Origin of the sequence: Pseudomonas sp. MWU16-30316 (genome assembly GCF_020515645.1) — a bacterium.
Classification (GTDB): Bacteria; Pseudomonadota; Gammaproteobacteria; order Pseudomonadales; family Pseudomonadaceae; genus Aquipseudomonas; species Aquipseudomonas cerasi.
Map to the genome: position 1 here is coordinate 399,853 of NZ_JAIZAZ010000004.1, position 57,671 is coordinate 457,523.

General features: G+C 58.5%; 51 protein-coding genes (2 of these 51 only partly in view). 30 read left to right on the top strand and 21 right to left on the bottom strand.

Annotated features, from left to right (window positions below):
- Both dnaN and dnaA read right to left on the bottom strand, forming a co-directional pair.
- Positions 1–781: the 5' portion of a DNA polymerase III subunit beta gene (gene dnaN, locus LCH65_RS16530; protein WP_003367826.1), read on the bottom strand. The gene continues 323 nt to the left of window position 1, outside the view; only the first 781 of its 1,104 coding nucleotides appear in the window; its start codon is at positions 779–781; the stop codon falls past the left edge of the window.
- A gap of 38 nt (positions 782–819) precedes the next feature.
- A complete protein-coding gene (gene dnaA / locus LCH65_RS16535; protein ID WP_054082286.1) occupies positions 820–2,355 on the bottom strand; it encodes a chromosomal replication initiator protein DnaA in 1,536 nt (511 codons plus the stop codon).
- A 584-nt stretch (positions 2,356–2,939) separates the two neighbouring features.
- Between dnaA and rpmH the strand changes: the two genes are divergently transcribed.
- From rpmH to glmS, 21 genes are all read left to right on the top strand, one after another.
- Positions 2,940–3,074: a 50S ribosomal protein L34 gene (gene rpmH, locus LCH65_RS16540; protein WP_002551315.1), complete on the top strand. Its 135-nt coding sequence runs from the start codon at positions 2,940–2,942 to the stop codon at positions 3,072–3,074.
- A gap of 16 nt (positions 3,075–3,090) precedes the next feature.
- The gene (gene rnpA / locus LCH65_RS16545) at positions 3,091–3,492 is read left to right on the top strand and encodes a ribonuclease P protein component (protein ID WP_002551314.1); all 402 of its coding nucleotides are present in this window, start codon (positions 3,091–3,093) and stop codon (positions 3,490–3,492) included.
- Entirely contained in the window at positions 3,485–3,730 is a 246-nt protein-coding gene (yidD, locus tag LCH65_RS16550) for a membrane protein insertion efficiency factor YidD (RefSeq protein ID WP_003367836.1), read from the top strand. The genes rnpA and yidD overlap by 8 nt, the downstream gene beginning before the upstream one ends.
- A gap of 2 nt (positions 3,731–3,732) precedes the next feature.
- Entirely contained in the window at positions 3,733–5,424 is a 1,692-nt protein-coding gene (yidC, locus tag LCH65_RS16555) for a membrane protein insertase YidC (protein ID WP_003432739.1), read from the top strand.
- 78 nt (positions 5,425–5,502) lie between these two features.
- Complete coding sequence (mnmE, locus tag LCH65_RS16560) at positions 5,503–6,873, top strand: tRNA uridine-5-carboxymethylaminomethyl(34) synthesis GTPase MnmE (RefSeq protein ID WP_003367840.1); 1,371 nt, start codon at positions 5,503–5,505, stop codon at positions 6,871–6,873.
- A 581-nt stretch (positions 6,874–7,454) separates the two neighbouring features.
- Positions 7,455–9,347: a tRNA uridine-5-carboxymethylaminomethyl(34) synthesis enzyme MnmG gene (gene mnmG, locus LCH65_RS16565; protein WP_003367842.1), complete on the top strand. Its 1,893-nt coding sequence runs from the start codon at positions 7,455–7,457 to the stop codon at positions 9,345–9,347.
- Positions 9,344–9,988, top strand: coding sequence for a 16S rRNA (guanine(527)-N(7))-methyltransferase RsmG (gene rsmG / locus LCH65_RS16570; RefSeq protein WP_003367844.1), 645 nt, complete (start codon positions 9,344–9,346; stop codon positions 9,986–9,988). The genes mnmG and rsmG overlap by 4 nt, the downstream gene beginning before the upstream one ends.
- 18 nt (positions 9,989–10,006) lie before the next feature.
- Positions 10,007–10,798, top strand: coding sequence for a ParA family protein (locus LCH65_RS16575; protein ID WP_002555991.1), 792 nt, complete (start codon positions 10,007–10,009; stop codon positions 10,796–10,798).
- A 9-nt stretch (positions 10,799–10,807) separates the two neighbouring features.
- The gene (locus tag LCH65_RS16580) at positions 10,808–11,680 is read left to right on the top strand and encodes a ParB/RepB/Spo0J family partition protein (protein ID WP_003315951.1); all 873 of its coding nucleotides are present in this window, start codon (positions 10,808–10,810) and stop codon (positions 11,678–11,680) included.
- Positions 11,681–11,826: 146 nt separating this feature from the next.
- Positions 11,827–12,234, top strand: a complete 408-nt coding sequence (locus tag LCH65_RS16585) for a F0F1 ATP synthase subunit I (RefSeq protein ID WP_002555989.1) — start codon at positions 11,827–11,829, stop codon at positions 12,232–12,234.
- A 16-nt stretch (positions 12,235–12,250) separates the two neighbouring features.
- Positions 12,251–13,120 (top strand): F0F1 ATP synthase subunit A, encoded by an 870-nt coding sequence (gene atpB, locus LCH65_RS16590; protein ID WP_003315954.1) that lies wholly within the window; start codon positions 12,251–12,253, stop codon positions 13,118–13,120.
- A 138-nt stretch (positions 13,121–13,258) separates the two neighbouring features.
- A complete protein-coding gene (gene atpE, locus LCH65_RS16595; RefSeq protein ID WP_002555987.1) occupies positions 13,259–13,516 on the top strand; it encodes a F0F1 ATP synthase subunit C in 258 nt (85 codons plus the stop codon).
- Positions 13,517–13,573: 57 nt separating this feature from the next.
- A complete protein-coding gene (locus LCH65_RS16600) occupies positions 13,574–14,044 on the top strand; it encodes a F0F1 ATP synthase subunit B (protein ID WP_002555986.1) in 471 nt (156 codons plus the stop codon).
- 12 nt (positions 14,045–14,056) lie between these two features.
- Positions 14,057–14,593: a F0F1 ATP synthase subunit delta gene (locus tag LCH65_RS16605; protein WP_003315956.1), complete on the top strand. Its 537-nt coding sequence runs from the start codon at positions 14,057–14,059 to the stop codon at positions 14,591–14,593.
- Between the two features lie 21 nt (positions 14,594–14,614).
- The gene (atpA, locus tag LCH65_RS16610) at positions 14,615–16,159 is read left to right on the top strand and encodes a F0F1 ATP synthase subunit alpha (RefSeq protein ID WP_002555984.1); all 1,545 of its coding nucleotides are present in this window, start codon (positions 14,615–14,617) and stop codon (positions 16,157–16,159) included.
- Between the two features lie 50 nt (positions 16,160–16,209).
- Positions 16,210–17,070, top strand: coding sequence for a F0F1 ATP synthase subunit gamma (gene atpG, locus LCH65_RS16615; RefSeq protein WP_003367855.1), 861 nt, complete (start codon positions 16,210–16,212; stop codon positions 17,068–17,070).
- 27 nt (positions 17,071–17,097) lie between these two features.
- A complete protein-coding gene (atpD, locus tag LCH65_RS16620) occupies positions 17,098–18,477 on the top strand; it encodes a F0F1 ATP synthase subunit beta (RefSeq protein ID WP_002555982.1) in 1,380 nt (459 codons plus the stop codon).
- Positions 18,478–18,520: 43 nt separating this feature from the next.
- On the top strand, positions 18,521–18,946 hold the full coding sequence (locus tag LCH65_RS16625) for a F0F1 ATP synthase subunit epsilon (protein ID WP_003413751.1): 426 nt from the start codon (positions 18,521–18,523) through the stop codon (positions 18,944–18,946).
- A gap of 125 nt (positions 18,947–19,071) precedes the next feature.
- Positions 19,072–20,439 (top strand): bifunctional UDP-N-acetylglucosamine diphosphorylase/glucosamine-1-phosphate N-acetyltransferase GlmU, encoded by a 1,368-nt coding sequence (gene glmU, locus LCH65_RS16630; RefSeq protein ID WP_226439630.1) that lies wholly within the window; start codon positions 19,072–19,074, stop codon positions 20,437–20,439.
- Positions 20,440–20,771: 332 nt separating this feature from the next.
- Complete coding sequence (locus LCH65_RS16635) at positions 20,772–21,539, top strand: DeoR family transcriptional regulator (RefSeq protein ID WP_003432745.1); 768 nt, start codon at positions 20,772–20,774, stop codon at positions 21,537–21,539.
- Positions 21,540–21,548: 9 nt separating this feature from the next.
- The gene (gene glmS / locus LCH65_RS16640; RefSeq protein ID WP_003367862.1) at positions 21,549–23,384 is read left to right on the top strand and encodes a glutamine--fructose-6-phosphate transaminase (isomerizing); all 1,836 of its coding nucleotides are present in this window, start codon (positions 21,549–21,551) and stop codon (positions 23,382–23,384) included.
- A 105-nt stretch (positions 23,385–23,489) separates the two neighbouring features.
- Here glmS and LCH65_RS16645 read toward each other — a convergent pair whose 3' ends face one another.
- The 13 genes from LCH65_RS16645 to LCH65_RS16705 all read right to left on the bottom strand — a co-directional run bounded on the left by LCH65_RS16645 (position 23,490) and on the right by LCH65_RS16705 (position 36,671).
- Positions 23,490–24,215, bottom strand: coding sequence for an NAD(P)-dependent oxidoreductase (locus tag LCH65_RS16645; RefSeq protein WP_226439631.1), 726 nt, complete (start codon positions 24,213–24,215; stop codon positions 23,490–23,492).
- Positions 24,216–24,565: 350 nt separating this feature from the next.
- Positions 24,566–25,546, bottom strand: a complete 981-nt coding sequence (locus tag LCH65_RS16650; RefSeq protein WP_226439632.1) for an SdiA-regulated domain-containing protein — start codon at positions 25,544–25,546, stop codon at positions 24,566–24,568.
- A gap of 41 nt (positions 25,547–25,587) precedes the next feature.
- Positions 25,588–27,117: a glycosyltransferase family 39 protein gene (locus LCH65_RS16655; RefSeq protein ID WP_226439633.1), complete on the bottom strand. Its 1,530-nt coding sequence runs from the start codon at positions 27,115–27,117 to the stop codon at positions 25,588–25,590.
- Positions 27,114–27,398 (bottom strand): lipid-A-disaccharide synthase N-terminal domain-containing protein, encoded by a 285-nt coding sequence (locus LCH65_RS16660; protein ID WP_003316004.1) that lies wholly within the window; start codon positions 27,396–27,398, stop codon positions 27,114–27,116. The genes LCH65_RS16655 and LCH65_RS16660 overlap by 4 nt, the downstream gene beginning before the upstream one ends.
- On the bottom strand, positions 27,395–28,138 hold the full coding sequence (locus LCH65_RS16665) for a glycosyltransferase family 2 protein (RefSeq protein WP_226439634.1): 744 nt from the start codon (positions 28,136–28,138) through the stop codon (positions 27,395–27,397). Before LCH65_RS16665 ends, LCH65_RS16660 begins: the two co-directional genes overlap by 4 nt.
- Before the next feature lie 11 nt (positions 28,139–28,149).
- Complete coding sequence (locus tag LCH65_RS16670) at positions 28,150–29,145, bottom strand: NAD-dependent epimerase (protein ID WP_226439635.1); 996 nt, start codon at positions 29,143–29,145, stop codon at positions 28,150–28,152.
- Positions 29,142–30,470 carry a UDP-glucose/GDP-mannose dehydrogenase family protein gene (locus LCH65_RS16675; RefSeq protein ID WP_161437944.1) on the bottom strand — a complete coding sequence of 443 codons (1,329 nt, stop codon included), beginning with the start codon at positions 30,468–30,470 and terminating at the stop codon, positions 29,142–29,144. The genes LCH65_RS16670 and LCH65_RS16675 overlap by 4 nt, the downstream gene beginning before the upstream one ends.
- 185 nt (positions 30,471–30,655) lie before the next feature.
- Complete coding sequence (locus tag LCH65_RS16680; protein ID WP_226439636.1) at positions 30,656–31,699, bottom strand: iron ABC transporter permease; 1,044 nt, start codon at positions 31,697–31,699, stop codon at positions 30,656–30,658.
- The gene (locus LCH65_RS16685; RefSeq protein ID WP_226439637.1) at positions 31,696–32,646 is read right to left on the bottom strand and encodes an ABC transporter substrate-binding protein; all 951 of its coding nucleotides are present in this window, start codon (positions 32,644–32,646) and stop codon (positions 31,696–31,698) included. Before LCH65_RS16685 ends, LCH65_RS16680 begins: the two co-directional genes overlap by 4 nt.
- A 1-nt stretch (position 32,647) precedes the next feature.
- A complete protein-coding gene (locus LCH65_RS16690) occupies positions 32,648–33,427 on the bottom strand; it encodes an ABC transporter ATP-binding protein (protein WP_044310272.1) in 780 nt (259 codons plus the stop codon).
- 275 nt (positions 33,428–33,702) lie between these two features.
- Complete coding sequence (locus LCH65_RS16695) at positions 33,703–34,116, bottom strand: VOC family protein (protein ID WP_003367882.1); 414 nt, start codon at positions 34,114–34,116, stop codon at positions 33,703–33,705.
- Positions 34,117–34,275: 159 nt separating this feature from the next.
- Complete coding sequence (locus tag LCH65_RS16700) at positions 34,276–35,223, bottom strand: class I SAM-dependent methyltransferase (protein ID WP_226439638.1); 948 nt, start codon at positions 35,221–35,223, stop codon at positions 34,276–34,278.
- Positions 35,220–36,671, bottom strand: a complete 1,452-nt coding sequence (locus LCH65_RS16705) for an iron-containing redox enzyme family protein (RefSeq protein WP_122266203.1) — start codon at positions 36,669–36,671, stop codon at positions 35,220–35,222. Before LCH65_RS16705 ends, LCH65_RS16700 begins: the two co-directional genes overlap by 4 nt.
- A gap of 334 nt (positions 36,672–37,005) precedes the next feature.
- Between LCH65_RS16705 and LCH65_RS16710 the strand changes: the two genes are divergently transcribed.
- Complete coding sequence (locus LCH65_RS16710) at positions 37,006–37,524, top strand: DUF4142 domain-containing protein (protein WP_003367886.1); 519 nt, start codon at positions 37,006–37,008, stop codon at positions 37,522–37,524.
- A gap of 68 nt (positions 37,525–37,592) precedes the next feature.
- On the opposite strand, the gene LCH65_RS16715 is transcribed toward LCH65_RS16710, so the two are convergent.
- The 3 genes from LCH65_RS16715 to LCH65_RS16725 all read right to left on the bottom strand — a co-directional run bounded on the left by LCH65_RS16715 (position 37,593) and on the right by LCH65_RS16725 (position 39,310).
- Entirely contained in the window at positions 37,593–38,090 is a 498-nt protein-coding gene (locus LCH65_RS16715; RefSeq protein WP_003367887.1) for a ferritin-like domain-containing protein, read from the bottom strand.
- A 105-nt stretch (positions 38,091–38,195) separates the two neighbouring features.
- Positions 38,196–38,393 (bottom strand): hypothetical protein, encoded by a 198-nt coding sequence (locus tag LCH65_RS16720; RefSeq protein WP_226439639.1) that lies wholly within the window; start codon positions 38,391–38,393, stop codon positions 38,196–38,198.
- Between the two features lie 35 nt (positions 38,394–38,428).
- Complete coding sequence (locus LCH65_RS16725) at positions 38,429–39,310, bottom strand: manganese catalase family protein (protein ID WP_003367889.1); 882 nt, start codon at positions 39,308–39,310, stop codon at positions 38,429–38,431.
- Positions 39,311–39,739: 429 nt separating this feature from the next.
- On the opposite strand from LCH65_RS16725, the gene LCH65_RS16730 reads away from it, so the two are divergent.
- The 7 genes from LCH65_RS16730 to LCH65_RS16760 all read left to right on the top strand — a co-directional run bounded on the left by LCH65_RS16730 (position 39,740) and on the right by LCH65_RS16760 (position 49,926).
- Positions 39,740–39,964 carry a DUF6555 family protein gene (locus tag LCH65_RS16730; RefSeq protein ID WP_003316018.1) on the top strand — a complete coding sequence of 75 codons (225 nt, stop codon included), beginning with the start codon at positions 39,740–39,742 and terminating at the stop codon, positions 39,962–39,964.
- Positions 39,965–40,378: 414 nt separating this feature from the next.
- Complete coding sequence (locus tag LCH65_RS16735; RefSeq protein ID WP_058416435.1) at positions 40,379–42,409, top strand: methyl-accepting chemotaxis protein; 2,031 nt, start codon at positions 40,379–40,381, stop codon at positions 42,407–42,409.
- Positions 42,410–42,590: 181 nt separating this feature from the next.
- The gene (locus LCH65_RS16740) at positions 42,591–44,513 is read left to right on the top strand and encodes a methyl-accepting chemotaxis protein (protein ID WP_054082267.1); all 1,923 of its coding nucleotides are present in this window, start codon (positions 42,591–42,593) and stop codon (positions 44,511–44,513) included.
- A 574-nt stretch (positions 44,514–45,087) separates the two neighbouring features.
- On the top strand, positions 45,088–46,842 hold the full coding sequence (locus LCH65_RS16745) for an ABC transporter permease subunit (protein ID WP_003367892.1): 1,755 nt from the start codon (positions 45,088–45,090) through the stop codon (positions 46,840–46,842).
- 22 nt (positions 46,843–46,864) lie between these two features.
- Positions 46,865–48,169 (top strand): nitrate/sulfonate/bicarbonate ABC transporter ATP-binding protein, encoded by a 1,305-nt coding sequence (locus LCH65_RS16750; protein WP_170846049.1) that lies wholly within the window; start codon positions 46,865–46,867, stop codon positions 48,167–48,169.
- Between the two features lie 51 nt (positions 48,170–48,220).
- Entirely contained in the window at positions 48,221–49,288 is a 1,068-nt protein-coding gene (locus LCH65_RS16755) for a HAMP domain-containing sensor histidine kinase (RefSeq protein ID WP_226439640.1), read from the top strand.
- On the top strand, positions 49,288–49,926 hold the full coding sequence (locus tag LCH65_RS16760; protein ID WP_058398177.1) for a response regulator transcription factor: 639 nt from the start codon (positions 49,288–49,290) through the stop codon (positions 49,924–49,926). The genes LCH65_RS16755 and LCH65_RS16760 overlap by 1 nt, the downstream gene beginning before the upstream one ends.
- A gap of 129 nt (positions 49,927–50,055) precedes the next feature.
- Here the strand turns inward: LCH65_RS16760 and LCH65_RS16765 are convergent, their stop codons facing one another.
- The 3 genes from LCH65_RS16765 to LCH65_RS16775 form a co-directional block, all read right to left on the bottom strand.
- Positions 50,056–51,939, bottom strand: coding sequence for an acyltransferase family protein (locus LCH65_RS16765; protein WP_226439641.1), 1,884 nt, complete (start codon positions 51,937–51,939; stop codon positions 50,056–50,058).
- Between the two features lie 96 nt (positions 51,940–52,035).
- Positions 52,036–53,319 carry a hypothetical protein gene (locus tag LCH65_RS16770; protein ID WP_187810078.1) on the bottom strand — a complete coding sequence of 428 codons (1,284 nt, stop codon included), beginning with the start codon at positions 53,317–53,319 and terminating at the stop codon, positions 52,036–52,038.
- A gap of 392 nt (positions 53,320–53,711) precedes the next feature.
- Positions 53,712–55,331: a glucan biosynthesis protein D gene (locus LCH65_RS16775; RefSeq protein ID WP_003432784.1), complete on the bottom strand. Its 1,620-nt coding sequence runs from the start codon at positions 55,329–55,331 to the stop codon at positions 53,712–53,714.
- 528 nt (positions 55,332–55,859) lie between these two features.
- On the opposite strand from LCH65_RS16775, the gene LCH65_RS16780 reads away from it, so the two are divergent.
- On the top strand, positions 55,860–57,671 hold the 5' portion of the coding sequence (locus LCH65_RS16780; RefSeq protein WP_226439642.1) for a protease modulator HflK. It continues 135 nt past the right edge of the window; 1,812 of the gene's 1,947 nt are visible here — the first part of the coding sequence; the start codon lies at positions 55,860–55,862; its stop codon lies off the right edge, out of view.

The following is a 57,671-nucleotide window of genomic DNA, read 5'->3' on the forward strand; positions in this document are numbered from 1 at the left end:
GATCACCGAGCACCAGCTTGTCACCACCTTTAGGCAGCACTCGCTCGTAGTCAGGGAACTTGCCATCCACCAGTTTGGAAGTGAAGGTGAATTCGCCAGTGGTCGCACGGATGTGATGCTGACCCAGAACGATGCTGACCATACCGTCCTGCTCGGTCAGCAGGCGCGCCATTTCGAGAATACCTTTACGTGGAACGATGACCTGATGACGATCAGCATGTTCGATATCGGCAGACATAGAGCACATCGCCAGACGATGGCCATCGGTAGCCACGGCGCGCAAAATGCCCGCACTCACTTCCAGCAACATACCATTGAGGTAGTAACGAACGTCCTGCTGGGCCATTGCAAAGCTGGTGCGCTCGATCAAGCGGCGCAGTTTGCTCTGCACCAGGTTGAACGTCAGCGAACCCGGGCCTTCTTCGACGGTCGGGAAGTCATTGGCGGGCAAGGTAGAAAGGGTGAACCGGCTACGCCCCGCCTTGACGATCAGCTTCGAGTCGTCGAGCTTGATATCGATCAGCGCGTCGTTGGACAGGCTTTTGCAAATGTCCATGAGCTTGCGCGCAGGAACCGTGATCTCTCCAGGTTCGGCGGGCTCTTCCAGCTGGACGCGGCCAACCAGTTCGACTTCCAGATCCGTACCGGTCAGCGACAGTTGCTGACCTTCTACGACCAGGAGCACATTGGAAAGAACCGGCAAGGTCTGGCGGCGTTCGACGACGCCGGCGACCAATTGCAGGGGTTTCAACAGGGCTTCGCGTTGAATGGTGAAATGCATGGTCTAGTCCCTTGCCTTGATGAGCTGCACTGGCGTTATCACGTAGTCAGAGTGCGCAGCAGGTTCTTGTAGTCCTCGCGGATATCCGCATCGGATTCCTTGAGCTCGTTGATCTTTCGGCACGCGTGCAAGACGGTCGTGTGGTCACGGCCACCAAACACGTCACCGATTTCCGGAAGACTGTGGTTGGTGAGTTCCTTGGAGAGCGCCATCGCGACCTGGCGAGGCCGGGCGACGGAGCGGGAACGACGCTTGGACAGCAGATCGGAGATCTTGATCTTGTAGTACTCGGCGACGGTGCGCTGAATGTTATCCACACTGACCAGCTTGTCCTGTAACGCCAGCAAGTCCTTCAGCGACTCGCGAATCAGCTCGATGGTGATGTCGCGGCCCATGAAGTGCGAGTGAGCGATGACGCGCTTGAGCGCACCTTCCAGCTCTCTGACGTTGGAGCGAATGCGCTGGGCAATGAAGAACGCTGCGTCATGAGGCAGATCGACCTTGGCCTGATCTGCTTTTTTCATGAGGATCGCGACGCGGGTTTCCAGCTCCGGAGGCTCGACGGCAACCGTCAGGCCCCAGCCGAAACGCGACTTGAGTCGTTCTTCAAGGCCTTCGATTTCCTTGGGATAGCGGTCGCTGGTCAGAATGACCTGCTGTCCGCCTTCCAGCAGCGCGTTGAACGTGTGGAAAAACTCTTCCTGCGAGCGTTCCTTGCGGGCGAAAAACTGGATGTCATCGATCAGCAGTGCATCGACTGAACGGTAGAAACGCTTGAACTCGTTGATTGCATTGAGCTGCAAGGCCTTGACCATATCTGCGACGAAGCGCTCCGAATGCAGGTACACGACCTTGGCATTCGGATTCTTCTTCAGCAGGTGGTTACCTACTGCGTGCATCAAGTGAGTTTTACCGAGACCGACACCGCCATAAAGGAACAGCGGGTTGTAGCCATGCTTGGGGTTGTCGGCAACCTGCCAGGCCGCAGCGCGTGCCAGCTGGTTGGACTTACCCTCGACGAAATTCTCGAACGTGAACGTACGGTTCAGGTAACTGGTGTGCTTGAGCGCGCCTTCTACCTGAACGGTACGCTGTTCTGCGCGAGCGGGCGCCTGTTGCGAGCTGGCACCTGCCATCGGATCAAAGCTGTCACGCGACGGTTCGTCGTGTGCTGCAACGTTCTGAACAGGTGCCGGCGTCGCCACGGCAGCAACCGGAGCAGCCGTGGCAGGAGCCGGTGCCGAGACGCTGCTGACCGAATTGGCAGACAGTGCCTGGGACGCTGCGGCGGCCAATGGCGCATTCGGAGCGGCACGGGGTGCGGAGCTGCGCTTGCTTCCTATTAATAAGGAAAGAGCAGGGGCCATCCCTTGACCGTGTTCGCCGAGAAGCTCAAGCAAACGACCGAGGTATTTTTCGTTGACCCAATCGAGAACAAAACGATTTGGTGCGTACACACGCAACTCGTCGCCTTCGGCTTCGACCTGTAGCGGACGGATCCAAGTGTTGAATTGCTGGGCAGGCAGCTCATCGCGCAAAAGCTCCACGCACTGCTGCCAAAGTTCCACTGACACGGATATCCCCTGAGTTGAAAGCCGGTGAGGCAAAAACAGCCGCCATTGTAACGACCCAGAGGCGACTTATCCACATGTAGGTTGCTCACAGAGAGCTATAAATCAACGATTTATGCATGAAGCAGACGACAAACGGTCAACACATAAGCTCTGTGGATAACCCATCTTCAGCCCATTGCATAAGTCAGGCGTAAACTCTGTGCATAACTCGCCTGTGGATAAAAAGGCGTTCCATGCACAGCTTTTCCGAAGGTCCGGCACAGGCAGGGCACCGCTTCTCGACAACCTTTCTGACCTCTGTACACATTGAATAACAAGGGCTGTAAGATGTTATCCACAGAAAGGCGCTGCGTAAGAGTTATAAGCTTTATAAAGAAGCTTTAAATACTCTCTTCTTTTTATTTCTATAACCGGAGCGGGTTAGCGTAGCGGTGAACGAAAGGAAGAGGGCGCCCAGCTATAAAAAGATGCCTATGAAGAAAAGCTGGTTGGAAATTGACCTGCGAGCCTGCTTTCTCTAGAATCCCCGGTCTCTTAAAACGGGGGCCATTCCGGCCCGTAGTGGACGAACCAGGTAACACGCCATGAAACGTACTTTCCAACCCAGCACTATCAAGCGCGCCCGCACCCACGGTTTCCGTGCACGCATGGCCACCAAAAACGGCCGCGCAGTTCTTTCGCGTCGTCGTGCCAAAGGCCGTAAGCGTCTGGCAGTTTGATAAATCGGCACAGGAGGTGAGTCGAGACTTCAGTCGGGAAAAGCGTTTGCTCACTCCCCGGCATTTCAAGGCAGTCTTTGACTCCCCTACCGGCAAGGTTCCGGGGAAAAATCTCCTGCTCCTTGCGCGCAACAACGACCTCGATCATCCCCGCCTGGGGCTTGTGATAGGTAAAAAGAGCGTGAAGCTCTCCGTCGAGCGCAATCGTTTGAAACGCCTGATGCGCGAATCATTTCGCCAACACCAAGACAGTTTGGTCGGTTGGGATATCGTTATCGTCGCGCGCAAAGGCTTGGGTGACGTAGAAAACCCTGAACTGATTCAGCATTTCGGCAAGCTCTGGAAACGTCTGGCGCGTAGCCGACCCATTCCGGAAGAAAAATCCGAACCTGCAGGGGTAGACAGTCCAGATGCGTAAACTGGCACTCGTTCCGATCCAGTTCTATCGCTATGCCATTAGCCCGCTGATGGCCAGTCACTGTCGTTTCTACCCCAGTTGCTCCTGCTACGCGTATGAAGCCATCGAAAATCATGGCCTTTTGCGCGGTGGCTGGCTGTCAATTCGTCGTCTTGGTCGCTGTCACCCGTGGAATCCCGGTGGTTATGACCCGGTTCCAGCTATCCCCACCTCCCGTTCTTCTTCGATGGCCGAGTAATCATGGATATTAAACGCACGATCCTGATCGTCGCCCTGGCAATCGTGACCTACGTCGGGGTTCTGAAATGGAACCAAGACTATGGCCAGGCTGCCATGCCGACCCAGAATGTTGCAGCCAGCAGCACCGCACCGGGTATTCCGGACACGGCCGCTGGTACTAATGGTTCTGCAAGTGCCGATGTTCCAAGCGCAAGCGCTACTGCCAATACGGCTGCAGCACCTCTTGAAACTCCGGCCGTAGCCAGCAAAGACCTTATCCACGTCAAGACCGATGTGCTCGATCTGGCGATCGATCCGGTGGGTGGCGACGTCGTTCAGCTTCGTTTGCCTCTGTACCCGCGTCGTCAGGATCGTCCTGACGTTCCGTTCCAGTTGTTCGACAACGGCGGCGAGCGTACTTTTCTGGCACAAAGCGGCCTGACCGGGACCAATGGTCCGGATGCACGCGCTGCCGGTCGTCCGGTTTACACCTCCACACAAAAGACTTATCAACTGGCTGATGGCCAGGACGCGATGGTCGTGGATCTGAAATTCTCGGAAAACGGCGTCAATTACATCAAGCGCTTCACCTTCAAGCGCGGTCTGTACGATCTGGTCATGACTTACGTTGTGGATAACCAGAGCGCACAACCCTGGTCCGGTAATCTGTTCGCGCAATTGAAGCGCGATGCGAGCTCCGATCCTTCTTCGACGACTGCTACTGGCACCGCTACCTACCTGGGCGCTGCCCTGTGGACTGCGGCCGAGCCGTACAAGAAAGTGTCGATGAAAGATATCGACAAGGGCCAGGTCAAGGAAACTGTCCAGGGCGGTTGGGTTGCATGGCTGCAGCACTACTTCGTGACTGCGTGGATTCCCGATCACAATGCCACCAACGCTGTTCAGACCCGCAAAGATAGCCAGGGCAACTACATCATCGGCTTCACCAGCCCGACTCTCTCGGTTGCACCCGGTGCACAAGGTGAAACCAGCGCTACCCTGTATGCAGGTCCGAAAAGCCAGGCGGTACTCAAAGAGTTATCCCCAGGTCTGGAGCTGACCGTCGATTATGGTTTCCTGTGGTTCATTGCCCAGCCTATCTTTTGGCTGCTGCAACATATCCACGCCATCCTCGGCAACTGGGGCTGGTCGATCATTGTCCTGACCATGCTGATCAAAGGCCTTTTCTTCCCGCTTTCCGCAGCCAGCTACAAGTCGATGGCACGCATGCGCGCCGTGGCTCCGAAGCTTGCATTGCTGAAAGAGCAGCATGGCGATGATCGTCAGAAGATGTCCCAGGCAATGATGGAGCTGTACAAGAAAGAGAAGATCAACCCGCTGGGTGGATGCTTGCCGATTCTTGTACAAATGCCGGTTTTCCTTTCGCTGTACTGGGTACTCCTGGAAAGCGTGGAAATGCGTCAGGCACCGTGGATCCTGTGGATAACCGACCTGTCGATCAAGGACCCGTTCTTCATCCTGCCGATCATCATGGGCGCGACCATGTTCATCCAGCAGCGTTTGAACCCGACTCCACCGGACCCGATGCAGGCCAAGGTCATGAAAATGATGCCGATCATTTTCACGTTCTTCTTCCTGTGGTTCCCTGCCGGTCTGGTTCTGTACTGGGTTGTGAACAACACCCTGTCGATCGCTCAGCAGGCTTACATCACTCGCAAGATCGAAGCGGCTACCAAGAAAGCAGCTGTCTGATCTAACCTGTGAATAAGTTCTACAAGACGCCCCCTCGTGGGGCGTTTTGCTATCCGTCATTTGTCCGGGAGCCGGAGCATGAACGTTCCTCGTGAAACCATTGCCGCCATCGCCACAGCCCAGGGGCGGGGCGGTGTTGGTATTGTCAGGGTGTCAGGTCCTCTGGCGGGCAGGGCCGCCGAAGCCATTATCGGTCGGACCCTCAAGCCACGATTTGCCCATTACGGACCTTTTGTCGATGATGCCGGACAGGTACTCGATGAAGGGATCGCGCTGTATTTTCCGGGACCCAACTCGTTCACCGGCGAGGACGTGCTGGAACTTCAGGGCCACGGCGGTCCCATCGTTCTGGACATGCTGCTGCAGCGCTGCCTGCAACTGGGCAGCAGACTGGCTCGTCCGGGCGAGTTCAGTGAGCGCGCCTTTCTCAATGACAAGCTGGATCTTGCCCAGGCAGAAGCCATTGCCGACCTGATTGAGGCGAGTTCTGCACAGGCAGCGCGCAATGCACTGCGCTCTTTGCAGGGTGCTTTTTCGCGGCGTGTGGATAACTTGACCGAGAAATTGATCAGCCTGCGCATCTATGTGGAAGCTGCAATCGACTTCCCCGAAGAGGAAATCGACTTCCTTGCCGATGGCCACGTTCTGAACATGCTCGATGACGTACGTGCCGAGTTATCCACAGTGTTGCGTGAAGCCGGGCAGGGTGCCCTGTTACGCGACGGCATGACCGTAGTGATTGCCGGACGCCCCAATGCGGGCAAATCCAGTCTGCTGAATGCTTTGGCGGGCAGGGAGGCGGCAATTGTCACCGAGATCGCCGGCACAACCCGCGATGTACTGCGTGAACATATCCACATAGACGGAATGCCCTTGCACGTCGTCGACACTGCAGGGCTGCGGGATACTCAAGACCAGGTGGAAATGATCGGCGTGCAGCGCGCACTCAAGGCCATCGGCGAAGCTGACCGGATTCTGCTGGTGGTGGATGCGACCGCTCCGGAGGCAGCAGACCCGTTCGCACTGTGGCCGGAATTCCTCGAGCAGCGCCCGGACCCGTCGAAAGTCACGCTGATCCGCAACAAGGCAGATCTGAGTGGAGACCCCGTCGATCTGCAAACCAGCGTAGATGGCCACGTCACCATCAGCCTGAGCGCCAGGTCTGGTGGCGAAGGGCTTGAACTGCTGCGCGAGCATCTCAAGGCCTGCATGGGCTATGAACAAACCTCGGAAAGCAGCTTCAGCGCGCGTCGACGCCACCTTGAAGCGCTGCGCCATGCCAGTGACTCTCTGGAACACGGCAGAGCTCAACTCACCCTGGCGGGGGCCGGAGAGCTGCTGGCCGAAGACCTGCGTCAGGCACAGCAAGCGCTTGGCGAGATCACCGGCGCATTCAGTTCCGACGACCTGCTTGGCAGAATCTTCTCCAGCTTCTGCATAGGCAAGTAAACCTTCTGGCATGGCATGGCCCGGCCTGGGTCATGCCTTCAAGTACCACGAGACGCCTCTTTCAGCTGGAGTGTTATCCACATATTCGGCTTTTTCCTCCTTTAACTTTGCTTCGACACCTGAATCTGACCAACAGAAATGCCTGAGGGAAGGATTTTCTGTGCCTGATTTTTGATGAAGAGCCGGTTTTTTGTGGATTAAGCCCTGTGAATAACTGCCCTTTAGCTCGGTGGGTAAGCAGGGTGCAAACCTGAAGATAAATGCCCCTGTGGACAAGTGGCTATCTTATCAACAGGCTCAGGACGGTTATCCAAACCCCTCATCCCCACATGAACACAGACTTTTGAATCTCTGTACACATTGAAAATAAAGGCTCGTAGAGATCTATCCACAGAAAGGTAGCTCAGTAAGAATAAACATAAAAACAAGGCTTTATAAACTTTCTTTCCTTTTTATTTTCTTTATCCGCGACTTTTCCACAGCTGGTTAAATTTTGTCCAACGGGTTTCATTCATGTGGGGTAAGTCCCTATACTTGTCAGCTATCCCAATTTCTCATCGACAACAGGCACGAGGTGCGTGGTGGATTTCCCTTCCCGTTTTGAAGTGATCGTCATCGGTGGCGGTCATGCCGGTACCGAGGCCGCACTGGCGTCGGCACGCATGGGTGTCAAAACCCTGTTGCTGACCCACAACGTGGAAACACTCGGCCAGATGAGTTGCAACCCGGCCATCGGTGGTATTGGTAAAAGCCATCTGGTCAAGGAAATCGACGCCTTGGGCGGCGCCATGGCCATGGCTACTGACAAGGGCGGTATCCAGTTCCGCGTGCTGAACAGCCGCAAGGGGCCGGCCGTACGTGCCACCCGTGCGCAGGCAGATCGCGTGCTGTACAAGGCAGCCATTCGTGAAACTCTGGAAAATCAGCCGAATCTGTGGATATTTCAGCAAGCCTGCGATGACCTGATCGTTGAACAGGATCAAGTGCGCGGCGTCGTGACCCAGATGGGTATGCGCATATTTGCCGATTCAGTGGTGTTGACCACAGGTACGTTCCTTGGCGGACTTATCCACATCGGTATGCAAAATTATTCGGGCGGTCGGGCAGGTGATCCTCCTTCGATCGCATTGGCGCAAAGACTGCGTGAACTGCCGCTGCGCGTCGGCCGCCTGAAAACCGGGACCCCGCCACGGATTGACGGACGTTCTGTGGATTTTTCGGTGATGACCGAGCAACCAGGTGACACACCGATTCCGGTCATGTCGTTCCTGGGCAACAAGGAACAGCATCCGCCGCAGGTCAGTTGCTGGATTACGCACACCAACGCGCGGACTCACGAAATCATTGCGTCCAACCTCGATCGCTCGCCGATGTATTCGGGCGTGATCGAAGGTATTGGTCCGCGTTACTGCCCGTCGATCGAAGACAAGATCCACCGGTTTGCCGACAAGGAAAGCCATCAGGTCTTCATCGAGCCGGAAGGATTGACCACGCACGAGCTGTACCCGAACGGTATCTCCACGTCGTTGCCATTCGATGTGCAACTGCAGATCGTCCGGTCGATTCGCGGCATGGAGAATGCACACATCGTTCGTCCTGGTTACGCCATCGAATATGACTATTTCGACCCGCGTGATCTGAAATACAGCCTGGAAACCAAGGTCATCGGCGGTCTGTTCTTCGCAGGCCAGATCAACGGCACGACCGGTTATGAAGAGGCCGGTGCCCAGGGTTTGCTGGCCGGGACCAATGCCGCGCTGCGCGCACAGGGTCGAGACAGCTGGTGCCCGCGTCGCGATGAAGCGTACATCGGCGTTCTGGTCGACGACCTGATCACGCTCGGTACGCAAGAGCCTTACCGGATGTTCACCTCCAGGGCCGAATACCGTTTGATCCTGCGCGAAGACAACGCTGATTTGCGACTCACCGAAAAAGGCCGCGAACTGGGCCTGGTCGACGACGCCCGCTGGGCCGCGTTCTGCACCAAGCGTGAAAGCATCGAGCTGGAAGAGCAGCGTTTGAAAAGTACCTGGGTACGTCCCGGTACCGAGCAGGGCGATGCGATTGCTGCACACTTCGGCACGCCACTGACCCACGAATACAATTTGCTCAACCTGCTGACCCGTCCGGAAATCGATTACGCCAGCCTGATTTCAATCACTGGCCAGGGCTGCATCGATCCCCAGGTCGCCGAGCAGGTAGAGATCAAGACAAAATACGCCGGTTACATTGATCGCCAGCAGGACGAAATTGCCCGTCTGCGCGCCAGTGAAGACACCCGTCTGCCGGAAGACATCGATTACGCCGCGATCTCCGGCCTGTCGAAAGAAATCCAAAGCAAGCTGGGGATAACTCGTCCCGAAACACTTGGACAGGCATCGCGTATCCCCGGCGTCACGCCTGCAGCGATATCGCTGTTGATGATCCATTTGAAAAAACGCGGCGCGGGCCGTCAGTTGGAGCAAAGCGCTTGAGTTCTATGGTCACCCCGCAACACGCCCAAGAGTTATCCACCGGTGCCCGGGAATTGGGGATTGACCTCAGCCCGGCACAGCACGAGCAATTGCTGGCGTATCTGGCGTTGTTGATCAAGTGGAACAAGGCCTACAACCTGACTGCGGTACGCAACCCGGACGAAATGGTATCGAGGCATCTGCTCGACAGTCTCAGTGTGGTGCCCTTCATCGAAGGTACGCGCTGGATCGACGTTGGCAGCGGCGGTGGGATGCCCGGCATTCCCATGGCCATCCTGTTTCCGGAGCGCAAAGTGGCGCTGCTGGACAGCAATGGCAAGAAAACCCGGTTTCAGACCCAGGTCAAACTTGAGCTGAAACTGGATAATCTTGAAGTTATCCACAGCCGTGCAGAAAGTTATCAGCCCGAAGTGCCTTTCGACGGGATCATCTCCCGTGCATTCAGCAGCCTGGAAGACTTCACCGGCTGGACGCGTCACATGGGTGACGTCAATACACGCTGGCTGGCAATGAAAGGGCTGCATCCTGACGATGAGCTGGTAGCATTGCCCTCGGATTTTCACCTCGATAGCGCACACGCCTTGACCGTTCCGGGTTGCCAAGGCCAACGCCATCTGCTGATACTGCGCCGCACGGCATGACTGGGAACACAAGCAAGAATGGCTAAGGTATTCGCGATAGCGAACCAGAAAGGTGGGGTCGGCAAGACCACCACATGCATCAACCTCGCCGCATCGCTGGTCGCGACCAAGCGCCGTGTGCTGCTGATCGATCTCGATCCCCAGGGCAACGCGACCATGGGCAGCGGTGTGGATAAACACAACCTGGAAAACTCCGTCTACGACCTGTTGATCGGCGAATGCGATCTGGGCGAGGCCATGCAGTTTTCCGAGCACGGTGGTTATCAACTGCTTCCGGCCAACCGTGATCTGACGGCGGGCGAAGTGGTTCTGCTGGAAATGCAGATGAAAGAGAGTCGTCTGCGCAATGCGCTGGCGCCCATCCGCGAGAATTACGATTACATTCTCATCGACTGCCCACCTTCGCTGTCGATGCTGACCCTGAACGCGCTGGTTGCCGCAGACGGCGTAATTATCCCCATGCAGTGCGAGTACTTTGCACTCGAAGGTCTCAGCGACCTTGTGGATAACATCAAGCGTATTGCTGAACTGCTCAACCCGCAGCTGAAAATCGAAGGCCTGCTGCGCACCATGTATGATCCGCGGCTGAGCCTGATCAACGACGTTTCGGCGCAGCTCAAGGAACACTTCGGCGAGCAGCTGTACGACACCGTGATCCCGAGAAACATCCGTCTGGCCGAGGCACCGAGTTTCGGCATGCCCGTGCTGGCGTACGACAAGTCGTCTCGCGGTGCGCTGGCCTATCTGGCCCTGGCAAGTGAACTGGTTCGTCGTCAACGTCGCGGCGCAAAAACCGCTCAGCCAACCTAAGGAATTCCCATGGCCGTCAAGAAACGAGGTCTCGGACGTGGGTTGGACGCGCTTCTGAGCAGTCCAACCGTCAGTTCGCTGGAAGAACAGGCCGTCAAGGCCCCGCCAAGTGAGTTGCAGCATGTGCCGCTGGACCTGATCCAGCGCGGCAAGTACCAGCCGCGCCGTGACATGGACCCGCAGGCACTCGAAGAGCTCGCGCAGTCGATCAAGTCGCAGGGCGTGATGCAGCCGATCGTGGTGCGTCCTATCGGTGACAACCGCTTCGAGATCATTGCGGGCGAGCGTCGCTGGCGTGCCAGCCAGCAGGCAGGTGTCGAGACGATCCCGGCGATGGTCCGCGATGTACCGGACGAAACCGCGATTGCGATGGCGCTGATCGAGAACATCCAGCGTGAGGACCTCAACCCGATCGAAGAGGCCATGGCGCTGCAGCGCTTGCAGCAGGAGTTTCAACTGACCCAGCAGCAGGTGGCCGATGCCGTCGGCAAGTCGCGAGTCAGTGTCGCCAACCTGTTACGCCTGATTGCCTTGCCGGAGGCCATCAAGACGATGCTGTCTCATGGTGACCTGGAAATGGGCCATGCGCGTGCCTTGCTCGGCTTGGGTGAAGATCGGCAGGTCGAAGGTGCGCGACACGTTGTCGCACGCGGGCTTACCGTGCGCCAGACCGAAGCACTGGTCAGGCAGTGGCTGAGCGGCAAGGCAGAGGCTGCCGAGCCGGTGAAGACCGACCCGGACATCAGCCGCCTGGAACAGCGTCTGGCCGAGCGTCTGGGCTCTGCGGTGCAGATTCGTCATGGTCAGAAGGGCAAAGGGCAATTGGTCATCCGTTACAACTCGCTGGACGAGCTTCAGGGAGTGCTCGCTCACATCCGCTGAAACAATTGCTCTGTAGCGTATAGTCGGAAATCACTACCCGACTGTTGAATAGGGGCTTAACCGCCCCTATACTCTGCGCGCATTTTGTCGGCACAAATTATGCCAAGTTATTGATTATGGCGACCGACATCAAAGGAGCAGTTGCGATGGAATCCCGCATGCCAGACCGCTTGCCGTTCTATCGCCTGGCGGTTTTCCCGCTTTTGCTGGCTCAATTGATCGTGCTGCTCATGGCCGCATTGGTGCTGTGGCAGTGGCAAGGAGTCGTTGCAGGATATTCGGGACTCTGCGGAGGCCTGATAGCCTGGCTACCCAATTTATACTTTGCTCACAAGGCATTCCGGTTTTCCGGGGCCAGAGCAGCGCAAGCCATCGTTCGGTCGTTCTACGCCGGCGAGGCAGGCAAACTGATTTTCACGGCAGTGCTTTTTGCATTGACGTTCGCAGGTGTGAAGCCTTTGGCGCCGCTGGCTGTATTCGGCGTGTTCATGTTGATCCAGGTGGTCAACTGGTTCGCTCCCCTGCTTACGAGAACAAGACTTTCGAGACCTTAGGGCGTTTGAGGCAACCATGGCAGAGCAAACAGCTTCGGGCTATATCCAGCACCACTTGCAGAACCTTACATTCGGGCACCTGCCCAATGGCGAATGGGGCTTTGCCCACACCGCAGCGGAAGCCAAGGAAATGGGTTTCTGGGCCTTCCACGTCGATACCCTCGGCTGGTCGGTTGCGTTGGGTCTGATTTTCGTTCTGATCTTCCGCATGGCGGCCAAGAAGGCAACTTCCGGCCAGCCTGGCGCACTGCAGAACTTCGTCGAAGTGCTGGTCGAGTTCGTCGACGGTAGTGTGAAAGACAGCTTCCACGGCCGCAGCGCGGTCATCGCGCCACTGGCGTTGACCATTTTCGTCTGGGTATTCCTGATGAACGCGGTCGACCTGGTACCGGTGGACTGGATTCCACAGCTGGCGATGATGATCTCGGGTGACTCGCACATTCCGTTCCGTGCCGTTTCGACCACTGACCCGAACGCCACGCTGGGCATGGCCCTGTCCGTGTTCGCACTGATCATTTTCTACAGCATCAAGGTCAAGGGCATCGGCGGTTTCATCGGCGAACTGACCCTTCACCCGTTTGGCAGCAAGAACCTGTTCGTTCAGGCGCTGTTGATCCCGGTCAACTTCCTGCTGGAATTCGTGACGCTGATCGCCAAGCCGATTTCCCTGGCTTTGCGTCTGTTCGGCAACATGTATGCTGGCGAGCTGGTCTTCATTCTGATCGCCGTGATGTTCGGCAGCGGTCTGTTGTGGCTCAGCGGTCTGGGTGTAGTGCTGCAGTGGGCGTGGGCTGTGTTCCACATCCTGATCATCACCCTGCAAGCGTTCATCTTCATGATGCTGACCATCGTCTACCTGTCGATGGCTCACGAAGATAACCATTGAGATTCGTCTCAGGACGCGTCTGATGACCGTCTCGCCACTGGCGAGGCGGTGCCCGCAAGGGCTGATGTAGAAACGATTTTGTTTTACCGCTTCAATTAAAAAAACCTAACCAATACGACGTAAAAGTCGGGAGGAAAGATGGAAACTGTAGTTGGTCTAACCGCTATCGCTGTTGCACTGTTGATCGGCCTGGGCGCACTGGGTACTGCAATCGGTTTCGGCCTGTTGGGCGGCAAGTTCCTGGAAGGCGCAGCGCGTCAGCCGGAAATGGTTCCAATGCTGCAAGTTAAAATGTTCATCGTTGCGGGCCTGCTCGACGCCGTGACCATGATCGGTGTTGGTATCGCTCTGTTCTTCACCTTTGCGAACCCCTTCGTTGGTCAACTCGCTGGCTGATCACTCGAATTTTCGAGTTGATTGGTGTGATGGACAACGAACGAGCGAGGTGTTGGCGTGAACATTAATGCAACCCTGATTGGCCAGTCCGTTGCGTTCTTCATTTTTGTGATTTTCTGCATGAAGTTCGTGTGGCCTCCGGTCATCGCGGCTTTGCACGAACGTCAGAAGAAGATCGCGGATGGACTGGACGCTGCTTCCCGAGCAGCTCGCGACCTGGAGCTGGCCCAAGAAAAAGCGGGTCAACAACTGCGCGAAGCTAAAGCTCAAGCAGCCGAGATCATTGAGCAAGCCAAGAAACGCGGTACCCAGATTGTCGACGAAGCCCGTGAAACGGCACGCGTTGAAGCTGACCGTGTGAAGGCTCAGGCTCAGGCCGAGATCGAGCAGGAACTGAACGGTGTCAAAGATGCCTTGCGCGCCCAGTTGGGTAGCCTGGCAGTCAATGGCGCAGAGAAGATTCTGGGTGCCACAATCGATCAAAACGCGCACGCGGAGCTGGTTAACAAACTGGCTGCTGAAATTTAAGCGAGGGCGATCATGGCAGAACTGACCACGTTGGCCCGACCTTACGCGAAGGCGGCCTTCGAGCATGCGCAGGCCCACCAGCAGCTGGCCAATTGGTCAGCCATGCTCGGCCTGGCTGCTGCGGTGTCGCAAGACGACACCATGCAGCGCATGCTCAAGGCCCCGCGACTGACGAGCGCACAAAAGGCCACCACTTTTATTGAAGTGTGTGGCGAAAAGTTCGATGCCAAGGCACAGAATTTCATTCACGTCGTTGCTGAAAACGACCGCCTCCCGCTCTTGCCGGAGATCGCCGAACTGTTCGACCTGTACAAGGCCGAGCAGGAAAAATCGGTCGATGTGGATGTCACCAGTGCTTTCGCATTGAACCAAGAACAGCAAGACAAACTCGCCAAGGTTCTCAGTGCACGGCTCGGCCGGGAAGTGCGCCTGCATGCTGCGGAGGATGCCTCTCTTATAGGGGGTGTCGTCATCCGCGCCGGCGACCTGGTTATCGATGGCTCAGTTCGTGGCAAGATCGCGAAACTAGCCGAAGCATTGAAATCTTGAGTTTGAAGGGGCAGCAGAGCAATGCAGCAACTCAATCCTTCCGAAATAAGTGAAATCATCAAGGGTCGCATCGACAAGCTCGATGTAACCTCCCAAGCCCGTAACGAAGGCACAGTCGTCAGCGTGTCTGACGGTATCGTGCGGATTCATGGTCTGGCCGACGTAATGTACGGCGAAATGATCGAGTTTCCGGGCGGTGTCTACGGTATGGCGCTGAACCTTGAGCAAGACTCCGTGGGTGCCGTTGTACTGGGCGCTTACACGACTCTGGCTGAAGGCATGAGCGCCAAGTGCACAGGCCGCATCCTCGAGGTTCCGGTGGGTAAGGAACTGCTGGGTCGCGTTGTCGATGCACTGGGTAACCCAGTTGACGGCAAAGGTCCGCTGAACAACACCGAGACCGATGCGGTCGAGAAAGTTGCTCCAGGCGTGATCTGGCGTAAGTCGGTAGACCAGCCTGTACAGACTGGCTACAAGGCTGTCGATGCCATGATTCCTGTCGGCCGTGGCCAGCGTGAGCTGATCATCGGTGACCGTCAGATCGGTAAAACCGCTCTGGCCATCGACGCAATCATCAACCAGAAGAACAGCGGCATCTTCTGCGTCTACGTAGCAATCGGTCAGAAGCAATCGACCATTGCCAACGTTGTTCGCAAGCTCGAAGAGAACGGCGCACTGGCTAACACCATCGTCGTGGCTGCAAGTGCTTCCGAATCCGCAGCGCTGCAGTTCCTTGCACCGTACTCGGGTTGCACCATGGGCGAGTTCTTCCGCGACCGCGGTGAAGACGCGCTGATCGTTTATGACGATCTGTCCAAGCAAGCAGTGGCTTACCGCCAGATTTCCCTGCTGCTGCGCCGTCCACCAGGCCGTGAAGCTTACCCAGGCGACGTGTTCTATCTCCACTCCCGTCTGCTGGAGCGCGCATCGCGTGTTTCCGAAGAATACGTAGAGAAGTTCACCAACGGCGCAGTGACCGGCAAAACCGGTTCCCTGACCGCACTGCCGATCATCGAAACCCAGGCTGGCGACGTTTCCGCGTTCGTTCCGACCAACGTGATTTCCATCACCGACGGTCAGATCTTCCTGGAATCGGCCATGTTCAACTCCGGCATCCGTCCGGCTGTGAACGCCGGTGTTTCGGTATCCCGTGTGGGTGGTGCCGCTCAGACCAAGATCATCAAGAAGCTTTCCGGTGGTATCCGTACCGCTCTGGCTCAGTACCGTGAACTGGCGGCATTTGCCCAGTTCGCTTCTGACCTGGACGAGGCGACCCGCAAGCAACTTGAGCATGGTCAGCGCGTTACCGAGCTGATGAAGCAGAAGCAATACGCACCAATGTCGATCGCTGACATGGCGCTGTCGCTGTATGCCGCTGAGCGTGGGTTCCTGACTGACGTCGAAATCGCCAAGATCGGCAGCTTTGAACAAGCGCTGATTGCTTACTTCAACCGCGATCACGCCGATTTGATGGCGAAGATCAACGTGAAGGGTGACTTCAATGACGAAATCGATTCTGGCATGAAAGCCGGCATCGAGAAGTTCAAGGCCACCCAAACCTGGTAAGCCGCAGCGGGGGCCGCAAGGCTCCCGCTTGCTAACCTGATAGGTGTTACATGGCAGGCGCAAAAGAGATTCGCAGCAAGATTGCGAGCATCAAAAGCACGCAAAAGATCACCAGCGCCATGGAAAAAGTGGCGGTCAGCAAAATGCGCAAGGCTCAAATGCGCATGGCTGCTAGCCGTCCTTACGCGGAGCGCATTCGTCAGGTGATTGGTCATCTGGCAAACGCCAACCCGGAGTACCGCCACCCGTTCATGATCGAGCGCCCTGTTAAGCGCGTCGGTTATGTCGTAGTGAGCAGTGACCGTGGTCTGTGTGGTGGCTTGAATACCAACCTGTTCAAGACTCTGGTCAAGGACATGGCGGTGAACCGTGAAAACGGTGTAGAGATCGATCTGTGCGTGGTCGGCAGCAAAGGTGCGGCATTTTTCCGCAACTTCGGCGGTAACGTCGTCGCTGCGATCAGCCACCTGGGCGAAGAGCCGTCGATCAACGACTTGATCGGCAGCGTCAAGGTGATGCTGGATGCCTACCTGGATGGCCGTATTGATCGCCTGTCCGTGGTATCCAACAAGTTCATCAACACCATGACCCAGCAACCAACAGTGGAGCAATTGATTCCGCTGGTGGCAACCCCGGATCAAGGGCTCAAGCACCACTGGGACTATCTCTACGAACCCGATGCCAAAGAGCTGCTAGACGGCCTTATGGTTCGCTACGTGGAATCGCAGGTGTACCAGGCGGTGGTCGAGAACAACGCAGCTGAACAAGCAGCGCGGATGATCGCGATGAAGAACGCCACAGACAACGCCGGTGATTTGATCAGCGATTTGCAGCTGATCTACAACAAGGCGCGTCAGGCAGCGATCACCCAAGAGATCTCGGAAATCGTCGGCGGCGCTGCCGCGGTTTAACGGTTCAAATATTAGAGGAACCAGCTAATGAGTAGCGGACGTATCGTTCAAATCATCGGCGCCGTGATCGACGTGGAATTCCCACGCGATAGCGTACCGAGTATCTACAACGCGCTGGAAGTTCAGAGCGCGGCAGGAACCACCCTGGAAGTTCAGCAGCAGCTGGGCGACGGCGTGGTTCGTACCATTGCGATGGGCTCCACCGAGGGCTTGAAGCGTGGTCTGGAAGTAACAGACTCTGGCGCAGCCATCTCCGTACCGGTCGGTAAAGCGACGCTGGGCCGGATCATGGACGTGCTGGGCAACCCGATCGACGAAGCTGGCCCGATCGCCACCGAAGAGCGCTGGGGCATTCACCGTCCTGCACCGTCCTTCGCTGAGCAGGCAGGCGGCAACGACCTTCTGGAAACCGGCATCAAGGTTATCGACCTGGTCTGCCCGTTCGCCAAAGGCGGTAAAGTCGGTCTGTTCGGTGGTGCCGGTGTCGGCAAGACCGTAAACATGATGGAACTGATCCGTAACATCGCCATCGAGCACAGCGGTTATTCCGTGTTCGCCGGTGTGGGTGAGCGTACTCGTGAGGGTAACGACTTCTACCACGAGATGAAGGACTCCAACGTTCTGGACAAAGTGGCACTGGTCTACGGTCAGATGAACGAGCCGCCGGGTAACCGTCTGCGCGTAGCACTGACCGGCCTGACCATGGCCGAGAAGTTCCGTGACGAAGGTAACGACGTTCTGTTGTTCGTCGACAACATCTATCGTTACACCCTGGCCGGTACCGAAGTATCCGCGCTGCTGGGCCGTATGCCTTCCGCAGTAGGTTACCAGCCGACCCTGGCTGAAGAGATGGGCACTCTGCAAGAGCGCATCACTTCCACCAAGAATGGTTCGATCACCTCGATCCAGGCCGTATACGTACCAGCGGACGACTTGACTGACCCGTCGCCAGCGACCACGTTTGCCCACTTGGACGCCACCGTCGTACTGTCCCGTGACATCGCTTCCCTGGGTATCTACCCGGCGGTAGATCCACTGGACTCGACTTCGCGCCAGCTGGACCCGAACGTCATTGGCCAGGAACACTACGACACCGCTCGCGGCGTTCAGTACGTGTTGCAGCGCTACAAAGAGCTGAAAGACATCATCGCGATCCTGGGTATGGACGAGCTGTCGGAGACCGACAAGCAGTTGGTTAACCGTGCTCGTAAGATCCAGCGCTTCCTGTCCCAGCCTTTCTTCGTGGCAGAAGTCTTCACCGGTGCTTCGGGTAAATACGTTTCCCTGAAAGACACCATTGCTGGCTTCAAAGGCATCCTCAACGGTGACTACGACCACCTGCCAGAACAAGCGTTCTACATGGTCGGCGGCATCGAAGAAGCGATCGAGAAAGCCAAGAAACTGTAATCCCGGCGCCCGGCAACGGGCGCTATTAGGTTGAGGCAAGCAAATGGCTATGACAGTCCATTGCGACATCGTCAGCGCGGAAGGGGAAATCTTCTCCGGTCTGGTCGAGATGGTGATTGCGCACGGCAACCTGGGTGATATCGGTATCGCTCCAGGCCACGCGCCGCTGATCACTGATCTGAAGCCGGGCCCGATCCGCTTGATCAAGCAGGGTGGGGAAGCCGAGGTGTTCTACATCTCCGGTGGTTTCCTTGAGGTTCAGCCGAACATGGTCAAGGTGCTTGCCGATACTGTGCAACGTGCTGCCGACCTGGATGAAGCTTCTGCTCAGGCTGCCGTACTGGCTGCCGAGAAGGCCCTGAACGAGAAGGGCGCAGATTTCGATTACGGATCTGCAACTGCTCGTCTGGCCGAGGCTGCAGCTCAGCTGCGCACCGTTCAGCAAATTCGCAAGAAGTTCGGCGGCTAACCCCGCTGCACTCGATGCGCGATTGAGAAAAAGGGTAGCCTCGGCTACCCTTTTTCTTTTTTCAGATTTCCTCTTTCAAGTCAGCCCGCCTTCGGTCCGGTTGCCGCTCAGTTGGTAGTCCTATCATGTCTCTCGATATCGTTATTCTCGCTGCTGGCCATGGTACCCGGATGCGGTCCGCGCTGCCCAAGGTCCTGCACCCCGTGGCCGGCAATTCCATGCTGGGTCATGTTATCCACAGCGCGCGCCAGTTATCCCCAAGCGGAATACACGTCGTGATCGGACACGGCGCTGATGCTGTTCGTGAACAGCTGGCAGCCGATGACTTGAATTTCGTGATGCAGGACAAGCAACTCGGTACCGGCCATGCGGTTGCTCAGGCGCTGCCCGCGCTGACGGCTGACACCGTGTTGATTCTTTATGGCGATGTCCCGTTGATCGAAGTAGAGACGCTTTCGCGCCTGCTCAAACTGGTCAACCTGCGGCAACTGGGCCTGTTGACCGTTACGCTGGATGACCCTACCGGTTACGGCCGTATCGTTCGCGATGAGCAGAATCGTGTCTGTGCCATCGTCGAGCATAAGGACGCGAGCGACGCGCAGAAGGCTATCACCGAAGGCAATACCGGAATTCTCGCGGTGCCTGCTGCTCATCTCGCTGACTGGCTGGGGCGGCTGTCCAACAACAATGCCCAGGGCGAGTATTACCTCACCGACGTGATCGCCATGGCAGCTAATGACGGCCTGGTGGTTGCCACAGAGCAACCCCACGACGCGATGGAAGTGCAGGGCGCCAATGATCGCAAGCAGCTTTCCGAGCTGGAGCGTCATTACCAGATGCGTGAAGCCCGTCGTCTGATGGCGGCTGGCGTGACCCTGCGTGACCCTGCGCGCTTCGATGTGCGCGGTGAAGTCAGCGTCGGGCGCGATGTGCTGATCGATATCAATGTGATTCTTGAAGGCAAGGTCGTGATCGAGGATGACGTGGTCATTGGTCCGAACTGCGTCATCAAGGACAGCACCCTGCGCAAGGGTGTCGTCGTCAAAGCCAACAGCCACATCGACGGTGCGATTCTGGGGGAGGGCAGCGATGCCGGCCCGTTTGCACGCCTGCGACCAGGCAGCGTGCTGGGTGCCAAGGCGCATGTGGGTAACTTTGTCGAGCTCAAGAATGCGAACCTAGGCGAGGGGGCCAAGGTTGGCCACCTGACTTATCTTGGTGATGCTGAGGTCGGCGCACGCACCAATATCGGCGCCGGTACCATCACCTGTAACTACGATGGTGCCAACAAGCACAAGACGATGTTGGGTGCAGACGTGTTCATTGGTTCCAACAACTCTCTGGTTGCGCCTGTGGATATCCTGGACGGCGCGACGACTGCAGCTGGCTCGACCATTACGCAAAACGTGCCTGCTGAACAACTCGGCGTAGCCCGCGCCCGCCAGCGCAACGTCGAAGGCTGGAAGCGGCCGGTGAAAATCAGGAAAGACTGAGTTATCCACAGGCCATGATGACCCGCGTGCCAACGCTCAACATTGGCACGCGTCCATAACTATCCACACCTGACACTCAAGCCGGGACGCGGAGCGTCCAGAACTGCATACCCACGCGGAGCATGGGTACGATGATCTTGAGATCACCTCTCGTTCCTCACGCTCCAGCGTAGGAATGCTGTTCGTGACGCTCCGCGTCACACCCCAGGCTCAAAGCCGATGTCACGGGTATCCGGTAGAAATTGCGCCGCCCCATACCGAAACCTTGACCAAAACCAAAAAATAGGTTTTGATTGCCTTCGTTATCTTTCGAAACGAAACTTAAGGCAGTCATGTCGAAGCGCAATACACCGCAGCGTCGCCACAACATTCTCGCCCTGCTCAACGAGCAAGGTGAAGTCAGTGTGGACGACTTGGCTAGACGCTTTGAAACTTCCGAAGTTACGATTCGAAAGGACCTGGCTGCGCTTGAAACCAACGGCCTGCTGTTGCGCCGTTACGGGGGCGCAGTGCCGCTTCCTCACGAGCTTATAAGCGATGGCAGTCAGCCGGTTTCCCGTTACAAACAGGCCATCGCTCGCGCTGCGGTTTCCAGGATTCGCGAGCACGCCAGAATCATCGTCGACAGTGGCAGCACCACGGCGGCATTGATTCCTGAGCTGGGCCAGCAACCCGGCCTGGTGGTCATGACCAATTCCCTGCATGTTGCGCGCGCCCTGACCGAGCTGGAGCACGAACCGGTCCTGTTGATGACGGGCGGAACGTGGGATCCGCACTCGGAGTCTTTTCAGGGGCAAGTCGCGGAGCAGGTACTGCGCTCCTACGACTTCGATCAGCTGTTCATCGGTGCCGACGGCATCGATCTGATTCGTGGCACCACCACCTTCAACGAGCTGCTGGGCTTGAGCCGGGTCATGGCGGAAGTCGCCCGGGAAGTGGTGGTCATGGTCGAAGCCGACAAGGTCGGTCGCAAGATCCCCAATCTGGAACTGCCCTGGAGCAGTATCCACACCCTTATTACTGATGATCGCCTGTCCAGTGAGGCACGCGATCAGATACAGGCCCGCGGCATCAATCTGATTTGTGCTGCTGTCAGCTAGGAGATAACCATGTGTGGAATCGTCGGCGCCGTTGCTGAACGTAATATCACGGCCATTTTGCTCGAAGGCCTCAAGCGCCTTGAATACCGCGGTTATGACAGCGCGGGCGTGGCAGTCTTCAGCAACGAAGGCACCCTTGAGCGCCGCCGTCGCTCTGGCAAGGTCAGTGAGCTGGAACAGGCACTTGCCGGCGAGCCGCTGATCGGTCGTCTGGGCATTGCCCACACGCGTTGGGCGACCCACGGCGCCCCCTGTGAGCGTAACGCCCACCCACACTTCTCGGCCGACACGCTGGCAGTTGTCCACAACGGCATCATCGAGAATCACGAAGCGCTGCGTGAACAGCTGAAAGGCCTGGGTTACGTCTTCGCATCCGATACCGACACTGAAGTCATCGTCCATCTGCTGCACCACAAGCTCAAGGACACCGCCGATCTGGCGGTTGCCCTGAAGGCTGCGGTGAAAGAACTTCACGGTGCTTATGGGCTTGCGGTCATCAATGCCGCGCAGCCGGATCGCCTGCTGGCCGCCCGTAGTGGCAGCCCGCTGGTTGTCGGCATGGGCCTGGGTGAAAACTTCCTGGCCTCCGACCAACTGGCGCTGCGTCAGGTCACCGACCGTTTCATGTACCTGGAAGAGGGCGACATCGCCGAGATCCGTCGCGACAGCGTGCAGATCTGGAACGTCGACGGTGTGTCGGTTGAGCGCGAAGTGGTGCAATACCACGAAGGCGCCGAAGCCGCCGACAAGGGTGAGTATCGTCACTTCATGCTCAAGGAAATTCATGAGCAGCCCAAGGTTGTGCAGCGCACCCTCGAAGGTCGTCTGGGGCAGCAGCAAGTGCTGGTCCACGCATTCGGTCCACAGGCTGCCGAGCTGTTCGCCAAAGTACGCAATGTTCAGATCGTGGCCTGTGGCACCAGTTACCACGCCGGCATGGTCGCGCGTTACTGGCTTGAAGGCCTGGCCGGCATCCCTTGCCAGGTCGAAGTGGCCAGCGAGTTCCGCTATCGCAAGGTAGTGGTTCAGCCGGACACCCTGTTCGTCTCGATCTCGCAGTCCGGTGAAACCGCCGACACCTTGGCAGCGCTGCGCAACGCCAAGGAACTGGGCTTTCTGGCCAGCCTGGCGATCTGTAACGTCGGCATCAGCTCACTGGTACGTGAATCAGACCTGACCCTGCTGACCCAGGCTGGCCCGGAAATCGGCGTGGCATCGACCAAGGCTTTCACCACCCAATTGGTCGCCTTGTTGCTGCTGACCCTGTCGCTGGGTCAGGTCAAGGGATCGCTGGAGCAGGGCGTCGAAGCGCAGCTGGTCGAAGAACTGCGTCGCCTGCCAACCCGCCTCGGCGAAGCGCTGGCAATGGACGGCACGGTCGAAAAAGTCGCCGAACTGTTCGCCGAGAAGCACCACACCCTGTTCCTTGGGCGCGGCGCACAGTTTCCGGTGGCAATGGAAGGCGCACTCAAGCTCAAAGAAATCTCCTACATCCACGCCGAAGCCTACCCGGCCGGCGAACTCAAGCATGGCCCGTTGGCGCTGGTCGACGCCGACATGCCAGTCGTCACCGTCGCACCGAACAACGAACTGCTGGAGAAACTCAAATCCAACCTGCAGGAAGTGCGCGCACGCGGCGGCGAGTTGATCGTGTTCGCGGATGAGCAGGCCGGCATGAAGAACGGCGAGGGCACCCACGTCATCGCCATGCCACACATCATCGATGCCCTGGCACCGATTCTCTACACCATCCCGCTGCAGTTGCTTTCGTATTACGTGGCTGTGCTGAAAGGGACGGATGTGGATCAACCGCGGAATCTGGCGAAGTCGGTGACGGTGGAGTGAGTTATCCACAGGGGTGGGGGTTTCGGTAACTTAGAGCAGACTCAGATTTATCCAAAATAATCCTAACGTCGTCACTCCTTCGTACGGAGTAGCTGCGTTGGGACGTCAAGCCTCCACGGAAGGAGACCACCCCAGTATGCGCTTGGCTTTTTCGTTGCTGACGGTCGGGCTGTCCTGAGTGATATTGAAAATACCACTTTGCTCTGTTTGCAACGCCAGCAGTGCGGCGCGTGCAGCGGCTTCTACATGCACAGGGCTGGTGCCTGTCGGCTCGTCAGTGCCAGTGCCGGGTCCGTATAACTGGCCATAGCGCAAGACGGTTCCGTTCAATGCAGGCTCGCTGAGCACTTGCTGCTCCAAGGCCGCCACACCCCCCACACTGATGCCACGGCTGCCGTGTGCCTCCACGTCCAGAGGACATGTTTCGAGATAAGGGGTGTCGCCTGGACGGTAGGCCCAGGCGATGCTTTGAGCGATCAGACGGGTAGCGCCAGCAGCTCGAGCGGCGGCTACCAGATTACGCGTTCCTTCTGTGCGGATACGTGCGTTGTTCTCGACCGCTTTTGCCATCAATTCGGGACTTAGGCCACGAGGCAGATCTGTCAGTTGATGAATAACAGTCCATGGCTGGATGCGGACCAACTCTTCGTTTAAACGCTCGGCGTCATAGACATCAACCACCACTGCCGTAGCACCTGTGACCTCTATGTCCTTCACTTTTTCGGTGCGACGGGTAGCGCCATACACGCTGTAGTCCGCAGCCACCAAGAGCTTGAGCAGGGCTATGCCGATTACACCGGATGCGCCGGCTACAAAAACTTTACGCGACATTGCACTCATCTCCTTGAGGTTTCATTGCAGAAGCAAGGCAGTCACTCGCCTGATACTGTGTCGATACCCTCTAATAAAAGCCGTGGATTCTATCGGGTCGGTTATCGACTAGGCCTAGGAATAGGCCCGACCTGACAGCGCGCTTGAGGATGCTAGATTATTTACTGTGATTAACTTTGAATCGAGTGACAATCAGGAGCATTTCATCATGGCAACTATCGCGAAACCCGATCTGTCACGGCTCACGTCCTGAGCAACTCGCACATTTTTCCGAATTCCATTAGCTCTCCCAAAAAAGACCCTACCCCCACTCCCCGAAAGTCATCCTCAAGGCCAGGTTTCTTCACTACCTATTCCGGCCCTTTCGAAAACTTGTAAAACAGATTCGGCTCGCTCACGACGTACAGGTTGCCTGCGCGATCCATGGTCAGGCCTTCGGGTTGGGGGGCGCTGTGCTTGAGGTCGGAGAAGGTAGCCAGCAGGGATCGAATGCTTACGAATCGTCCCTTGCTATCCAGTTCCGTGATCGAGTGCGACTGGTCGCTGAGCAGCAGTAAATGGCCGGTTCGCGGGTCGTAGTAGCCGTCTGAAAGGTCGCGTGCAGCGACACTTTTCGTGATCCAGCCCAGCCGGTCGGCAACTTTGATCTGCAAGCGGCCCTGATCAATGGAGTGCAGGACGCCGGAAACTTCGAACATCTGCCGTGGATCGCGTTCCTTGATCGCGAACAGGCGGTCGTTGGCGGGATCATAGGTCACGCCTTCGAATCCCTTGTTATGAATACTGGGGTTGATCAGTAGTGCAATGAACTGAGCTTCCTCGACGTGGATGGGGCGTGCCTGCGTCGGCAACGTGATGATGTCCAGTTGCTGGAGATCTTCATCGCACAGCACGATGCGTCCGTTGCCCAGATAAGCCACACCTTCGGTGTCGTCGAAACCGATCAATGGGTAGCGGGCGATTATGTCGCCGTTCGCGTCCAGTGCCAGCAGCTGCATGGGGCCTTTATTGGTTACTGCCAGCAGTCGGTCATTGTCGTAGTCGTAGGTGATCCCGGAGATATTGGCGACGTCCGGGGCAAGTGGTTTGGCGTCGATAACCACATGGAAATCCGGCAGCCAGATATTCTTGTCGGCTGCCGTATTGTCCTTTAACCAGGTGCGACCGTACTGATACAGCTGTTGGTGGACCTGAAAGTGTGTCGACACGGCATAGGCCAGGATCAGCAGCCCGAGAGCAGCTGCACTCAGCACGAGTTGTGCGAGTGATACCTGCCTTCGTGCGACGTTCGACCACGTCAGGCGCTTTGCCTTTATCGTTTCCAGCTGCATGGCATCAGGCACTCCCGCGTGTTGGGCGGCTGGGCGGGCGATTAATCAACATTTTGCTGCCACGCGAAGCGATAGGCCTGCATAGGACTTTCCGGTTTACACCGGCCGTTGTCTGCATCGGCATCGACGATGAACCAGTCAGCTCTGGAGGTCTGGCCCAGCGGCCGGGCTTTTTCCGGCAAGAAGCAATTGGCCAGTTGCTCGCCTGGCACCAGCGCAAAGGTGCCGGGGTGTTCTCTTAGCCAACGGGCAGCCTGTTCGGTTGCCGACGGCTTGGCAAAACCGAAATGCACAATGGGTTGGCGTGCATAGAGCCAGTGCCCCTCGCGCCAGTTGACCAGCACCAGATCGGCACCTTGAGTGACGTACGCGGCCTGCTCCATCAGTTCCTTGTGTGGGTTTTGGCCCTCTATGACGGGTTCGACGAACCCTCTGGCGAACCACAGACCAAGCCAGATAACCACCACCGCCGGGACAATTCGCCGAGCCCTGACGCGGTCGTGGAACCAGCGTTTCAACAACCAGGGCAGTAAGGGGGCAGCCACCAGTACCAGGCCGGGCAGCGCCGGAAAGATGTAGATCTTGCGTTTGCCACTGGAGAGGCTGAAGAACAGCAGCACCAGCAACACCCAGCCGAGCAGTACCAGAACCCGGCCATCGCGCTTGCTCAACTGTCGGCGCCAGGCCGGGATCAGCCAGGGCAGCACCAACACCAGCGGCAGCCAATACTGCGGGATGACTTTGACGAAGAAATACCAGAAGGGCTCGCGATGATCCCAGGCGCTGGCGTATCGATTGGCTGTCTGGTGCAAGAGTATTTCCTGCACGTAGGCGAACCCTTCCGGGCCGCCGTCACGCACGACCGAGATAATCATCGGCACCAGCCACAGGCAGCAGGCCAGCAATAACGCCAGCAGCCCCAGCGCCCAGCGCGCGGCCTGTCCTGGCATCGCCACCACACCGTGCCAACCTTTACGCGCGGCATAGGCGTAAGGGATTAACATCAACGCGGGAACAAAACCGACGCCCTTGGTGATAATGCCCAGGCCCATCGCCGCACAGCTGAAATAGAACCAGCCCCAGGCCGGTCCGAGCAACACGTGGCGAACCAGGCCGTAGAAGCCCAGCGCAATCCACAGGCACAGAAAACTGTCGATCTGTCCGGTGCGCAGGATGCTGTAGGTTTGATAGGTCGCCAGGAATAACAAGGCGGCGTACCGACCGATGCGCCGGTTCCACAGGCGGCTGCCCAGATCGTAGAGGACTGCGGTGGTCACGCCTGCAGAGAGCAGCCCAGGCAGGTACAGCGCGATGTTCGGGCTGCCCGTAAGCCAAATGAAGAATGCCGTCGCCCACATGAACAGCGGCGGTTTGTCGGCATAGATCTCCGCGGCCCGGTGCGGGACGAACCATGAGCCGTTCTGCAGCATTTCCAGGGCAACGCCGAGAAAACGCTCTTCATCCACGTTCTGCGGCAGACGCACGCCCAGGCCGCCCCCGACCAGTAAAACGGCCAGCGCGACCAGTAGCCATCCCTCGAGGCGAGGCGAAAGGTGAGTTCGCACCATCATTGCTCCTCGGATGTCTTGGCCTGTCGGCTGATCAGCTGCAGGTTGCGCATGTACACCAGCAGACCAAAGGCCTGGCCGGCGATGAAGACCGGGTCCTGTCGGTAAATGGCATAGGCCAGCAGGATCGTGCTGCCCAGCATGCTCAGATACCAGAAGCCCACCGGGATGATGCTGCGCTTCTTGAATTCGCTGTACAGCCATTGCAGGACAAAGCGGCCGGTAAATACGGCCTGCCCGACAAAGCCGAGGATCAGCCAGAAGGTCTCGTTGTCCGGCTTCATGGCCGCAGTTCCTGTGCCTGAACCTCCAGCCGAGTCCGGCGGATCAGCCACCAGACGCCGACCAGATCAAGAATGCCCACCAGCGCGCGGTCCAGGTTGCCGTACTTGGACACGCCGGCCTGGCGATGGCGGTGGTTGACGGGATGCGTGACCATACGGCCGTTATGTCGCTGAATCAGTGCTGGAATGAACCGGTGCATATGGTCGAAGTACGGCAGGCGCAGAAACGCGGCCCGCTCGATCAGTTTCAGGCCGCACCCGGTGTCTGGAGTCGAGTCTTTGAGAAGCCGGCTGCGCAGGCCGTTTGCGAAGCGCGAGGCCCAGCGTTTGCTGGCGGTATCGCGCCGATTCACTCGGTGGCCGGCCACCAGCTGTATCGCCCCGGAGCCGTTTGCGTGAGCGCGTACCAGCGCCAACATCCCGGGAATATCCGCCGGGTCGTTCTGACCGTCACCGTCCAGGGTCGCCAGCCAGGTGCCGTTGGCCGCCAGTGCCGCGTGATAGACCGAGGTACTCTGCCCAAGTGATCGCTCGTGGCGCAGGATCCGCAACACGGTCAGCCCGCTGTCCTTGAGGTGCGTCAGCACTTTCAAGGTGTCGTCTGTGCTGCCGTCGTCAACGACCAGTATCTCGTAGCATTCTCCGTCCAGCGCTGTGCAAATCTCTTTGATCAGGCTGGGCAGGTTATCGGCTTCGTTTTTGGCCGGGATCACGACGGATAGAAAAGTGGGCGTGGTCATGGAAGTCCTTGTTATTGAAGTGGCACACGGAGCCGGGCCTGGTAGTGCTCCCGATACCAGTCGACGAAGGCCCTGACGCCGGTGTCGACCGAGACCTGTGGTTGAAAGTCGATCCATTGGCTCAGCGCACTGACGTCAGCCCAGGTTTGCAGCACGTCGCCCGCTTGCAAGGGCAGGTAGCGTCGTTCGGCACGCAGGCCTAGCGCGGCCTCCAGGCAGTCGACGAACTCCAGCAGCTTGACGGGTTGGCCCCGGCCGATATTGAAGAGTTGATGGGGCGGCTCGCTGCGAACCGTGTCGGGCGGCAGCAGGCGCAGGCGCAGGATGCTTTCGACAATGTCGTCGATGTAGGTGAAGTCGCGCGCCATTTCGCCGTGGTTGTAGATATCCACAGGCTGCCCGGCCAGCATGGCTTTTGTGAACTTGAACAGCGCCATGTCCGGCCGACCCCAGGGTCCGTAGACGGTAAAAAAGCGCAGCCCTGTGGCGCGCAGGCCGTACAAGTGGCAATAGCTGTAGGCAGTGAGTTCGTTGGCGCGCTTGGTGGCGGCATACAGGGACAACGGCCGGTCGACGGCATCCTCAATCTGAAACGGCATGCGCGTATTGGCGCCGTAGACTGAGCTGCTCGACGCGTAGATCAGGTGCGCCGGTCGATGCTGCCGACAGGCCTCGAGCACGTTGATAAAGCCGACCAGATTGGATTGGGCGTAAACATTTGGCTGTTCAAGCGAGTAACGCACACCGGCCTGCGCCGCCAGATGAATGACCTGTTCGAAGCCATTTTGCGCGAAGAGCGCGGACAGACCTTCGGCATCGGTGATGTCCAGCCTGTGGAACGTGAACCCTGGCAGGCGCTGGAGGATGGCCAGGCGCGATTGCTTGAGCTCGACGCTGTAGTAATCGTTGAGGTTGTCGATGCCGACGACCTCTACGCCGAGCTCGCACAGACGCTTGGCGACATGAAACCCGATGAATCCGGCAGCACCTGTCACCAGTACCGTCATGGTTGAGCCGCCCGGCCACGACCAATGCCGTAGTAGGTAAAGCCCGCCTCATGCAGTTGCGACGGATCGAACAGGTTGCGGCCATCGAACACCACGCGATCACCGAGCTTTTCGCCGAGCCGGTCCAGATCCAGCACCCGGTAGTCCTGCCATTCGGTCACCACCACCAAAGCGTCTGCGCCTTCCAGGGCATCTTGCTTGCAGTGCACCAGTTGCAGGTCGTTTCGCTCGCCGTAATGATGCCTGACCGCTTCTATCGCCTGAGGGTCGTGTGCTTGAACCCTGGCACCGGCTGCCCAGAGTGCTTTGAGCAGGGTATGGCTGGAGGCTTCGCGAATATCATCGGTATTGGGCTTGAAGGCCAGTCCCCAGACGGCGAACACCTTGCCCCTGAGATCACCGTGATAATGCGTGTGGATATTTTCAAACAGGCGGTGCTTCTGGCGGCGATTGACCTGTTCCACAGCGTTGAGCAACGCCGTTTCCACGCCGTGCTCGCTGGCTGTGCCGATCAGCGCCTGCAAGTCCTTGGGAAAGCATGAGCCACCGAAACCGCAGCCCGGGTAGATGAAGTCATAGCCAATGCGCGGGTCGGAGCCGATGCCTAGCCGCACCTGTTCTATGTCGGCACCTACTTGTTCAGCGAGGTTGGCGATCTCGTTGATGAACGAAATCTTGGTCGCCAGCAGGCAGTTGGCTGCATATTTGGACAGCTCCGCGCTGCGCGCATCCATGACCACAAACTTCTCGCGGTTGCGACTGAACGGCTGATACAACTCGCGCATCTGCTCCAGTGCCCGCGGGCTGGCGCCGCCGACGATAATGCGATCCGGACGCAGGCAATCACTGACCGCGCAGCCTTCCTTGAAAAACTCGGGGTTGCTGATCACTTCAAAGCCGTCATCACGTCGCGGACTGGCAGCGATCTCAGCGAGCAGGCGGTCAACGGTGCCCACTGGCGAGGTCGACTTGTTGACAATGATCCGGGCACTTTCGGCGTGTCTGATTACCGAACCCAGTACGGCAAACACTTGGCTCAGGTCCGCCTTGCCATCGGCTTGCGCTGGCGTACCGACTGCGATGAATACCAACTCTGCAAAGCGACTGGCGTGTACTTCATCGGTTGTGAAACTGAGTCTCTTGCAGTCCAGGCCGTTGCGCAGAAGTTCGCCAAGACCGGGCTCGAATATCGGACATATACCATCGCGCAGCGCGTCGATGCGTTTGCTGTCGACATCCATGCAACAAACGGTATGACCTACCTCAGCCAGACAGGCGGCAAGGGTAAGCCCCACATAACCGGTTCCGAACACTGTCACTTTCAAGTGTCGCTCCTTCCGCCTCATGACATGAATGGATGAGCCAGTTTGTCTTCAGGTGCCTCGGCAGCCTGAAATGACCAGCGCAAAATAAATGTCATAAAGGTGTTAAGAAACGATGACACGAGTTTGTCATGTAGCAGGAAGGGCGGCGGGCAGTCCTGTTTGCCCGCCGCAAGCAGGACTGCCAATCACTGACCGCGCTTCATCATGAAAATGAAAAAAATCCCTCCCAACAAGGCGGTGGTTATGCCTATCGGCAGGTCTTCGGGGGCGATCAGCGTGCGGGAGATGACGTCGACCCAGACCATCAACAATGCGCCCAGAAGGGTGGCGACAGGCAACAATCGTCGATGCTCCGAGCCCACCAGGCGTCTGGCCATGTGCGGCACCATCAGGCCGACAAAACCGATGGAGCCGCACAGGGCAACCAGTACGCCGGTCATCAGTGAGGCGATCAGAAAAACCAGCAGGCGCACGTTGCGCACTTGCAGGCCAAGGCTCACGGCGGTCTGGTCGCCGCCCATCAGCGCGTTCAGTGAGCGACCCAGCCCTTGCAGCAGGACCCAACCGCACAGCACCGTGATAAACGGCACCGCAAGCAACTCCCAGCGGGCCAGACCCAGCCCGCCGAGCATCCAGAACAGCACGGAGGAACTGGCGCGGTGGTCGCCCAGAAACAATGACAAGTTGGCGATTGCCATCATCACGAAGGACACGGCCACGCCGCCGAGCAGCAGGCGCTGGCTGTCCAGCCTGCATTGGTGAATGGCAAGCCACAGCACCAGGCTCAGGCTGACCAGCGAGCCGACAAAGGCGGCCAGTGGCAATGTCAGCGTGCCAAACACTTCGCCCACGTGCATGACCACGATCACTGCGCCAAGCGTGGCGCCCGAGGTCGCTCCCAGCAAATGCGGATCGGCCAGCGGATTGCGGGTCGCGGCTTGCAGAACGCAGCCAATCAGCGCCAGTCCTGCGCCTGCCAGCGCGCCCAGCAATACGCGGGGCGTACGTATCAGCCAGACGATGGTTTCCTGACCCGCGGTCCAGAGCGGTGGATGTTCGGCAGAACCCAAGACTTTGAACATCAGGATAGCCATCACCCGGCTCAAGGGCACAGGGGCCGCGCCGAAGGTGATGCACATCAGGCACGAGGCCAACAGCAAAAGCGTCAGAGCGATCAACAGGCCCAGATAACGACGCGGCCGTTCAGTCAGCCACTGCGCCAGCGTCATCGCTTCACGTCATGAAATGCCGCTGCAAGCGTCTCGATGGCCGTGACATTGTCGATGCCGGGCGTCACCGCCACATAGGGCAGCACGACATAACGTCGGTTGCGGATCGCGTCCACGGATTGCAGTGCCGGATTGCTTTCAAGGAAATGCTGTTTCTGCGCAGCGCTGACTTCGCCATAGTCAACGATCACGATCACCTCGGGATTGCTTTGCACGACCGACTCCCAGTTGACGTGGGTCCAGCTGGCTGCGACGTTGCCCATGACATTGCGGCCGCCTGCAGCGCTGATCAACGCCTGAGGAATCGCCAGGCGCCCGGCGGTCATTGGCCGGTCTTCGCCGCTGTCATACAGAAATACCCTGGGCGGCGATTTGCCTGCCACGCTTTTCTCGACGTCGGTCACGCTGCGGCGCATCTGCGCGACCAGTGTTTCGGCCCGGGTCTGCACGTCGAATATCCGGCCCAGATTGAGCAGGTCGTTGTAGACATCCTCCAGCGTCGCTTCGGTGCGGGGCATTATCTGGGCGCAGGATTCGGTCAGTTCATAGGCCTTGATGCCCAGCGGGGCGAGACTTTGTGGCGTGACATCGCCACCCACGCGCATGCCATAGTTCCAGCCGGCAAAATAGAAGTCGGCGTTGGCATTGAGCAGCGTTTCCAGAGACGGATATTTACTGGACAGCTCGGGCAGTTTGCCCAGGTCGCGTAAGAGCGCCTGATCGGGCTTGTTCCAGCCGGTGATGCCGCTGTAGCCGACCATGTGCGATTGCAAACCCAGGGCAACCATCATTTTGGTGAGGTTCACATCGTTGCTGACGGCACGCTGCGGCGCAGCCGTGAACGTCACTGAGCGGTCGCAGCTTTGCACGGTGACGGGGTAGGCGGCATGCACCATCGGGCTGCATAGCAGCGTTGCCAATGCCAGGCGGGCGGACAGGCAGTTCATGTCAGGGTATCCAGGTGATGCGTGGGTAGTCACGCAGAGGGTGGCTGTCGACCAGCGCCTTGGCGCCGAACACACTGAGCAGCATTTCCGGGGTCAGCACCTCCCGCGGCGTGCCTTGCGCAATGAGCCGGCCGTGATGAATGACACACAGGCGATCACAGAATGCCGCCGCCAGGTTCAGGTCATGGATACTGGCCAGCGTGGCCATGCCGAGCTGTTTGACCAGCCCGAGCAGTTCCAGTTGATGGCGCGGGTCGAGGTGGTTGGTGGGCTCGTCCAGCACCATCAATCGGGGTTCTTGCACCAGCGCCCTTGCCAGCAGACAACGCTGCTTTTCGCCACCGGAGAGCGTGTCGAACCGATGCTGCTCATAGCCCGCCAGCCCGACGGCGTTCAGCGCGTTTTGCACAATCGCGCGGTCGTGGTCACTGTCTGCGGCAAAGAATCCCTGATGGGGAGCGCGACCCATGTTTGCCACATCCAGCAGCGTCAGGCCGAATGAATCGGGAAACTCCTGGGCAACCACCGCCACATGCCGGGCGCACCAGCGCGGGCTGCAGGACCAGATATCGCGAGCATTGATTGCGACCTTGCCGCTGTGCGGGCGGCTGTAGCGGAATGCGCAACGCAGCAGGCTGGTTTTGCCGCTGCCGTTGGGCCCGATCAGGCCGACGAACTCGCCTGCGGCGATCTGCAGGTCGATATCCTTCAAGGCAAAGTGTTCGTGCGTGCAGACTGACGTCTGTTCCGGTGCCCACGCGAGGCGTTCCAGCGCCAGCATCAAACACGCGGGCCTATAATGACGTGCAGCGAGGGCGGCTCAACCGGTATCCATTGCCGAATGTGTTGACCGGCCTGCATGGCGTGTCTGGTAGTTACCGGGAGGAATTGGAAAACAGGGTTGATCATGGCGTGGGAAGATCGCTGGAGGAGGCTGAGTTAAAAATGCTCAATTGTTATAACATAACATTTGAGGCGCAGCACACCCGCGTATCAACATTCGATTGCCCCGCTTTATCGACCCACCTTTGCAGCGCAACCTGTGACCTTGACGATTCAATAAATCGCCCAGCAGCCGGGCGTGAGGAGTTCGACGAGATTTTCGTCAGGGTCGCGGAAATAGATGCTCGATCCGCCCTTGGGCCATTCTGTGCGGCCCTCTATGGCGACGCTGGCTCTGGCAAGGCGATCAGCCCAGAGTTGCATCTCGTCGGCATTGATGGCGAAGCACACGTGAATCCGGCCTTGGGCATCGTGGGGCGGTATCTCTCCGCCGCTCAGGTACTGCGTCTGCAGTGAAGCGCCGCGCTTGAACAGCAGCAAGGTGCTCACACCTCCGACGTTGAACGCCACCAATGTCGCGCTTTCGAACATCACTTCCAGTTCAAGGGTGTCGGCATAGAATTCCCTGGCGTTCGCCAGATCTTCTACGTAGAGGGCTGTTTCGATAATCCTGTTCAGGCGTGGCATGTGTCGTCATCCTTTTCGGTGTGCGACGAGCCTGCATCGATCAACAGTGAGGTGTTGATCGACGGCTCGTGACAAGTTTCACCGGGATGCCGAGAGGCTGACCAATGCTCGGTTCTTATGCGCGCTATAAGCATGAACTATCGAAGCTATTTCGGTGGGTCATGCAGAGCATCGGGTGACCACCAGCTCCACCGCTGCAATACGGTCCACGTCCTCATAGCCCTCTTCAAGCAGCTCTTCGCCGAAGACATCCGGGTCCAGTTCACGGTAGGTCCATGCCAGTGCCGCATGGTCGATATCGGCCTGCACCGCCTCGAAGAACGGATCGTGCTCGCCCACCATGGCCACGCCGGTGTAAAGCACCAGCGAGCCGCCCGGAGTGAGGCGGTCCAGTGATTCGCGCAGGATGCGCACGGACAGGTCCGCGCCCAATGCATCACCACCGTGGCGGTAGGCCCGCTGCCTGGTGTCTTTCATGTAAGGCGGGTTGGCGACGATGAGGTCGAAGTTTCCGCTCAGACCCGAGAGAATATCGCTGTGGCAGCACTCCATATTCTTCAGCCCGGCAACCGCGGCATTGATCTGCGCGAAATGCAGTGCCTTGGGGTTGATGTCGACGGCATGCACCTGAGCCTGTGGACGGGCGACCGCAATCAACATGGCGCCGGCACCCGTACCGCAGCCGATGTCGACGGAGCGGTTGATCGGGTGCGACGTGCCTTGCAGGTGACGATTGATGGACTGCGCGAAGCGATAGGTATCCGGACCGAAAAATACCGAGTCTTCATCTGCGGTAGGAAACGCCGAATGCACCAGCAGCAGATCATCCAGGCTGGAAAATCTCACCCGGCTTTTCAAGCCGTCTTCCTTGCGCTCCAGAATACCGGCAGCCAGCAGGCCTTGAGCCTCTTCGACCGGCAGCATGGATTCCGGTATCAGCCGGCTCCAGCCGAACACATCGCGTAGCGACGCGGCAAGACGATTTCCCGAGCGTTGATTGACGTATTGATGGGTCAAAGGGGTGGGCGTGATAAAACGATAGCCACTGGTTTCAAGGCGCTGCGCCAGGGCAATGAGCGCGGCGCTGTCGGGGAGGGCATGACTCATGCGTGCGCTCCCGTCATTCGCTCGGCCATGCTGCTCACAAACAGACGCGTCGCGTGTAGACCTGCAGCCGTTGCGTGTCTTGCTGGCGACATGCTTTCGATCAACGTAGTCATCTTCTCGGAGGAGGCCGCAGACTCCAGCCTCATGTGCAGTTCGCGCACGTCCGGATCAGCATCTGCTGAAGCAGGCACCGCAAGCGCGGGGGAGGGCTGAGCACCGTCTTGCAGGTTGCGGAAACGCGAGCGAAAGGCTTCCGGAAGCCGTTTGCCGACCGTGGGTTGAGCACTGCCATCGGACAGTGAGTCGCCGGCGATCCAGTCGTGCACGAGTTGCTTTTCATAACCGTTGAAGACGCCGAACATGGGCGCACCGGCGCCTTCGAACAGCTTCCAGAAACGGCTGTGCAGGGGATCTTCATGACGCTTGATCCAGCCTCTGTTCTGCAGCACGGCAAGAAATTCCGGGATCTGGTCGGGCTCGGCGAGCCACTCGTTGACGGTCTTGCCGTCGAGACGGCAGTAATCGGAATGCATGTGCTGCCCGAACGTGCGCTTGCGCTCGAGCATGGCGATCACTTCCTGCTCCAGGTCGAACGACTGGATCACTTGAGTTGAACCCATGCCCAGCTCATTGAGGCGATAACCACTGGCGACACGACGATAAAACTCGTCGCGCTCCTGGCCAACAGGCATCAGCTCAAGGACGCTCTGTGCAGCCTTGCGCGCATGGCCGGTGCTGGCATTATCGATCGTCACATGCAGGGTGAAGTAGTAAGGGTCAATGCCCAGTTCATTCAGCTCGAATGATGTGATGAGCAAGTGCAGCGGCAACTGTTCATAGCCCAGGTTGTAACCAATGACTTCGGGAAGGTACTGCTCGCTCAATTGCCCCAGTGACAGCTGAATCGCACCTTGCAGGTAGGCATCGTCTGCCAGTGGCGCGCTGGTATCGCAGTCCAGATCCGCCAGCAGTTTCCGGTACAGCGAGACATGATTCTGTGCTTGTTCGCCGTCACCAAGCTCTTCAAGGTAGGTCCGAATCAGGCCGTGAAAGCGGTAGTCTGCCCAGCGCGGCAGCAATCCGTATAGCCAGGCGCCGTCGACCATTTTGGTCGGTGCGACCTGCTGAATGAAATACATCGCGTGCGCTTTGTTCTTGAAAAACCGTCTCGGTTTTCCAGCGCGGCGTTGCTCAAGATAGAGTGCATATTGATCAGCCACGACCCCTACGTTCTGCTCCATCCACTGTTCAAGCGCTTCGGGCTGGGCCGGAAGGTCGCAGTGTTCCCGCTCGGCCAGGGCCAGGCAGTGATTCAGAAACAGGACCGCATCGTGTTGATGTTCGGGAGCACGTTCATTCATCCATGATTGATAGACGGTTTTTGAACGGGCTTCTTCAACGACGGTTTTGACGACGGCGTTGCCGGTCATCACTTGAAGAGACGTCATGAAAATCGTACCTCGGCAGTTGAACATCACGTTGACGCGGTCATTCGGGACTTTCTGTTTTTTTGTGCAACGTAGATAAGTGAGTGCCTCGATACAGGGAAATTCAGCGTAATTTCCCCGGCACCGATAGGTGGTGATCGCGCTTATTCCAAGGGGCGATGGTCGCGCGGAAAAAATGCATTGCCGGTCCGGGTTTACATCCGCAACAGGTGACCGTGGTATCGGCGTATGCCGTGTCCGATCAAAAACGCTGAACGCAGGTATTTGAAGCAGGTCGTAACGTTCATGTCATCGATAACGATGATGTATTCAGCCCATAAAAGGATGACCGAAAATGAACAATTATTTTCGCATGAGCGCCATTGCCCTGGCACTTTCGCTAGGTTCGCAAATGGCTGTTGCTGCTCAGGACGCTGATGATTTTGTGGAAGATGCCTCTGCTAAAGGCATCGCCGAAGTTCAGGTTGGCAAGCTCGCACAGGATGAGAAAGGCGTCTCTGCTGATGTGAAGGAATTTGCAAAGCAGATGGTCACGGACCACACCGCCGCCAATGAGAAGCTGGCTGCCATCGCAAAAAGCAAGAACCTTGAAGTGTCCGAAGACCCTATGCTGATGGACAAGGCCAAGGCAATGATTCTGGAGATGCGCGAGAAGTCGTTCGATCAGGCATATGCCAACAATCAGGTCTCCGCACATGAGCAGGCGATCAAGCTGTACAAGGAAGAGGCCGAGAACGGCAAGGATCCAGAGCTGAAGGCCTTTGCAAAGGCGACGTTGCCTACGCTGGAGAAGCATTTGGAGCACGCGAAAAAACTTGCTGCTGCGCATGGCGGTGATGCTGCCAAAAAGTAAATCCACTGCACCGCATGACGGGATCTACACCCTGTAGACCGTCATGTGGGTACCGCTGGAAATCATCATTACTTTTTCGAAGTCGCCGCCTGGGTTCCGCCCTGTTCAGCGATCGCCGTCAGCTTTTCGTCCGCGCCTTTTTCTTCTGCCAATGTGGCACTCAGCAGAGCGGCTGCTTCTTTCATATTCAGATGTTTGGCCATGGCGATGAGTGTGCCGTAACTGGCGATCTCATAATGCTCGACCTTCTGGCATGCCCCGATCAGGGCCGCATCGAGTACTGCGCCTTTTTCGATCTCTTCCAGCAATTCCTTGCTTTCTTCGATCAGACCTTCCATGGCTGCGCATTTCATGCGTTTCAGCTTCAGACCAGCACCTTCCACCAATTCATCGATACGATCGATCTGACCTTGGGTTTCTTCAAGATGCGCCTTGAAGGCTTCTGCCAGAAGCGGATTGGTCGAAGCGCGTGCGAGACGCGGGAGTGCTTTGGTAATTTGCTTTTCAGCGCTGTAAACGTCTGAAAGTTCGTGAATGAACAAATCTTCTATGGTCGTGCGAGTCATGTTCTTACCCTTTTCAGCGAAGAGAGACTTGTCCACACGCGGGCCGATTGTCTGCCGACCTGTGGACAAGTTTGATGGAGCGCGTAGCGTTGATGATCGGTGTGATCAGCGCCGTGGCAGGCTGTTTTCAAGCAGGGTTCCAACGCCGAAACCCTTGGTTGCCATCACCAACTGAAAGCCTCTGCGCGCAAGCAGCGCCTGCGCCTCGAAGGCACGAAGCCCTTTTACAAATACCCTGTCGGTCAACGCGCTATCCAACTCGTCGCGAGGCGTGAGAGGTTGACGGGAGCTGAGCTTTTTCATGATTCATTCTCCTGAACAGAACAAGGGTTGCCGTTTCAGGCATCTTTGCCCTGGACAAAGCCAGAACCCAGATCCGCACCGGTAATCGGATTGGCGGCCGGATCGGACTGGGTCCGCTCCTTCAACATTTCCAGCACCTCTGTATCCTTTTCATCCAGCGTGACCGAGGCCGTGCCTTCGCCGCCATCGACGGCCGCTTGTGGCGACTCCACATATTCCCAGTCACCACCCTGATTCCACGCACCGCGTACATTGGGTTCGCCGGACATGTTGAAGTACTTGTTGGTGAATTCCGGCATGCCCGGCAGTTTGCCCTGTGGGAAGTTGGGCTGGATGGCGTGGAGGGCTTTTTCAAAAGACAACTGGTGCGCGATTTCCCGAGTCATGAGAAACCCCAGCGCTTCTTTAACGCCCGGATCATCGGTCACGTTCATCAAGCGCTCGTAAACAATCTTGGCTCTGGATTCTGCGGCGATATTGGAACGGAAGTCTGCTGTCGGTTCGCCGATAGTATCAATATAAGCCGCTGTAAAAGGCACGCCGGCAGAGTTGGTCAACGGCGCACCGGACCCGTACAGCAGGCTGGTGATATGTGAGTCATTGCCGTTACCGTTGATAGAGCGATACAACTCGCCTTCTTCTTCAATACCTTCAGCCAATTGACCTTTGGCACCCTTATTGAGCATGACAATAATGGAGCCCACAATTTCAAGGTGGCTTAGTTCTTCAGTGGCAATATCCATCAGCAGGTCTTTACGGCCTGGATCATCTTCACTCAGCCCTTGAGTGAAATACCGTCCGGCCGCGGCCAGTTCACCCTGAGCCCCGCCGAACTGCTCAAGCAGAAGGTTGGCCAGTCCAGGATTGGGTCTTGCTACACGGACGGTGTATTGAAGTCGCTTGTTATACATGAACATGTCGTATCCTCAGGCTTTGATCTCTCGGGAAGCGTCAACCCATGTGCATGGGCTTGATTCAACGCAGTCACAGGTTATGAGAGACTCAGGAGCGCGATCGTTACTGCTAACTTTTTTAAAGAGGACCGGCGGTGTTAAAACCACCGTTCAATAGGATTTGATTATTCCCCTTGCGTGGCTGAATGTTCGTTCATAGTGGCGAAGAAGCCTGTTTGGATGGGGCTGGAGGCCGTTGCTGTTTTACGCAGGAAAAAAGCGTAAAAAGTGCAGTTATAAACAAACTCTATCGCTAACTAAACCGTTCGGTTCAGGTATAAACATACATCATAAGATGGCAGCATGACATCATTTAGATTATGGCATTAATATTTTGAATTTTTTGAAACTGCTGCGATCTGTTTTGCAAGTCGACAAAGCAGGAGCAACACAATGGCTGATGAAAAACACTACCGTATCGATTACCTGCTGCATGGCAGTTACAAGACGTTCTACATACGAGCAGGTGCCATGGATAACAAAGAGGCCTGGCACTGGGCTTCAGTGGATGCCGGGTTCGGTGCGATCCCCAAGTACCGTTCCGACCCGGTACCCAAGCTGAGCAAGCCTCAGGCTGAAAAGCTCGGTCTGTCGAACGTGGAGTGGGCGAGGGCTTGAAAGCCCTCGAATCACCTCGATACGACGCCTGCCGTCGTGCGTCACGATGCCGCACGACGGTATTACCTTTGAAAAGTCTACGGTCGCCAGATCCGTCAGATGAGCCTTTGTTTCCCGCCTGAATACCCTCATTCGGATATGCCTGCCGCAAGCCTCGTACCCGCAAGTCTCTCCCTTTCTTCATTTGCCCGATGCCCATGACCTCATGTTAAACGTGCTCTGGCCGATAGCCGGACTATCAGGCTATGGCACCCATTGAACTTCCTGAAAAGCCATTGCTCTGAAGTGATGTCAATATGCCTCCATCTGAACGGATGACCTCGTTCAGCGCGGCATAGCTGCCCGTATTACCCGTGATGCAAAGAAAGGAGCTTTTCCGCCCGGATCGGACACCCTAATTAAAAAGAGAATGCTATGAACATCCTTTCGCCTGGTATCTACCTCACCAACCGCCTGCGTTTCCCTGCCAAGTTTGCCGTTTTAGCCATCATTATCGTCATCCCGTTGATCGTTCTCGGTCTTCGGGTTTTCAACAGTCTGAATGCAAGCATCGACACGGTCGCGCAAGAGCGCGTTGGCCGTGAGTTCCTGCAAATGACCACGCCCGTTCTGCGACTTTCCATGCTGCAGCGCGCGGCCAGCAACCGTCTGCTGGCCGGCGATGCCTCCGCCGCTCAGGATGTGATCAGCAACCGCGCTCAGCTTGAAACCGCGCTTGCCAACCTTGCCGATATTGATGCACGACAGGGGCAGCAACTGGAAACCGAGAACCGCGTACAGCGCCTGCGTGAAAGCGCCCGTTCCCTGATGGACAGTATCAAGCCAGGCCTCTCTCAGGATGACGTGTTCGCCCAGTGGAATGAGCAACTGGCCCAGACACTCAACTTTATCTACTACGTCTCGGCTACCTCGGGCATGGTGTTGGACGAAGATTACGCCTCGCTGTTTCTGATTGATCTGAGCACCATTCGTATGCCCCGGGAAATCAACGTTGCCGGTCAGATCCGCGGCATCACGGCAGGCTTGATGACCGGCCAGGGGCTGAGTGTATCGATGCGCGGCTCGCTCGAGAGCCTGCTGAAGATCGAACTGCAATTTCGGGCCGAGCTGGAGCAAAGTATTCGACTGCTCAAGCGCCGTTCGCCAGAGCTCGCAACGCGCATCAGTGACCCGATCACTGCCGCTACTGCAGCGATGGACAGCTTTCGCAGCGACCTGCACGCGTACATAAAGGGCACAGAGTTTTCGGTGCAGCAGGGGCAGTCGCTGAGCGCGCGCGGCAACGGGGTTGTCTCGGGACTCTACAAGGCTCAGGACGAAATTCAGACTGCGCTTCAGGATGAATTGAATGCGCGCTACGACGCCTTGGTGCTGCAGCGCGAAATAGTCATTGCCATGTGTGTGATCATGGGTTTGTTGCTGCTCTACGCGTTCTGCAGCATTTACCGTGCCTTGCGCCTGACCATCGACAGCCTGCTGGGCGTCACCCGCCGTCTGGGCGAGGGCGATCTGAGTGCACGCGTAACGGTCGTCAGCAAGGACGAAGTGGCTGATATCGCCAATGGTCTGAACCTGATGGCCGAGGCCTTCGCCAGTTCTATCTCGCACATGGACCGCACCTCTTACGAACTGTCTGATGTAGCGTCCCGTCTGGGCTCATCCATCGGCCTGGCCAAGCAGTCGATGAACGCGCAGCAGGCTGAAACGGAGCAAGTGGCGACCGCGATCAACGAGATGACCGCCAGCGTCGCCGACGTGGCGCAGAACACCGAAGGTGCCGCACTGGCCGCCGATGAAGCGAACACCGCGTCACGTAACGGTCTGCGCATCATGCACCAGGCACACTCGACCATTCAGGCTCTGGCCGAAGAAGTGGAAGTCAGTGCTCAGAAGGTTCAGGCGCTGGCCCTGCACAGTCAGTCGATTGGTGGCGTTATCCAGGTCATCAGCACCATTGCCGATCAGACCAACCTGTTGGCCCTCAATGCCGCCATCGAAGCAGCGCGGGCGGGCGAGCAGGGTCGCGGGTTTGCCGTGGTGGCTGATGAAGTCCGCACGCTGGCTTCGCGCACTCAGGCGTCGACCGAAGAAATTCGCGGCATCATCCAGCAACTGCAAGGTGCGACCGATGCTGCCGTGCAACAGATGCAGGCCGGCCAGCAGAAGGCTCATGCGTGCATCAGTGCCGCCAGTGATGCTTCGGGCAGCCTGTCGAGCATCAGTCAGGGCGTGGAGCGCATCGTCGAGATGAACACGCAGATCGCCAGTGCTGCGGTGCAGCAGCATGCGGTCTCCGAAGACATCAACCGCAATGTCATGGAGATTCGTAACAGCTCCGGGACGTTGATGCTGGGTATCGACAATAACGCGGCTACCGCCGATGAACTGGCGCGCGTCGCCAGCGACATGCGCAATGTTGTGGCACGTTTCAAACTGACTGCCTGATTGAATCGGGGGCCGTTCAGCCCCCGATTTCCCTCCCGAATCGGCGCTTTCGCGCGCATTGCCTTTTTCCGATCAAGTTTTGCTCTTCTGCGGCCGATAGCTCTGGCGCGCGGGTTTGCTGTCTATAAAAACAAATCTCAGCTCTTTCGTTGCGCACAAAAAAGCATTTTCAGGAGATTTTATGAACAGCAGATTTGCGAATATCAGCGTCAACATGAAGTTGGCATTGGGCTTTGGGACCGTTCTTTTCTTCACGGCAGTGCTCGCCCTCGTTGGCTGGACCAGCCTCGACAAGCTCATCAATCGCACCGACAGAATCGGCGATATCACCGAGCTGAGTGACAACCTGACCAACCTGCGAATCGCGCGTCTGCAATACATGCTGACTGACGGCGATGAAACCGCAGCACAGAACATGCAAGGCAAGCTGGATGTGTTCAAGGCGCAGCAGCAATCACTGCTCGTCAGCTTCAACAATCCGGTCAACCTCAAGCCGCTGCGCGAACTGGCCGATGTCACTCGCGACTATGAAGCATCCCTGAACAGCATGCGCGCCGTGTACCAGGCCGGGGCCAAAGTGCGCAACGAGATGACCGCCAATGGGACAGCGGCCATGCAGGCTGTCGAGTCGTTGAATAAGGCGGTCATGCAGATCGATCCTTCTGATCCGGCACGCTTCGATCTGGCCCAGTTGGCGAACAGCGCTCGGCAAGACCTGATCCTCGTGCGTTATGAAGTGCGCGGCTATACCGGCAACCCGAATGACAAGACCGAGGCAGCAGCCTTCCAGCAACTGGATAGCGCGATCAGTCGTCTGGACAGGCTCAAGGCTGCTTTTGGTTCCGCCAATCGCGAACAGATCGCACAGTTTGAAAGCGCTCTGCGCAATTACCGCAGCTCGGTCGATGCCTTCAAGGCAACCACTCAGACAGCTGCGAGCGTGCGCAAGGATCTGACCACTCAAGGCGCGACCATCGTCAAACTGGGCGAAGAGCTGTATGGCCTGCAGATGCAGATGGGCAAGGAAGACACTGCTCAGGCGCGCAGCCTGCAGATAGGGTGTGTGGTGTTGGTCATGTTACTGGGCATTCTTGCCGCTGTGGTCATTACGCGTCAGATCACTCGCCCATTGCGCGATACGCTGGCCATCGTCGAACGTATTGCATCCGGCGACCTGACACACACCGAAGCGGTCACCCGACGCGATGAGCTGGGTGTGTTGCAGCAAGGCATCCAGCGCATGGGGACAACCCTGCGCGAACTGATCTCCGGTATTCGCGACGGCGTTACCCAGATTGCCAGCGCGGCTGAAGAACTGTCGGCAGTTACCGAGCAGACCAGTGCAGGGGTCAACAGCCAGAAAGTCGAGACCGACCAGGTGGCCACGGCCATGCATGAAATGTCGGCGACGGTGCATGAAGTGGCACGCAATGCCGAACAGGCGTCCGTGGCGGCTTCCGATGCCGACAAACAGGCGCGTGATGGCGACAAGGTCGTGGGCGAGGCCATCCAGCAGATCGAGCGACTGGCCGCTGAAGTGGTTCGCTCATCCGACGCAATGAACGTGCTGGAGCAGGAAAGTGACAAGATCGGCAAGGTCATGGATGTGATCAAGGCGGTCGCCGAACAGACCAACCTGCTGGCCCTCAATGCCGCCATCGAAGCAGCACGTGCCGGGGAAGCCGGCCGGGGTTTTGCCGTGGTGGCCGACGAAGTTCGTGGCCTGGCGCAGCGTACCCAGCAGTCCACCGAAGAAATCGAAGGGCTGGTGGCGGCGCTGCAAAACGGCACGCGCCAAGTGTCGGGCATCATGCTCGGCAGCCGCACGCTGACAGACAGCAGTGTCGAACTGACGCGCAGGGCCGGTACGTCGCTGGAAAGCATCACCCGTACGGTGTCGAGCATCCAGGCGATGAACCAGCAGATCGCTGCCGCCGCCGAACAGCAAAGCTCGGTGGCCGACGAAATCAGCCGCAGCATCGTCAATGTTCGCGATGTATCCGAACAGACCGCCGAAGCCAGCGAAGAAACCGCAGCCTCCAGCGTCGAACTGGCACGCCTCGGTGGCCAGCTGCAGATGATGGTCAGCCACTTCCGGGTGTGATCCACCCGACGGTCGTGCCCACGCGGAGTACTCGGACACCCGTCGTTCCGCATGCTCCAGCGTGGGGATGCATGTCGTGACGCTCCGCGTCACAGCTCCAGATCGCACCGCTTCTTCAAGGGAGGACGCGGAGCGTCCGGAACGGCATGCGACGCGGAGCGTCGCACGATAGTCCAGCCGGCCACCTATCGTTCCTCACGCTCCAGCGTGGGAATGCATTTCGTGACGCTCCGCGTCACATCTCCAGGTCGCACCGCTTCTTCAAGGGAGTACGCGGAGCGTCCGGAACGGCATACCTACGCCGAGCATGGGCACGATAATGTTCTTTTGCGCGACGCTTAACTGGCCTGAATAACGGGGTGATAGTTATATAACTATACGTTGGTATACCTCACTCATACTGACAGATAAACATGAGCTACTTTTGCAGGTTTCTACTGTTGATCGAAACTCTATAAGCTTTACCTCACTGTCCGGCAACTATTAACTCACGGCCTTTATCTGTTATCGCTGACTGCCTGTTTGTTTATAAAGCAGGTGGGTCTGCGCCTGCGCGGCCGGCTCGAGGTGAGCAATGCATTCGATATCTGAATTCGGTAAAAGCCTGCGGACGCCCCGTTTTGTAAAACCCGGTGCACGCACGCCTTATTGGGCCGATGGTATTTGCCTGGCCATCCTGACCCTGTTCATTGGTCTGTTCATCTACGGTCTTGGCCAGATGATGCAGCCGCTCGCGGTGCTGAATTCGAGTCCCATGAGCCTCGACCCGGCGCGCCTGCCCGAATACGCATTGCGCACCACACTGCGTATGTTCATCGCGCTGGCCGCTTCGTTGATCTTCACTTTTGTCGTCGCCACGCTGGCCGCCAAAAGCCGCAAGGCCGAGCAAGTGATCATCCCGGCGCTGGATATTCTTCAGTCGGTGCCGGTGCTGGGTTTTCTGACGTTCACCGTGACCTTCTTCATGGGCCTGTTTCCCGGTCGGCAGATGGGCGTCGAATGCGCAGCGATCTTTGCCATCTTCACCAGCCAGGCCTGGAATCTCGCGTTCAGTTTCTATCAGTCACTGCGCACCGTACCGAGTGACCTTAACGAGGTCAGCCGTCAGTTCGGGCTGTCTGCGGTACTGCGCTTCACTCGCCTGGAACTGCCGTTCGCCATACCGGGGCTGGTGTGGAACATGATGATGTCGATGTCCGGCGGCTGGTTTTTCGTGGTCGCCTGCGAGGCCATTTCGGTCGGCGACACCACCGTCAATCTGCCGGGCATCGGTTCCTGGCTGGCGCTGGCCATCGAGCAGAAAAACCTGGCGGCGATTGCCTGGGCAGTGGGCGCAATGGCGCTGGTGATTCTGGCCTATGACCAATTGCTGTTCAGGCCGATCGTCGCCTGGGCGGACAAATTCCGCTTCGAGCAAACCGCATCGTCGAAGCGTCCGCGCTCGTGGATGTACAGCGTGCTGGGCCGCTCCCGTGTGGCACCGATGCTGGGTTCGATCCTGGCTGCGCCGTGGAAATGCCTGATGCTGATCGACTGGCGCGTGTTCTCCCGGCTGTGGAAAGTGAAGCTCACCCCAGGCGTCGTCCGCGTGCTCGACTACGCGTGGCTGGGCCTGGTCATGGCCGCCTGCCTGGCTGGCAGCGTGTACCTGTTCAGGTTCATCGAAGCCTCTCTGGGCGTCAGCGACATGGTCACTGCCTTTGGTCTGGGCCTGGCGACGATGGTGCGTGTGATCGTACTGATCGTCATTGCGAGCCTGATCTGGGTGCCCGTCGGTATCTGGATCGGCTTGCGTCCGGTCTGGGCCGAACGCTTGCAGCCAATCGCGCAGTTCATGGCGGCGTTCCCGGCCAACGTTCTGTTTCCTTTTGCGGTGATCGCGATTGTCGGCCTGCACCTGAACCCGGACATCTGGCTGTCGCCGCTGATGGTGCTCGGCACCCAGTGGTACATCCTGTTCAACGTGATCGCCGGGGCCAGCGCCTTGCCGACTGACCTGCGCGAAGCGGCGACCATGTTCAACATGCGCGGCTGGCAGTGGTGGCGGCGTGTCGCGCTGCCTGGCGTGTTTCCCTACTACATCACCGGTGCGCTGACCGCGTCGGGTGGTTCGTGGAACGCCAGTATCGTTGCCGAAGCGGTTTCCTGGGGCGATCAGCATCTGGAAGCGGCAGGCCTGGGGTCATACATCGCCAATGCGACCCAGGCAGGTGACTTTCCGCGCGTTGCGCTGGGCATCGTGGTCATGTCGGTCTTCGTGATTGCGTTCAACCGGTTGCTGTGGCGCCCGCTGTACGGGTTCGCCGAGCGACGTCTGAGTCTTGTCTGATCTTGTGTAAGGGGAGGGCGCCATCATGATGGCTGTCGAAACGCGTTGCCTGGTAGATGTTCAGAAAGTCCGACATGTGTACGGCAAAGGCAGCAAAGAGCGCCTGGTGCTGGATGACGTGACCCTGACGCTCAATGAGAACGAAATAGTGGGCCTGCTGGGCCGGTCCGGCTCGGGCAAGTCGACCCTGTTGCGCTCCATCGCCGGGCTGGTGGTGCCTACCGAAGGTGAGGTGAATTTCCCTCGTCGTGTGCAAGGACGGGCAATGTCGGTGGGCATGGTGTTCCAGAGCTTTGCGCTGTTTCCCTGGCTGACGGTGCTGGAAAACGTCGAAGTCGGCCTCGAAGCGCAACGTGTGCCTGCCGCCGTACGCCGCAAGCGCGCACTGGCGGCCATCGATCTGATCGGCCTGGACGGTTTCGAGAGCGCCTACCCCAAAGAGCTGTCCGGAGGCATGCGTCAGCGGGTCGGCATGGCGCGCGCGCTGGTCATCGATCCTGACGTGCTGTTGATGGACGAACCGTTTTCCGCGCTCGACGTGCTCACCGCCGAAACCCTGCGTACTGACTTGCTGGACATGTGGAGCGAGGGGCGCATGCCCATCAAGTCGATCCTGATGGTGACGCATAACATCGCCGAAGCCGTGCTGATGTGCGATCGCATCCTGCTGTTCTCCTCCAATCCTGGCCGGGTGATCAGCGAGATCAAGGTCGATCTGCCCCAGCCGCGCAACCGCCAGGACCCGATCTTTCGGGCGCTGGTGGAAGAGATCTACGTGCTGATGACCCAGGACAACGACGCCGGCGAGATTCGTCAGGGCGTGTTTCCGGGCACCGGGCTGGGAATGGTGTTGCCACAGGTTTCCACCAACGCACTGGCAGGGTTGATCGAGGCGATTCACGCGCCGCCCTACAGCCTCAAAGCCGACCTGCCGGAGCTGGCCGCTGCGCTGCACTACAACGCCGACGAGCTGTTCCCGATTGCCGAGGTGCTGCAACTATTGCGCTTCGCTGAACTGAAGGGCGGCGACATTCGCCTGCTGCCTGCCGCCAATCGTTATGCGCTGGCGGATGTCGACGAGCGCAAGCAACTGTTCGCCCAGCACCTGCTGAGCTTTGTGCCGCTGGTGGCGCATATCCGTCGGGTGCTGGATGACCGTCCCACGCACACGGCACCGGCACGGCGCTTTCGTGATCAACTCGAAGACTTCATGTCTGAAAGCGATGCCATGCAGACCCTCAACGCAGTGATTCAATGGGGGCGCTACGCGGAGTTGTTCGCCTATGACGAACTGACCGATCAGTTCAGCCTGGACAACCCGTCCTGAGGTTTGTAGGACATACTCAACAGGCCTTTTGCAACCAGCGGGATGATGCGCATGCGTGAACCGGAATCCTACGGCAAGGCTGCTATGGCGGTGCGGCTGATCGCGTTGCTCATACTGGCGCTGGTCATTGCAGTTGCCGACACCTTGACCGACCTGGAAATCGCCGTGGGCGTATTCCAGATTGTTGTGGTGCTGCTGGCGGTCAGGTTCCTGCCGTCCACAGGCGTTATCGCGATGGCGTTGCTGTGCATGGTGCTGACCGTGATCAGTTACGAGATGACGACCTCCAGAGGCAGTGAGGCGTCCGGGCTGATCAATTGCATCATCAGCCTGGCGGCCATCGCCATGACCACCTGGCTGGCGCTGCGCATGGCGCTGGCCATCCGCTCGGTACATGAAGCGCGCTCACAGCTGGCGCGGATCGCACGGGTCAATCAATTGGGTGAACTGACGGCGTCCATTGCTCACGAGGTCAATCAGCCGCTGTCGGCCATTGTCACCAGCGGCAATGCCTGCCAGCGCTGGCTGGCCACCGAGCCGGTTAATCTGGAGAAGGCCCGGCAGGCCGTCGACCGCATGATCAGTGACGCGAACCGCGCCGGGGACATCATCGTCCGGGTGCGCGCGCTGGCGAAGCGTTCGTCCACTCACAAGGAGTGGATCAGCGTGGCCGATACCGTCGCCGAGATCGTGGCGCTGGCACACAGCGAGATAGAGGGGCAGGGCGTCGCACTGCTGGTCGACGTTCCGGAGGGCCTGCCGCCGCTGCTGGCTGATCGGGTGCAGATCCAGCAAGTGTTGCTGAACCTGATGCTCAATGGCGTCGATGCGATGAAAAAGCTCGAGGCGGATCAGGCGCAACTGGAGATTCGGGTGGGCTGGCATGACGGCGGTGATATCGAATTTGCGGTCAGCGACAACGGTATCGGCGTGCCACCGGAAAACATCCATCGGTTGTTCGATGCTTTCTACACCACCAAGGAGGAAGGGATGGGGATTGGTCTGGCGATCAGTCGTTCGATCATCGAAGCTCATGGCGGGCGCATCTGGGTCACCTCAAACCCTGCAATCGGTGCTACGTTTCACTTCACCCTGCCCACCGGAAAGATGGAAACCTGATGAGCACAGTTGCCGCCGCATCACAGGCCGAAGAGCCGATCATCTACGTCCTTGATGACGACCTGTCGGTGCGCTCCTCGCTGGAGGATCTGCTGGCCTCGGTCGGGTTGCGCAGCATGCTGTTCGGCTCGACCCGCGAGTTCCTGGACACGCCGCGTCCTGACGCGCCGGGCTGCCTGATTCTGGACATTCGCATGCCTGGAATGAGTGGTCTGGACTTCCAGGAGCATATGGCCAGGTCGGGGATTTCCCTGCCGGTCATTTTCATCACCGGGCATGGCGACATTCCCATGTCCGTGCGGGCCATGAAGGCCGGTGCGGTGGAGTTTCTGACCAAGCCTTTTCGCGATCAGGACTTGCTCGACGCCATTCAGCAGGGGTTGGCGCAGGATCGCAGTCGACGCAAAAGTGCCGCGGTCGAAGCCGAACTTCAGCGCCGTCACGCCAGCCTCAATTCCGGTGAGCAGCAGGTGATGGAGCTGGTGGTCAGCGGCCTGCTCAACAAACAGATTGCAGCCCGGCTGAACGTGAGCGAAATCACCGTCAAGGTCCGCCGTGGCTCGGTGATGCGCAAGATGGAAGCCGATTCCCTGGCCGACCTCGTCAAGTTTGCCGAGCGCCTCAAAGAGCTGCACTGATCACCGGCCCACGCCGAGCCCTCATCGTTATACACAAGTCCGCTTTTGATTCTGGCCGGCGGCGGTAGGAGTAGGCGCGAAGAGGCCGCTACAGCCTCCAGAAACAGGACATTTGTACTCAGCGGCTGACTAATTCACCAGCTGCGGCAGTACGTAGTTGCGCACGACGTACAGCGAACCTTCTGCGCTCAAGTGCCCTGAGTCGATCTGCAGCAGAGAGCGGTTGTCTTCCAGGCGTACCCGGCAGGCATCGGCGATGCACAGTTTGTCGATCAGCGACACAAACTGGATGCCTGCCGATGCGGCCAGTGCGCGGGTTGCCTGATCCACCAGCATGACACTTTGATCCAGAGCCGGATCGCGGATGTACGATTCGCTCAGCCCCCAATGACGGTTGGCGATGACGCTGGGCAACGACGGGTTCCACTGCGGAACCGGGCCGATCAGCACGATGTGCTTCACACCAATGCCCTTGAGCCGAACCGCGATCTGCGTCCAGTCGGTCTTGTCGTGCCCGTCCTTTTGCGCGATGACCACGATGTCCGGACGCAGCCTTTCGATGCCCTGCAGGGCCGTTCTGTTGGAGTAGTCACAGGCCCTGCTGGTCGCAGAGGTACGTCCTTGCTGGTCCCTCAGCGCGGGACGGCAACTGGCCGAGGCGACCTGATAGAAGGGCGTGCTGTGTGTCAGCAAGGTACGCAGGCCGAGCGACAGCGCTTGTGCATGAGAATCGCCCCACAGGAACACGCCACCTACCCCTTGTTTGCGGGTGCAGGCTTCATCGATGCCTGATTGGCCGCGCTGGGTCAGGGCGGAGAAGGCGTCACATTTCAGCCAGTAGGGCTCGTACAGATTGTGCTGGCGATCAGCGTACTCCTGAATGAAACGCGCCTTGTCCGAAACACTCACCGGGCGCAGGGGAGAAATCACGCCGCCGGTTGCACTCACCAGCGTTCCGCCGACGAACAGCAGAGCGATCAGCGTGCCGAACGTGGCACGTCTGCTGCGCTGATCAGACGACGGCCTGCTGACGGGCTGCTCGATCAGCCGCCATGAGACCAGACCCAGCATCACGGCCACGCCGATGCCCACCAGCACTGCGCGGGTCTCGCCCAGTAACCCGGCGTCATTCATCCACACCACCACCGGCCAGTGCCACAGGTACAGCGAGTACGAGCGTGTGCCGGCCCATTGGGCGAGCGGGTTACAGGTCAGCAGCGAGTCGTTGTGTGCGGCGACGATCACCGCGAACGCCCCCAGCACCGGCATCAACACCAGATAACCCGGCCACGTGTCCTGCACGGACAGCAGAAAGAAGCCGGCCACGATCAGCGTCAGTCCTATGTGTTCCAGAACGCGCTGCTGCAGGGCCTTCAATTGCAGCGGGAACAGGCAGGCCACGCCACCTGCGAGTAACTCCCAAGCGCGGGTCGGCAGCAGGTAAAACGCTGCCTCCGGCCATTGCGAGGAGGCAGATACGCACACCACAAAGCCTGTCAGGCTTGCGCCCAGTACCCACCAGCGCAGGTTGTGCAGCGCGACGAAGCGACTGAGCATCAGCAGCGCAATCGGGTACAGCAGGTAGAACTGCCATTCCACCGACAGCGACCAGGTATGCAGCAGCCACTTCTCATGGGCGCTGGCGGTGAAATACCCCGCCTCACGCCAATAGACGAAGTTGGAAACGAACCCCAGGCTGCTCGCCACATGTGTGCCCAGCGCGCTGTAGTCCAGCGGCAGCAGAGCGAACCAGCCAAGCAACAGCAAGGCAAAACACAGCACAGCGAGGGCCGGGACGATGCGCTTGGCCCGTGACGTGTAGAACGCCGCCAGCCTGAATTTACCGCTCCTTAAGCCGCGCAGGATGATGCCGGTGATCAGATACCCCGAGATCACGAAAAACACGTCGACACCGGCAAAGCCGCCAGGCAGCCAGTCGGGGTGGAAGTGGAAGAGCAGCACTGCGATCACTGCGATGGCGCGCAGGCCATTGATGTCTTTTCTGAAGTCCATTTGAGAAAGCCATCCGTTGGCTGATCGTGAGGGGGAGGGGCCGGGGATCAGCCGAAGCTTATCGGCAGCCAGCGTTGTGGTGATTGTGCTGGTTGATCAGCGTGCAGCCGACGTCAGCCCGGGCACATGGCCCGCAGAAGATTCTTTGCCGGCCATCACATGACCAATGGCCAGGCCGATGAACAGGTTGGCGACAGCGACCTCGAACATGTCGGTGGTCCAGCTGATCAGGCACCAGCAAAAGCTGATCGCCAGGAGCATATGGCCAACACGGGTCTGATCATCGATCAGGCGGAACAACAGCGGAATCTGCAGCGCATACAGCAGCAGGCCGAGCACGCCCAGCATTGCCCAGAGGTACAGGGCAGAGCTGTCCATGCCGAGAAATACCCCGGCACCGTCCACCGGAAACAACCCCATCGTGCTGCCGACCATGCCGAAGCCTGCCCCGCTGATCATCCAGCCTTCGCGACTCATCGCATTGATCAGGCCGGGCCAGGTGTTGATCAGCCGGTCATACAGCGAGGCCAGAGAGCCGCCGCTGCTGACCGCGTAAGCGTCAGGGCTCACAATCAGGCCCAGTGCCGGCAACAGCAGGCCGATGCCTACCACCACGGTGCACACTGCCCTGCAGGTCCAGCTCATCCGCCGCAACAACAGCAGCACGATGGTCAGCGCGAAGGCCGCGGCTGGCGCTTTGCTGGTGGTCAGCACGATGGCGTAAAGCGCCACCGCACTCAGCAACATCATCATCAGGCGCGAGCGCAGGAACATGATCAGGTACAGCGTGTAGAAGGCGATCATGATCGACAGCACGTTGGACACCCTGGCGAAACCGGCAATGCGGTCCACCTCGTCCGCGCTCCATGAGGTATTGGCGCTCAACTGGGTTTCACCGACGCTGTAGCTGTAGCCCTTCCATGGCACGGAGGTGAGCTTGTCCAGGGCAATCCCCAACAGCGAGGCCAGCAGGCAGAAAGCAATGGCGCGGTACAACAGCTTGCTGCGATACAGCAGGTGCCGGCCACATACCAGGCCGAACACCAGCGGGCTCAGCGCGAACAGACTGAACGCCAGGTTGTGCGCGCTGGCGCGATGCAGCATGGCCAGCAGCGCGGAAATCAGCCACAGGATCGTGAACGTCCAGAACAACCGCCCGGCTCTGAATGTGCGCAGTTCGAGCGTAAATAGCAGGATGCAGGCGGCCTTGGGCAGATAGAGCAAGGGGCTTATGCCTGCCTGGTCGAAGTAGAAGCGCAAGGCTCCGGAAAAGGTCTCGACCAGAATCAGGCTGATGGCGACCCACACCACCACCGTGGACTTGTCAAAGGACATCAACGACGACCTGGCGTCGACGCCGTTCGCAGTATTCAACGCCATGCTGGCTGCCTTGTGAAATACGTCAGGGGAATTGCGCGGACAAAGCTACCGCCCGACGATCACGGGGACGTGTCGACACAGGGAAGCTTTGGGAGATGGGGGGTCTGGAGCGGACGCTCGCAACGGCATGACAACAGGTATATCAGTCGCAGTTGGGGCAACTGTCAATTAATTAGTCAGGATTAATGGTTATGCGCTGCACTTAGTACCCAGGACAGGACGCGGAGCGTCCAGAACGGCGTGCCCACGCTGGAGCATGGGCACGATGGTGTTCTTGCGGACGCGATCCTGCAGACACCTATCGTTCCTCACGCTCCAGCCCAGACATTTATCGTTCCTCACGCTCCGCGTGGGAATGCCTTTCGTGACGCTCTGCGTCACCCATCTGCGGATTACGGGTATTTACGTCTGTCCGGTGCAGGCGGGAAGTACTGATAGAGCCAGGTCTCGCTCAGCGTACGGTCGCCAGTGCGGATGAACATGCGCATTTCAACCGGCTCGACCGAGTCGCTGTCCGGTACCCAGTCGAAGGTGACGCGGTAGCCCTTGATGTCCGGCAACACGAGGATGTTGAAGTCCTGCACCTTGCCATGAGTGACCGTGACGATGGGCTCGATTCCAGTGCCTTCCGGCAAGCGATCCAGACCGCCGCCGTTGAAGTCCACCGCGAAGCGGCGTGCCCAGGTTTTCGGGTAATGCTCGCCCGGTGCCCAGCCTTCGAGGAAGCCGCCCATGCCTGAACGTGTCGCGTGGACCTGTGCCAGCGGCGTGCTTACCGGCGGCAGCGGGCTCCAGAACAGCTTGTAGCCGTAGTTCATCGAATCCCCGGCCTTGACCGGCGTCTTCGGTGTCCAGAACACCACGATGTTGTCCATCGTTTCGCCCGTGGTCGGCAGTTCCAGCAGGCTGACCTCGCCTTCGCCCCACGCCGTGATCGGCTCGACCCACAGGCTCGGACGACGGCTGTACCAGACAACGGTGTCCTGATAGCTGGAGAATTCGTGATCGCTCTGTACCAGCCCGAAGCCTTTCGGATCGGTGTCGGAGAACGCGCTGAACTGCGGTTTGGCCGGGTTGTTCAGCGGACGGCAGATCCACTCACCGTTGCCACGCCACATCGACAGGCGATCCGAGTCGTGGATTTGCGGGTGGATGGTGTCGCACATGCGGCGTTCGTGAGTGCCGCAGCTGAACATGCTGGTCATCGGCGAAATGCCCAGCTGCTGGATGTCGGTACGCGCATTGACGTGCGCGTCGATTTCCATGACCACCTGGCCGGCCTGACAGTCGATGTCGAAGCGATAGGCGCCGGTCGCGCTCGGCGAATCGAGCAGTGCGTAAACCACGAAGCGTGTCGCGTTCTTGTCCGGCGTTTCAAACCAGAACTTGGTGAAGTCCGGAAATTCTTCCTGACGTTTGGCGTAACTGTCGATGGCCAGGCCGCGGGCCGAGAGGCCGTATTGCTTGTTGCTGTCCACGGCGCGGAAGTAGCTGGCGCCGAGGAACGAAACGACGTCATTGATGGCGATTTCAGGCGCCTTGAACAGTTTGAAACCGGCAAAGCCCAGGTCGCCCTTGACCAGGTTCTTGTCGATGCCACTGTTCTCGTAGTTGAACAGGTCATGGCGGAAATGCACTTCGCGCGCCTGCTTGCTCTGCGGATCGACGCTGTACATGCGCACGGGCGTCTTGAAGCCCATGCCGACGTGGAAGAAATGCACGTCGAGCTGGCCGTGGACGTCTTTCCACAGCGAGTGATTCGGGTCGTAGCGGATGGCATTGAATTGCTGCGGCGTCATGTTCGCAAGTACCGGTGGCAGCACCTGCTTGTTGCTCACATACCCTTTGCTCGCAAGCTTCTTGGCATGCGCCTGCAACTCAGCAAAATCGAAGTGTTCGATCTCGCCATCGGCTGCGGCGGCCAGTGCCCGCGCAGCAAAAAGCCCTGAGGCCGATACGCTGCCGTAGGCGGCTAACGCCATGGACGCTTTCAGGAGATTTCTGCGATTCATAAAGGTGAAGCCTCTGAGTAATTCTGTGCGTCCTGCACAAAAAATGGCGCGCCAACGACTCCTTGCCGAACGCAAACTACCCACAACAGATAACAAAGACGAGATACGGTTCGGAAATCGGCCAAAAAAAAACGCCGATCATGGCTAATGAATCCGGCGTGTTGACGGCTATAACGCTGATTTTTGTGTCGCTGCAGACTAATCGATTAAGCGCATCGCCGCTTGGCGCAAGGCTTCCAGACGATCGGGGCAAGAAACGCTGATCAACTCGACGTCTTCGACCCGCACGAAAACTTTTTTCGCCAGGCAATATTCAGCAATCATTTTGCTGGCGCGCGGGCTCGCTCTCTGCCTGACTTCAGGTCGATTCGCCCGCTGGGCAGCACCGCTATCTCACATCCGTTCAGCTAATAGTCCTGACGAAAGTTTCATTCCGCGTGTTATATCGTAACGCTATGATTCACTGGCATTCAGATGCCAATGCAGGGCTCTCCAAAGGGCGATAAATCAGCGGGTGCCGGGGTAGTGATGCGGGTTGATTTGGATGAGCACGAAGGCCTTGAAGGCCTGCCACGTTTTCAAATGGCGGTGCAACAGGTTAGGCGTCTGGGACGATTGATGTATGTGACCGGTGGAGCAGGGGCGTTCGGGCTGCTGCTGGCGTTGTCCATCGATCTGTTTTCCCCCGGCTCTTTGTGGATGGCCGTGTTGTGCAACGCCTCGGCGGCGTTGTTTCTGCTCACGGCGGGCTTGCAGTCGGCGCGGCATGTCGCGCTGTGGCGGGCTCGCGCGCTGCGTTCGCCGGACGCAGACACCCTCGACGAAAACCTGTCTGCTGACGACGAGAGCGGCTGGTACGAGCGCCTGCTTGAACGGCTGAGTGACTCCGGCAAATCGCTGGTCAGGCACGTGGGCAGCTCGACCCTGTGGCTTGCCGGTTGGGCGGTGCTGGCGTTGATCGTCGTTCGTGCCTTCTGGAACCTGGCGCTGGCCGGCGTCGACCTCTCCACGGCCGGTAGCCTGGCCGGCAGCGTCATGCTGTTGTTGGCATTCGGGCTGCTGGTCATCGAGCGACAACTGAGCAGCGAGTCCGACAGTCAGTCGCCGGAGGCCGGTGCGCTGGCGCAACTGGTGCGCATGACGCTGATCGTCCTGCTGGTCGGCGCGCTGTGCCTGTTTTTCTCCAATGCAGAACGTGTCTGGCCTGCGCGGCTGGCGGTATTGATCGGCCTGCTGCCGTTTGGCGTGGCGCTGGAGTTTCTGCTGCGCGCTGTGCTGTCGGTGTTCAGCCCGCGCAACCCACGCAGCGAACCGCGCCTGCTGGCCGCCAGTTTCATCGCCGACCTGTTGCGCTGGCCGCCGCGTCCGCTGCTCGCCTTGCAGCACGAACTGCACAACCGCTTTGGCATCGATCTGCGCCAGATCTGGGCCTTTACCTACATGCGTCGCGCCTTTTTGCCGGTACTGACGGTGGTCGCAGCGCTGGGCTGGGTGCTGAGCGGCGTGCATGAAATTCCCATGCAGGGGCGGGGCATTTATGAACGCTTCGGCAAGCCGGTCGACGTGTTCGGGCCCGGTCTGCACGTGGGTTTGCCCTGGCCGTTCGGGCGTGTGCTGGCCGTTGAAAACGGCGTGGTTCATGAACTGGCGACCAGCGTTTCTGCTGCCGACACGGCCGAGCAAACGCTGGACCCGGCCGAAGGCCCGCCACCGGGTAGCGCCAACCGTCTGTGGGATGCCAGCCATATCAACGAAAAATCCCAGGTCATTGCCAGCAGTGCAGGCGACAAGCAGAGCTTTCAGATCGTCAATATGGACGTGCGGTTCGTCTACCGTATCGGCCTGACAGATGCCGCAGCCATGGCGTCGACCTATAACAGCGCTGACATCCCAGCCCTGATTCGCAGCACGGCCAGCCGGGTGCTGGTGCATGACTTTGCTTCGCGCACGCTGGATGAACTGCTCGGCGAACAGCGCAGCGAGCTGGCCGATGACATCGGCAAGGCCGTGCAGGCCGACTTGCAGCGGCTGGACAGCGGCGTCGAATTGCTCGCTACGGTGGTTGAAGCCATCCACCCGCCTGCCGGTGCGGCCAACGCCTATCATGCTGTGCAGGCTGCGCAGATTGGTGCACAGGCGCTGATCTCTCGCGAACGCGGCGCGGCCAGCGACAGGGCCAATCAGGCGCAGCTCAATGCCAGCGTGGCGCGTGATCAGGCCAGTGCCGTCGCCCGCGAGATTCTGGCCGGCGCACAGGGTGCAGACCTGCGCTTCAGTGCCGAACGTCAGGCCTATGCCAAGGCAGGCCAGGCGTTTTTGCTGGAGCAATACCTGGCCCAA

What these genes read in the sequence shown, in the direction of transcription:
- LCH65_RS16715 (WP_003367887.1), bottom strand. Translation starts at nt 38,090, where the DNA reads ATGACTCGCACGACCATAGAAGATTTGTTCATTCACGAACTTTCAGAC.
- LCH65_RS16760 (WP_058398177.1), top strand. Translation starts at nt 49,288, where the DNA reads ATGAGCACAGTTGCCGCCGCATCACAGGCCGAAGAGCCGATCATCTAC.
- LCH65_RS16670 (WP_226439635.1), bottom strand. Translation starts at nt 29,145, where the DNA reads ATGACGGTACTGGTGACAGGTGCTGCCGGATTCATCGGGTTTCATGTC.
- LCH65_RS16775 (WP_003432784.1), bottom strand. Translation starts at nt 55,331, where the DNA reads ATGAATCGCAGAAATCTCCTGAAAGCGTCCATGGCGTTAGCCGCCTAC.
- LCH65_RS16660 (WP_003316004.1), bottom strand. Translation starts at nt 27,398, where the DNA reads ATGAAGCCGGACAACGAGACCTTCTGGCTGATCCTCGGCTTTGTCGGG.
- glmS (WP_003367862.1), top strand. Translation starts at nt 21,549, where the DNA reads ATGTGTGGAATCGTCGGCGCCGTTGCTGAACGTAATATCACGGCCATT.
- LCH65_RS16725 (WP_003367889.1), bottom strand. Translation starts at nt 39,310, where the DNA reads ATGTTCATGTATAACAAGCGACTTCAATACACCGTCCGTGTAGCAAGA.
- LCH65_RS16740 (WP_054082267.1), top strand. Translation starts at nt 42,591, where the DNA reads ATGAACAGCAGATTTGCGAATATCAGCGTCAACATGAAGTTGGCATTG.
- LCH65_RS16650 (WP_226439632.1), bottom strand. Translation starts at nt 25,546, where the DNA reads ATGCAGCTGGAAACGATAAAGGCAAAGCGCCTGACGTGGTCGAACGTC.
- atpA (WP_002555984.1), top strand. Translation starts at nt 14,615, where the DNA reads ATGCAGCAACTCAATCCTTCCGAAATAAGTGAAATCATCAAGGGTCGC.
- LCH65_RS16665 (WP_226439634.1), bottom strand. Translation starts at nt 28,138, where the DNA reads ATGACCACGCCCACTTTTCTATCCGTCGTGATCCCGGCCAAAAACGAA.
- LCH65_RS16720 (WP_226439639.1), bottom strand. Translation starts at nt 38,393, where the DNA reads ATGAAAAAGCTCAGCTCCCGTCAACCTCTCACGCCTCGCGACGAGTTG.
- LCH65_RS16745 (WP_003367892.1), top strand. Translation starts at nt 45,088, where the DNA reads ATGCATTCGATATCTGAATTCGGTAAAAGCCTGCGGACGCCCCGTTTT.
- LCH65_RS16605 (WP_003315956.1), top strand. Translation starts at nt 14,057, where the DNA reads ATGGCAGAACTGACCACGTTGGCCCGACCTTACGCGAAGGCGGCCTTC.
- LCH65_RS16685 (WP_226439637.1), bottom strand. Translation starts at nt 32,646, where the DNA reads ATGAACTGCCTGTCCGCCCGCCTGGCATTGGCAACGCTGCTATGCAGC.
- LCH65_RS16765 (WP_226439641.1), bottom strand. Translation starts at nt 51,939, where the DNA reads ATGGACTTCAGAAAAGACATCAATGGCCTGCGCGCCATCGCAGTGATC.
- glmU (WP_226439630.1), top strand. Translation starts at nt 19,072, where the DNA reads ATGTCTCTCGATATCGTTATTCTCGCTGCTGGCCATGGTACCCGGATG.
- LCH65_RS16625 (WP_003413751.1), top strand. Translation starts at nt 18,521, where the DNA reads ATGGCTATGACAGTCCATTGCGACATCGTCAGCGCGGAAGGGGAAATC.
- LCH65_RS16695 (WP_003367882.1), bottom strand. Translation starts at nt 34,116, where the DNA reads ATGCCACGCCTGAACAGGATTATCGAAACAGCCCTCTACGTAGAAGAT.
- atpE (WP_002555987.1), top strand. Translation starts at nt 13,259, where the DNA reads ATGGAAACTGTAGTTGGTCTAACCGCTATCGCTGTTGCACTGTTGATC.
- atpB (WP_003315954.1), top strand. Translation starts at nt 12,251, where the DNA reads ATGGCAGAGCAAACAGCTTCGGGCTATATCCAGCACCACTTGCAGAAC.
- LCH65_RS16710 (WP_003367886.1), top strand. Translation starts at nt 37,006, where the DNA reads ATGAACAATTATTTTCGCATGAGCGCCATTGCCCTGGCACTTTCGCTA.
- LCH65_RS16770 (WP_187810078.1), bottom strand. Translation starts at nt 53,319, where the DNA reads ATGGCGTTGAATACTGCGAACGGCGTCGACGCCAGGTCGTCGTTGATG.
- LCH65_RS16585 (WP_002555989.1), top strand. Translation starts at nt 11,827, where the DNA reads ATGGAATCCCGCATGCCAGACCGCTTGCCGTTCTATCGCCTGGCGGTT.
- LCH65_RS16680 (WP_226439636.1), bottom strand. Translation starts at nt 31,699, where the DNA reads ATGACGCTGGCGCAGTGGCTGACTGAACGGCCGCGTCGTTATCTGGGC.
- LCH65_RS16700 (WP_226439638.1), bottom strand. Translation starts at nt 35,223, where the DNA reads ATGAGTCATGCCCTCCCCGACAGCGCCGCGCTCATTGCCCTGGCGCAG.
- LCH65_RS16575 (WP_002555991.1), top strand. Translation starts at nt 10,007, where the DNA reads ATGGCTAAGGTATTCGCGATAGCGAACCAGAAAGGTGGGGTCGGCAAG.
- LCH65_RS16705 (WP_122266203.1), bottom strand. Translation starts at nt 36,671, where the DNA reads ATGACGTCTCTTCAAGTGATGACCGGCAACGCCGTCGTCAAAACCGTC.
- yidD (WP_003367836.1), top strand. Translation starts at nt 3,485, where the DNA reads ATGCGTAAACTGGCACTCGTTCCGATCCAGTTCTATCGCTATGCCATT.
- LCH65_RS16735 (WP_058416435.1), top strand. Translation starts at nt 40,379, where the DNA reads ATGAACATCCTTTCGCCTGGTATCTACCTCACCAACCGCCTGCGTTTC.
- LCH65_RS16690 (WP_044310272.1), bottom strand. Translation starts at nt 33,427, where the DNA reads ATGCTGGCGCTGGAACGCCTCGCGTGGGCACCGGAACAGACGTCAGTC.
- rpmH (WP_002551315.1), top strand. Translation starts at nt 2,940, where the DNA reads ATGAAACGTACTTTCCAACCCAGCACTATCAAGCGCGCCCGCACCCAC.
- LCH65_RS16655 (WP_226439633.1), bottom strand. Translation starts at nt 27,117, where the DNA reads ATGATGGTGCGAACTCACCTTTCGCCTCGCCTCGAGGGATGGCTACTG.
- LCH65_RS16580 (WP_003315951.1), top strand. Translation starts at nt 10,808, where the DNA reads ATGGCCGTCAAGAAACGAGGTCTCGGACGTGGGTTGGACGCGCTTCTG.
- LCH65_RS16645 (WP_226439631.1), bottom strand. Translation starts at nt 24,215, where the DNA reads ATGTCGCGTAAAGTTTTTGTAGCCGGCGCATCCGGTGTAATCGGCATA.
- LCH65_RS16635 (WP_003432745.1), top strand. Translation starts at nt 20,772, where the DNA reads ATGTCGAAGCGCAATACACCGCAGCGTCGCCACAACATTCTCGCCCTG.
- yidC (WP_003432739.1), top strand. Translation starts at nt 3,733, where the DNA reads ATGGATATTAAACGCACGATCCTGATCGTCGCCCTGGCAATCGTGACC.
- atpG (WP_003367855.1), top strand. Translation starts at nt 16,210, where the DNA reads ATGGCAGGCGCAAAAGAGATTCGCAGCAAGATTGCGAGCATCAAAAGC.
- LCH65_RS16755 (WP_226439640.1), top strand. Translation starts at nt 48,221, where the DNA reads ATGCGTGAACCGGAATCCTACGGCAAGGCTGCTATGGCGGTGCGGCTG.
- mnmE (WP_003367840.1), top strand. Translation starts at nt 5,503, where the DNA reads ATGAACGTTCCTCGTGAAACCATTGCCGCCATCGCCACAGCCCAGGGG.
- LCH65_RS16730 (WP_003316018.1), top strand. Translation starts at nt 39,740, where the DNA reads ATGGCTGATGAAAAACACTACCGTATCGATTACCTGCTGCATGGCAGT.
- atpD (WP_002555982.1), top strand. Translation starts at nt 17,098, where the DNA reads ATGAGTAGCGGACGTATCGTTCAAATCATCGGCGCCGTGATCGACGTG.